51 protein-coding genes (2 of these 51 only partly in view) are annotated in these 56,403 nt (G+C 68.5%); 16 read left to right on the forward strand and 35 right to left on the reverse strand.

Annotation, left to right across the window (positions count from 1 at the left end; all coding sequences use genetic code 11):
* Nucleotides 1-172: the start of an outer membrane protein assembly factor BamE gene (locus tag C4F17_RS16625; protein WP_106935980.1), read on the reverse strand. 398 nt of this gene lie to the left of the window's left edge; 172 of the gene's 570 nt are visible here — the first part of the coding sequence; it begins with the start codon at nt 170-172; the stop codon falls past the left edge of the window.
* 88 nt (nt 173-260) lie between these two features.
* Between C4F17_RS16625 and fur the strand changes: the two genes are divergently transcribed.
* On the forward strand, nt 261-680 hold the full coding sequence (gene fur, locus C4F17_RS16630; RefSeq protein ID WP_081270771.1) for a ferric iron uptake transcriptional regulator: 420 nt from the start codon (nt 261-263) through the stop codon (nt 678-680).
* A 63-nt stretch (nt 681-743) separates the two neighbouring features.
* Here fur and hprK read toward each other — a convergent pair whose 3' ends face one another.
* From hprK to C4F17_RS16650, 4 genes are all read right to left on the reverse strand, one after another.
* Nucleotides 744-1,703 carry an HPr(Ser) kinase/phosphatase gene (gene hprK, locus C4F17_RS16635; RefSeq protein WP_081270770.1) on the reverse strand — a complete coding sequence of 320 codons (960 nt, stop codon included), beginning with the start codon at nt 1,701-1,703 and terminating at the stop codon, nt 744-746.
* Between the two features lie 144 nt (nt 1,704-1,847).
* Nucleotides 1,848-2,315, reverse strand: coding sequence for a PTS sugar transporter subunit IIA (locus C4F17_RS16640; protein ID WP_081270769.1), 468 nt, complete (start codon nt 2,313-2,315; stop codon nt 1,848-1,850).
* 188 nt (nt 2,316-2,503) lie between these two features.
* Nucleotides 2,504-2,833, reverse strand: coding sequence for a ribosome hibernation-promoting factor, HPF/YfiA family (gene hpf / locus C4F17_RS16645; RefSeq protein WP_081270768.1), 330 nt, complete (start codon nt 2,831-2,833; stop codon nt 2,504-2,506).
* A 330-nt stretch (nt 2,834-3,163) separates the two neighbouring features.
* On the reverse strand, nt 3,164-5,284 hold the full coding sequence (locus C4F17_RS16650) for an ATP-dependent helicase (RefSeq protein ID WP_106935981.1): 2,121 nt from the start codon (nt 5,282-5,284) through the stop codon (nt 3,164-3,166).
* Nucleotides 5,285-5,509: 225 nt separating this feature from the next.
* Between C4F17_RS16650 and corA the strand changes: the two genes are divergently transcribed.
* Nucleotides 5,510-6,496: a magnesium/cobalt transporter CorA gene (gene corA, locus C4F17_RS16655; protein ID WP_081270766.1), complete on the forward strand. Its 987-nt coding sequence runs from the start codon at nt 5,510-5,512 to the stop codon at nt 6,494-6,496.
* Here the strand turns inward: corA and C4F17_RS16660 are convergent.
* The 10 genes from C4F17_RS16660 to C4F17_RS16705 form a co-directional block, all read right to left on the reverse strand.
* Complete coding sequence (locus C4F17_RS16660; RefSeq protein ID WP_234382935.1) at nt 6,489-7,247, reverse strand: 5'-methylthioadenosine/adenosylhomocysteine nucleosidase; 759 nt, start codon at nt 7,245-7,247, stop codon at nt 6,489-6,491. The genes corA and C4F17_RS16660 overlap by 8 nt on opposite strands.
* A 117-nt stretch (nt 7,248-7,364) precedes the next feature.
* Complete coding sequence (locus tag C4F17_RS16665; RefSeq protein ID WP_081270764.1) at nt 7,365-8,996, reverse strand: ABC transporter substrate-binding protein; 1,632 nt, start codon at nt 8,994-8,996, stop codon at nt 7,365-7,367.
* Between the two features lie 36 nt (nt 8,997-9,032).
* Nucleotides 9,033-10,079: a dipeptide ABC transporter ATP-binding protein gene (locus C4F17_RS16670; RefSeq protein WP_106935983.1), complete on the reverse strand. Its 1,047-nt coding sequence runs from the start codon at nt 10,077-10,079 to the stop codon at nt 9,033-9,035.
* Nucleotides 10,076-11,104 (reverse strand): ABC transporter ATP-binding protein, encoded by a 1,029-nt coding sequence (locus C4F17_RS16675; RefSeq protein WP_106935984.1) that lies wholly within the window; start codon nt 11,102-11,104, stop codon nt 10,076-10,078. Before C4F17_RS16675 ends, C4F17_RS16670 begins: the two co-directional genes overlap by 4 nt.
* Before the next feature lie 17 nt (nt 11,105-11,121).
* The gene (locus C4F17_RS16680) at nt 11,122-12,027 is read right to left on the reverse strand and encodes an ABC transporter permease subunit (RefSeq protein ID WP_106935985.1); all 906 of its coding nucleotides are present in this window, start codon (nt 12,025-12,027) and stop codon (nt 11,122-11,124) included.
* A 4-nt stretch (nt 12,028-12,031) separates the two neighbouring features.
* Nucleotides 12,032-13,036 carry an ABC transporter permease subunit gene (locus C4F17_RS16685; RefSeq protein ID WP_081270760.1) on the reverse strand — a complete coding sequence of 335 codons (1,005 nt, stop codon included), beginning with the start codon at nt 13,034-13,036 and terminating at the stop codon, nt 12,032-12,034.
* A 51-nt stretch (nt 13,037-13,087) separates the two neighbouring features.
* A complete protein-coding gene (locus C4F17_RS16690) occupies nt 13,088-14,767 on the reverse strand; it encodes a long-chain-fatty-acid--CoA ligase (RefSeq protein WP_081270759.1) in 1,680 nt (559 codons plus the stop codon).
* A gap of 100 nt (nt 14,768-14,867) precedes the next feature.
* Nucleotides 14,868-16,367, reverse strand: a complete 1,500-nt coding sequence (locus tag C4F17_RS16695) for an NAD(P)(+) transhydrogenase (Re/Si-specific) subunit beta (protein WP_081270758.1) — start codon at nt 16,365-16,367, stop codon at nt 14,868-14,870.
* A complete protein-coding gene (locus tag C4F17_RS16700) occupies nt 16,364-16,693 on the reverse strand; it encodes an NAD(P) transhydrogenase subunit alpha (protein WP_081270757.1) in 330 nt (109 codons plus the stop codon). Before C4F17_RS16700 ends, C4F17_RS16695 begins: the two co-directional genes overlap by 4 nt.
* 28 nt (nt 16,694-16,721) lie before the next feature.
* Nucleotides 16,722-17,852, reverse strand: a complete 1,131-nt coding sequence (locus C4F17_RS16705; RefSeq protein ID WP_106935986.1) for a Re/Si-specific NAD(P)(+) transhydrogenase subunit alpha — start codon at nt 17,850-17,852, stop codon at nt 16,722-16,724.
* Between the two features lie 438 nt (nt 17,853-18,290).
* On the opposite strand from C4F17_RS16705, the gene C4F17_RS16710 reads away from it, so the two are divergent.
* The 3 genes from C4F17_RS16710 to C4F17_RS16720 are packed head-to-tail and all read left to right on the forward strand — an operon-like array spanning nt 18,291 to nt 20,024.
* On the forward strand, nt 18,291-19,037 hold the full coding sequence (locus C4F17_RS16710) for a response regulator transcription factor (protein WP_106935987.1): 747 nt from the start codon (nt 18,291-18,293) through the stop codon (nt 19,035-19,037).
* Between the two features lie 47 nt (nt 19,038-19,084).
* Entirely contained in the window at nt 19,085-19,510 is a 426-nt protein-coding gene (locus C4F17_RS16715; RefSeq protein WP_234382133.1) for a DUF4019 domain-containing protein, read from the forward strand.
* Nucleotides 19,511-19,532: 22 nt separating this feature from the next.
* The gene (locus C4F17_RS16720; RefSeq protein WP_106935989.1) at nt 19,533-20,024 is read left to right on the forward strand and encodes an NUDIX hydrolase; all 492 of its coding nucleotides are present in this window, start codon (nt 19,533-19,535) and stop codon (nt 20,022-20,024) included.
* Nucleotide 20,025: 1 nt separating this feature from the next.
* Here the strand turns inward: C4F17_RS16720 and mnmA are convergent, their stop codons facing one another.
* Nucleotides 20,026-21,135: a tRNA 2-thiouridine(34) synthase MnmA gene (gene mnmA, locus C4F17_RS16725; protein ID WP_106935990.1), complete on the reverse strand. Its 1,110-nt coding sequence runs from the start codon at nt 21,133-21,135 to the stop codon at nt 20,026-20,028.
* A gap of 146 nt (nt 21,136-21,281) precedes the next feature.
* Between mnmA and C4F17_RS16730 the strand changes: the two genes are divergently transcribed.
* The gene (locus C4F17_RS16730; protein WP_106935991.1) at nt 21,282-23,009 is read left to right on the forward strand and encodes a long-chain-fatty-acid--CoA ligase; all 1,728 of its coding nucleotides are present in this window, start codon (nt 21,282-21,284) and stop codon (nt 23,007-23,009) included.
* A 9-nt stretch (nt 23,010-23,018) separates the two neighbouring features.
* Here the strand turns inward: C4F17_RS16730 and C4F17_RS16735 are convergent, their stop codons facing one another.
* The 5 genes from C4F17_RS16735 to C4F17_RS16755 are packed head-to-tail and all read right to left on the reverse strand — an operon-like array spanning nt 23,019 to nt 28,804.
* Nucleotides 23,019-24,014 (reverse strand): LLM class flavin-dependent oxidoreductase, encoded by a 996-nt coding sequence (locus tag C4F17_RS16735; RefSeq protein WP_106935992.1) that lies wholly within the window; start codon nt 24,012-24,014, stop codon nt 23,019-23,021.
* 44 nt (nt 24,015-24,058) lie between these two features.
* Entirely contained in the window at nt 24,059-25,735 is a 1,677-nt protein-coding gene (locus tag C4F17_RS16740; RefSeq protein WP_106935993.1) for an FxLYD domain-containing protein, read from the reverse strand.
* Between the two features lie 48 nt (nt 25,736-25,783).
* On the reverse strand, nt 25,784-26,383 hold the full coding sequence (locus C4F17_RS16745) for a hypothetical protein (protein ID WP_106935994.1): 600 nt from the start codon (nt 26,381-26,383) through the stop codon (nt 25,784-25,786).
* 16 nt (nt 26,384-26,399) lie between these two features.
* Nucleotides 26,400-28,202: a VanW family protein gene (locus tag C4F17_RS16750; protein ID WP_234382136.1), complete on the reverse strand. Its 1,803-nt coding sequence runs from the start codon at nt 28,200-28,202 to the stop codon at nt 26,400-26,402.
* Nucleotides 28,199-28,804, reverse strand: a complete 606-nt coding sequence (locus C4F17_RS16755; RefSeq protein ID WP_106935996.1) for a DUF6891 domain-containing protein — start codon at nt 28,802-28,804, stop codon at nt 28,199-28,201. Before C4F17_RS16755 ends, C4F17_RS16750 begins: the two co-directional genes overlap by 4 nt.
* A 200-nt stretch (nt 28,805-29,004) precedes the next feature.
* On the opposite strand from C4F17_RS16755, the gene C4F17_RS16760 reads away from it, so the two are divergent.
* Complete coding sequence (locus tag C4F17_RS16760) at nt 29,005-29,685, forward strand: DUF4407 domain-containing protein (RefSeq protein ID WP_234382138.1); 681 nt, start codon at nt 29,005-29,007, stop codon at nt 29,683-29,685.
* Between the two features lies 1 nt (nt 29,686).
* Here C4F17_RS16760 and C4F17_RS16765 read toward each other — a convergent pair whose 3' ends face one another.
* A complete protein-coding gene (locus C4F17_RS16765) occupies nt 29,687-30,292 on the reverse strand; it encodes an isochorismatase family protein (protein WP_106937593.1) in 606 nt (201 codons plus the stop codon).
* Between the two features lie 129 nt (nt 30,293-30,421).
* Nucleotides 30,422-30,802: a helicase SNF2 gene (locus tag C4F17_RS16770; protein WP_081270745.1), complete on the reverse strand. Its 381-nt coding sequence runs from the start codon at nt 30,800-30,802 to the stop codon at nt 30,422-30,424.
* A gap of 185 nt (nt 30,803-30,987) precedes the next feature.
* Here C4F17_RS16770 and C4F17_RS16775 point away from each other — a divergent pair, with 185 nt between their 5' ends.
* A complete protein-coding gene (locus C4F17_RS16775; RefSeq protein WP_106935997.1) occupies nt 30,988-31,479 on the forward strand; it encodes a DUF6314 family protein in 492 nt (163 codons plus the stop codon).
* 9 nt (nt 31,480-31,488) lie between these two features.
* On the opposite strand, the gene C4F17_RS16780 is transcribed toward C4F17_RS16775, so the two are convergent.
* The 7 genes from C4F17_RS16780 to C4F17_RS16810 form a co-directional block, all read right to left on the reverse strand.
* A complete protein-coding gene (locus tag C4F17_RS16780) occupies nt 31,489-32,079 on the reverse strand; it encodes a biotin transporter BioY (protein WP_106935998.1) in 591 nt (196 codons plus the stop codon).
* A 40-nt stretch (nt 32,080-32,119) separates the two neighbouring features.
* Nucleotides 32,120-32,713, reverse strand: a complete 594-nt coding sequence (locus C4F17_RS16785; RefSeq protein ID WP_106937594.1) for an energy-coupling factor transporter transmembrane component T family protein — start codon at nt 32,711-32,713, stop codon at nt 32,120-32,122.
* Complete coding sequence (locus C4F17_RS16790) at nt 32,706-33,425, reverse strand: energy-coupling factor ABC transporter ATP-binding protein (RefSeq protein ID WP_106935999.1); 720 nt, start codon at nt 33,423-33,425, stop codon at nt 32,706-32,708. Before C4F17_RS16790 ends, C4F17_RS16785 begins: the two co-directional genes overlap by 8 nt.
* Nucleotides 33,426-33,508: 83 nt before the next feature.
* Nucleotides 33,509-34,351: an isocitrate lyase/PEP mutase family protein gene (locus tag C4F17_RS16795; RefSeq protein WP_234382141.1), complete on the reverse strand. Its 843-nt coding sequence runs from the start codon at nt 34,349-34,351 to the stop codon at nt 33,509-33,511.
* 73 nt (nt 34,352-34,424) lie between these two features.
* Nucleotides 34,425-35,720 (reverse strand): MFS transporter, encoded by a 1,296-nt coding sequence (locus tag C4F17_RS16800; protein ID WP_081270739.1) that lies wholly within the window; start codon nt 35,718-35,720, stop codon nt 34,425-34,427.
* A complete protein-coding gene (locus tag C4F17_RS16805) occupies nt 35,717-38,044 on the reverse strand; it encodes a LamG domain-containing protein (protein WP_106937595.1) in 2,328 nt (775 codons plus the stop codon). Before C4F17_RS16805 ends, C4F17_RS16800 begins: the two co-directional genes overlap by 4 nt.
* Before the next feature lie 11 nt (nt 38,045-38,055).
* Nucleotides 38,056-39,468, reverse strand: coding sequence for an aminotransferase family protein (locus tag C4F17_RS16810; RefSeq protein ID WP_106936001.1), 1,413 nt, complete (start codon nt 39,466-39,468; stop codon nt 38,056-38,058).
* A 101-nt stretch (nt 39,469-39,569) separates the two neighbouring features.
* Between C4F17_RS16810 and C4F17_RS16815 the strand changes: the two genes are divergently transcribed.
* Entirely contained in the window at nt 39,570-40,487 is a 918-nt protein-coding gene (locus tag C4F17_RS16815) for a LysR family transcriptional regulator (RefSeq protein WP_081270737.1), read from the forward strand.
* Here C4F17_RS16815 and C4F17_RS16820 read toward each other — a convergent pair.
* Nucleotides 40,471-42,204, reverse strand: coding sequence for a M14 family zinc carboxypeptidase (locus tag C4F17_RS16820; protein ID WP_106936002.1), 1,734 nt, complete (start codon nt 42,202-42,204; stop codon nt 40,471-40,473). The two genes, C4F17_RS16815 and C4F17_RS16820, sit on opposite strands and share 17 nt — an antisense overlap.
* Nucleotides 42,205-42,363: 159 nt before the next feature.
* Between C4F17_RS16820 and C4F17_RS16825 the strand changes: the two genes are divergently transcribed.
* Nucleotides 42,364-43,077, forward strand: coding sequence for a YebC/PmpR family DNA-binding transcriptional regulator (locus C4F17_RS16825; protein WP_106936003.1), 714 nt, complete (start codon nt 42,364-42,366; stop codon nt 43,075-43,077).
* Nucleotides 43,078-43,159: 82 nt separating this feature from the next.
* Here C4F17_RS16825 and ssb read toward each other — a convergent pair whose 3' ends face one another.
* Entirely contained in the window at nt 43,160-43,714 is a 555-nt protein-coding gene (ssb, locus tag C4F17_RS16830; RefSeq protein WP_106936004.1) for a single-stranded DNA-binding protein, read from the reverse strand.
* 106 nt (nt 43,715-43,820) lie between these two features.
* On the opposite strand from ssb, the gene C4F17_RS16835 reads away from it, so the two are divergent.
* Together C4F17_RS16835 and uvrA are read left to right on the forward strand one after the other, a co-directional pair.
* Entirely contained in the window at nt 43,821-45,203 is a 1,383-nt protein-coding gene (locus C4F17_RS16835) for a chloride channel protein (protein WP_106936005.1), read from the forward strand.
* Between the two features lie 49 nt (nt 45,204-45,252).
* Complete coding sequence (uvrA, locus tag C4F17_RS16840; RefSeq protein ID WP_442805192.1) at nt 45,253-48,351, forward strand: excinuclease ABC subunit UvrA; 3,099 nt, start codon at nt 45,253-45,255, stop codon at nt 48,349-48,351.
* 24 nt (nt 48,352-48,375) lie between these two features.
* Here uvrA and C4F17_RS16845 read toward each other — a convergent pair whose 3' ends face one another.
* From C4F17_RS16845 to C4F17_RS16855, 3 genes are read right to left on the reverse strand one after another with little or no spacing between them, the layout of a single operon-like run.
* Nucleotides 48,376-49,131, reverse strand: coding sequence for a GntR family transcriptional regulator (locus C4F17_RS16845; protein WP_081270732.1), 756 nt, complete (start codon nt 49,129-49,131; stop codon nt 48,376-48,378).
* Nucleotides 49,128-50,897 (reverse strand): glycerol-3-phosphate dehydrogenase/oxidase, encoded by a 1,770-nt coding sequence (locus tag C4F17_RS16850; protein ID WP_081270731.1) that lies wholly within the window; start codon nt 50,895-50,897, stop codon nt 49,128-49,130. Before C4F17_RS16850 ends, C4F17_RS16845 begins: the two co-directional genes overlap by 4 nt.
* Nucleotides 50,894-52,381: an FGGY family carbohydrate kinase gene (locus C4F17_RS16855; protein WP_106936006.1), complete on the reverse strand. Its 1,488-nt coding sequence runs from the start codon at nt 52,379-52,381 to the stop codon at nt 50,894-50,896. Before C4F17_RS16855 ends, C4F17_RS16850 begins: the two co-directional genes overlap by 4 nt.
* A 180-nt stretch (nt 52,382-52,561) precedes the next feature.
* Between C4F17_RS16855 and C4F17_RS16860 the strand changes: the two genes are divergently transcribed.
* The 4 genes in view from C4F17_RS16860 to C4F17_RS16875 are tightly spaced (at most 11 nt apart) and all read left to right on the forward strand, a layout consistent with a single transcriptional unit that may run on beyond the window.
* Nucleotides 52,562-53,608, forward strand: coding sequence for a substrate-binding domain-containing protein (locus C4F17_RS16860; RefSeq protein ID WP_106936007.1), 1,047 nt, complete (start codon nt 52,562-52,564; stop codon nt 53,606-53,608).
* Nucleotides 53,605-55,128 (forward strand): sugar ABC transporter ATP-binding protein, encoded by a 1,524-nt coding sequence (locus C4F17_RS16865; RefSeq protein WP_081270728.1) that lies wholly within the window; start codon nt 53,605-53,607, stop codon nt 55,126-55,128. The genes C4F17_RS16860 and C4F17_RS16865 overlap by 4 nt, the downstream gene beginning before the upstream one ends.
* Entirely contained in the window at nt 55,125-56,153 is a 1,029-nt protein-coding gene (locus tag C4F17_RS16870; protein ID WP_106936008.1) for an ABC transporter permease, read from the forward strand. The genes C4F17_RS16865 and C4F17_RS16870 overlap by 4 nt, the downstream gene beginning before the upstream one ends.
* A gap of 11 nt (nt 56,154-56,164) precedes the next feature.
* A protein-coding gene (locus tag C4F17_RS16875) for an aldo/keto reductase (protein ID WP_106937596.1) crosses the window boundary here: on the forward strand, nt 56,165-56,403 show its 5' portion. The gene runs 742 nt beyond the window's last position; 239 of the gene's 981 nt are visible here — the first part of the coding sequence; it begins with the start codon at nt 56,165-56,167; the stop codon falls past the right edge of the window.

Raw genomic sequence — 56,403 nt, forward strand, 5'->3', positions numbered from 1 at the left:
CGACCTGTTCCTTCGAGACGAAATTGCCCTGCACCACTTCGACTTTGTAAGGAGTGACGGCCGTCAGGGCGTTACGCGTGCGCTCGCTGAAACCGCTGCAGGCACCGAGGCCGAGCGTCGCGGCGATGGCGGCGACCAGCAGCCAGGGACGGCGTTGGAGAATGGCAGGCATGGGAGGAAGGGGGGTAGCGATATGATCGGCCATTGTAGCGGCTGCCCTTTTCAGGGCCTTTGCCGCAGCCAAGGGCGCAGGAATCAACATGGCCAACATCGACGAACTCAAGAATACCGGCCTCAAGGCCACATTGCCGCGGCTGAAGATCCTCGAGATCTTCCAGACCGGCAGCCAGCGGCACATGACCGCGGAAGACGTGTTTCGCGTGCTTCTGAACGAACACTCGGACATCGGCCTGGCCACCGTCTACCGCGTGCTGACCCAGTTCGAGCAGGCCGGCATCCTCGAGCGCAGCCATTTCGAGAGCGGCAAGGCCGTCTACGAACTCAACGAAGGCACGCACCACGACCACCTGATCTGCACCTCGTGCGGCAAGGTCGAGGAGTTCTACGACGCCGAGATCGAACGCCGCCAGCAGATGATCGCCAAGGACAAGGGCTGGATCCTGCAGGACCACGCCATGTCGCTCTACGGCCTTTGCGGGGATTGCGCCAGGAAGCGCTGAACCCGCACCTGTTCCCGCGGCAGGAAGCCAAAGAAAAAAGGGGCGAATGCCCCTTTTTTGCTTTCAGTCGTTGTCGCGGGCGTTTTCCATCGCCTTGTGGTGGCGTGCCACGAAATCGGCATAGGTGTCGATGCCGCGCAGCTGCAGGATGGAGTTGCGCACCGCCGCTTCGACCAGCACGGCGATGTTCCGCCCGGCCACCACCTGGATGATGACCTTGCGCACCGGGATGCCCAGCACGTCCTGCGTGAGCGGTGCCGAGGGCATGCGTTCGTAGTCGCGCTCGAAGCTGTCGCGACGCACCAGGTGCACGATGAGCTTGAGCCGCATCTTCCGGCGCACCGCCGTCTCGCCGAAGATCGCGCGGATGTCCAGCAGGCCGATGCCGCGCACTTCGAGCAGGTTCAGCAGCAGGTCGGGGCAGCGCCCCTCGATGGTGTTCTGGTTGATGCGGTAGAGGTCGACCGCGTCGTCGGCCACGAGGCCGTTGCCGCGCGAGATCAGCTCCAGGCCCAGCTCGCTCTTGCCCAGGCCCGACTCGCCCGTGATCATCACGCCCATGCCCAGGATGTCCATGAACACGCCGTGCATCGACGTGCGCTCGGCGAAGTGCTTGGACAGGTAGGCGCGCAGCAGGTCGATCACGAAGGCCGAGGATTCGCGCGTGGCAAAGAGCGGCAGCTGCGCGCGCTCGCAGATCGACAGCAGCTCGTCGGGCGCGGCCTGGCCGTCGGCCAGCACCAGCATCGGCGGCTCCAGCGTGACGATGCGGGCAATGCGGCGGGCGCAGTCTTCCTGGCTGCCGCGCGTCAGGTAGGCCACTTCGCGCGCCCCCAGGATCTGCACGCGGTACGGATGGATGTAGTTGAGGTAGCCGACCAGGTCGGCCGCCGACTGCGCGCGGCTGATGACTTCGGGGTCGAACTGGCGCTCTGACGCCCCGAGCCCGGCGAGCCATTCCCAGCGGAGCGACCCGCGGAACTCCTCGAACATGGCATCGGCGCTGATGACGGTCGGCTTCATGCGTTCAGGAGATGGCGCTCACGCACCAGATTTGGGGCAGGCCAGAATACCGCGGAACCGGCTTTGCCGGGCCGCTGGTATTGCCCCCGGTAGGGGGTTGGCGAAGCGACACGAAGTGCGCGAAGCCTGGGAGCGAGCCACAGCTCAGGCGATTTGGGTGGAGTGCCAGCCGGCGATGAGGCCGTGCAGGGCGGCGGCGTCGGTGCTGGACTTGATCTGTTCGCGCAGGCTGGAGTCGCTCAGCAGCTCGGCGATTTCAGAGAGGATTTCGAGGTGCTTCTGCGTGGCCGCTTCGGGCACCAGCAGGAAGATCAGGAGCGCGACGGGCTGTTCGTCGGGGGCGTCGAAGCCGATCGGGTTGGCCAGCTGGAACACGGCGGCCATCGGCGCCTTGAGGCCCTTGATGCGGCCATGGGGAATGGCGACGCCGTGGCCCAGGCCGGTGGAGCCGAGGCGCTCGCGCGCAAACAGGCTGTCGGTGATCAGGGCGCGTCCCAGGCCGTGAAGGCTTTCGAACAGCAAACCTGCTTCTTCGAAAGCACGTTTCTTGCTAGTAGCGTCAACGCTCACAAGCACTTGAGCGGGCGGCAGGATGGACGCGAGGCGATTCATGGTGGGTGCAGAGCGGGGGCGATTATGCACCCGCTTGGTAAAAACCCCCAGTCCCCCTATTTACTTTCTGTCTACACGTGGTCCGCAGGCCTCGTCCGCCCTCTGAGCGAAGGCAATGCCCCAGCGCAATAGTCGGAAAACAAAAAGCCGCCCGAGGGCGGCCTGTGGGGGGAGCCGAGGGCTCCGGTTTACATCAGGCGCTTGGGCGCCGCGTGATGGTGGTCCTGCAGGCGATCCTTGTGGCGGACCACCTGGCGGTCGAGCTTGTCGACCAGCTCATCGACCGCAGCGTAGAGATCAGCGTGGCTCGACTCCGCGAACATGTCATTGCCCTTGACGTGAATGTTGCACTCCGCCCTTTGGCGGCGTTCCTTTTCCTTCTGCTTTTCCACCGTGAGGATCACCTTGACATCGACTACCTGGTCGAAATGTCGCGTGATCCGGTCCAGCTTGCTCGTGACGTAGGTGCGCAAGGCAGGTGTGACGTCGAGGTGATGACCGCTGATCGTCAAATTCATGAATGACCTCCTGGAATTGACGGTTGGGGAAATGACCGCACTCCGGAATGGAGCTTGGCCGGCGAAACAGGTGTGTGGGGAAGCGGGGAGAGAAGAAGAGACTGGGTAAGAAGAAGAAATCTGGGAAGGTCGATTCACTATGCCCAAGCTGTCACGCTATTGCAATACCGGAGTTGCCCAAAGCTGCGCGCGCATCGCGTGCTTCCTGCGGCACGCTAGCGAATCAATAGCAGCATCCGCGCGCGGGACAGGCGCCGCGGCGTTTCGCTCAAAAATGTTTCAGCAGGAAAGACCCCGAAACCCTGCCGCCGTGAGGGCCAGCGGACGGGCTCAGCGCCAGGCGGCGCGCATGCGGTTTCGCAGGTCGATCACGGCAGCGGGCGGCGGCACGGCCGGCGGCCGCTCGGGTGGCGGCGGCCAGGTCTGCTGCTCAAAGCCCGCGAGGTCGGCATCGGCGATGAAGCGCGTGCGGTTGGCATACAGATGCCGGTCGCCGCGCGCCGACTGCTGCGTGACGTAGAAGCGCTGCGGCACCAGCAGGTGCAGGTGGTCGCGCGCCCGGGTCATCGCCACGTAGAGCAGGCGGCGTTCTTCTTCGAGCTCTTGCGCGCTCTGCGCCACGTCGGCCGGCAGGCAGCCGTCGACCACGTTGATCACATGCACCGAGTTCCACTCCTGCCCCTTGGCCGAATGGATGGTCGAGAGGATCAGGTAGTCCTCGTCGAGCAGCGGCGGACCCGGGCGGTCGCTGGTGGCCTCGGGCGGATCGAGCGTCAGTTCGGTCAGGAAGCGTTCGCGCGACGCGTAGCCGGCGGCCAGCCGCGCGAGCTGCTCGACGTCGGCGCGCCGCACGCCCGAGGTGTCCTCGTACAGCCGCTCCAGGTGCGGCTGGTACCAGGCCATCGCCACCTCCACGTCGGCCGGCCATGCGAGCGCAGGAGAGCGCAGCGCCTCGTAGGCCTTGGCGAAATCGGCCCATTGCTCGCGCGCCGCGGAAGGCGGCACGAAGTCGCGCACTGCGGCCACCGGATCGGCGGCCTGGTCCATCGCGTCGAGCAGCCGCGTGCCGGTGACGGGCCCGATGCCCGGGATCAGCTGCGTCACGCGAAAGCCCGCCATGCGGCCGCGCGGGTTCTGCGCGAAACGCAGCACCGCGAGCAGGTCCTTCACATGCGAGGCCTCGAGAAACTTGAGCCCGCCGAACTTCACGAACGGAATGTTGCGCCGCGCCAGCTCGAGCTCGAGCGCCGCGCTGTGCGACGAGGTGCGAAACAGCACCGCCTGCGACTTCAGCGCCAGCCCGCCCTCGCGGTGCGCCAGCACCTTGTCGGCCACCCAGCGCGCCTGCTCCGCCTCGTCGGGCACGAGCACCAGCAGCGGCTTGCCGGCCGATGGCTTGTCGGTCCACAGCGTCTTGGCGTGCCGCTCGGCTGCTTGCGCGATGACGCGGTTCGAGGCGTCGAGGATCGGCTGCGTCGAGCGGTAGTTGCGCTCCAGCGTGACCACGCGTGCGTCCTGCGTGAACTGCGACGGGAAGTCGAGGATGTTGCGCACCGTGGCGCCCCTGAACGAATAGATCGACTGCGCGTCGTCTCCCACCACCGTCACGCCGCGCCCGTCGGGCTTGAGCGCCAGCAGGATCGAGGCCTGCAGCAGGTTGGTGTCCTGGTACTCGTCGACCAGCACATGGTCGAAGCGCGCGCCGACGTGCGCGGCCAGCGCGGGCTCGGCGACCATGCCGGCCCAGTAGAGCAGCAGGTCGTCGTAGTCGAGCACGTTCTGCTGCTGCTTGGCCTCGACGTAGGCGCCGAACAGCTTCTTCAGCTCGGCCTCCCATTCGCCGCACCACGGGAAAGACTCCCGCAGCACCTCGGCCAGCGGCGCGCGCGTGTTCACGCAGCGCGAGTAGATCGACAGGCAGGTGCCCTTGCGCGGAAAGCGGTTGACGGTGGAAGACAGGCCCAGCTCGTGGCGCGCCAGCCCCATCAGGTCTTCGGCGTCGCCGCGGTCGTGGATGGTGAAGTTCTCGTCCAGCCCGATCTGCGCGGCGTACTCGCGCAGCAGCCGCGCGCCGATGCCGTGGAAGGTGCCTGCCCACGGCAGCGAAGGCGGCGCCTCCGACTTCAGGCCCAGCACCTTCGCCAGCACCTGGCCGGCGCGCCGCCCCATTTCCTGCGCGGCGCGGCGCGAGAAGGTCAGCAGCAGCAGGCGCTGCGGATCCACCCCGCCGGCAATCAGGTGCGCGACGCGGTGCGCCAGCGTGCTGGTCTTGCCCGACCCGGCGCCGGCGATGACCAGCAGCGGCCGCTCGTCGCGCTCGGCAATCGCCGCTCCCACCCCGTGCTCGACCGCCGCGCGCTGCGCGTCGTTGAGCGTGGCCAGCGCGGCGGCCAGGCGCTCGGCCTGGGTCGTCGGGGCGATGGAAAGAACGGGGGACGCAGCGGTCTGCATGGGCACGACTTTACTGTATGCCCGTCCAGTCCAGCCACCTTGCTGCCATGTGGCCGGTGACATAATCGCGCCTCGCTGCAACCGGAGACTCTTCCCATGGAAACCGCCCCGTCTCGGCAGCTTTCAACTCCCTTTCACTGACGCGTTTCCCTCACGCACGTCGGGCCCGGGAATTGAAAGCGCCCCTCCCTCGCCCATCGTCCAGTCACCCCCGGGAGTGAGCCAATGCTCAACATCTTTACGCTCGCCAACGGCCGCCTCGTCCAGGAAGAGATCGAGGCGCTCGAAGAGCTTTCCAAGTTCCAGCCGATCTGGGTCGACCTCGAATCGCCCACGCTCGAAGAGAAGCGCTGGATCAAGCAGTACTACGGCCTGTCCATCCCCGAAGACGCGATGGACGAGGACATCGAGGAATCCGCCCGCTTCTACGAGGAAGACAACGGCGAGCTGCACATCCGCTCCGACTTCCTGATCGACGACGACGAGAACCCGCGCACCGTGCGCGTCGCTTTCATCCTGAACCAGCACAACACCGACCTGCGCAGCCGCGGCGTGCTGTTCTCGATCCACGACGAGGACGTGCCCGTGTTCCGCCTGCTGCGCATGCGCGCGCGCCGCGCACCGGGGCTGATCGAGGACGCCAAGGAAGTGATGCTCAAGCTGTTCGACGCCGACGCCGAGTATTCGGCCGACACGCTCGAGAACATCTACGACGAGCTCGAAGTGGCCGGCAAGAAAGTGCTCTCGGGCAACGTGAGCGACGAGCTGGCCGGCGAGGTGCTCGGCGCCATCGCGCGGCAGGAAGACTTGAACGGCCGCATCCGCCGCAACGTGATGGACACGCGCCGCGCGGTCAGCTTCATGATGCGCAGCAAGATGCTCAACGCCGAGCAGTTCGAAGAGGCGCGCCAGATCCTGCGCGACATCGAGTCGCTGGACAACCACACGGCCTTCCTGTTCGACAAGATCAACTTCCTGATGGATGCGACCGTCGGTTTCATCAACATCAACCAGAACAAGACCATCAAGATCTTCTCGGTGGCCAGCGTGGCGCTGCTGCCGCCCACGCTGATCGCCAGCATCTACGGCATGAACTTCAAGTTCATGCCGGAGCTCGACTGGGCCATGGGCTATCCGTATGCCATCGTGCTGATGGCGGCCAGCGCGCTGGTGCCGATGTGGTACTTCCGCCGGCGCGGCTGGCTCAAGTAGCCGCGCCACTACCCGCGTCTTGCGCGGGCAGCGTGGCCAGCCACGCGCCCACCAGCGCGAGACTGTAGCGGCTCGCCACCTCCACCACGAAGCGCGCGAAGTCGCCATGCGCGGCATCGTCGGCGCGGTCCGAAATCGTGCGCATCGCGGCAAACGGCACGCCGTAGTCGTGACACACCTGCGCCATCGCAGCGCCTTCCATCTCGACCGCGAGCGCATCGGGCAGCTCGCGCTGCAAAGCCTCGCTCTCCCCGGTGGTGGAGACGAAGCGGTCGCCGCTCACCAGCAGGCCGCGATGCACGCCGGGCTGCCGGAGGCTGAATTCATCCACTGCCTGCTGGCCGACCAAGGCCACGGGGTCGCGCAGCACGTCGGCCGCCACGGCCGCCAGCGCGTTGCCGATGGCAGCATCGGCCGCGAAGCGCGCCATGCCCATCAGCGGCACCTCGTGCTTCGGGAAAAGCGGCGAGGCGTCCATGTCGTGCTGCAGCAGTTCGGTGGCCACGACCACGTCGCCCACCTTCACGCCCGGCGCCAATCCACCCGCCACGCCGGTGAACACGATGGCCCGCACGCCGAAGCGCTCGAGCAGCACCGTGGCCGTCACCGCCGCCGCGACCTTGCCGATGCGCGACAGCACCGCGACCACAGGCTGGCCCTGCAGATGGCCCACCCAGAAGTCGCGGCCGGCCACGCGCACACGCTGCTCGTCGGGCATCTGCGCAAGCAGGGCACTCAGTTCCTCGTGCATGGCAGCGACGATGGCGACAGGCGCGCGCGGCAAAGAACTCAAGACATTTCTCTTTCCAGGAACACCGCGGAACCGGCTCTGCCGGGCCGCAGGTGTTGCCCCCAGCAGCCCGGGGGGTTACTTGATATCCACACCATAGAAAGTGTGGCGGCCGAAGGGGCTCAGCTTGAAGTCGACCACTTCCTTGCGCACCGGCTTCAGCTGCACCGCATGCGCGATAGTGAACCACGGCGCCTGCTCCTTGAAGATGACCTGGGCCTTCTTGTAGAGCGCATCGCGGTCGGCCTGCTTGGTCGCGCTCTTGGCCTTCACCACGAGGTCTTCGTAAGGCTGGTAGCAGAACTTCGAGATGTTGCTGCCGCTGGCCGACTTGGCCGATGCGCAGCCCAGCAGCGTGTAGAGGAAGTTGTCCGGGTCGCCGTTGTCGCCGGTCCAGCCCAGCATGCCCATCTGGTGCTCGCCGGCCTGCAGGCGCTTGCGGTACTCGCCCCACTCGAAGCTCTTGATCTCTGCCTTGACGTTGATCTTGGCCAGGTCGGCCTGCATCAGTTCGGCGATGCGCTTGGCGTTCGGGTTGTACGGGCGCTGCACCGGCATGGCCCACAGGTCGGTCGAGAAGCCGTCGGGGTAGCCGGCCTGCGCCAGCAGCTTCTTCGCGGCTTCGGGGTCGTACGGATCGTCCTTCACCGCGTCGTTGTAGGACCACATGGTCGGCGGGATCGGGTTCTTCGCAGCCACGCCCGTCGTGAGGTACACGCCGTCGATGATGGCCTTCTTGTTGATCGCCATGTTGATGGCCTTGCGCACGCGCACGTCGTCGAAGGGCTTCTTCGTCGTGTTGTACGAGAGGTAGCCCACGTTCAGGCCGGGCTGCTCCAGCACCTGCACGTTCGGGTCCTTGCGGATCGCGTCGAGGTCGGCCGGGTTCGGGTACGGCATGACGTGGCACTCGCCCTTCTGCAGCTTGGCCCAGCGCACCGAGGCATCGGGCGTGATGGCGAACACGAGGTCGTCGATCTTGGCCTTGCCGCCCCAGTACTGCGGGAAGGCCTTGAAGCGGATGATCGCGTCCTTCTGGTACTGCACAAGGTAGAACGGCCCGGTGCCGATCGGGTCCTGGTCGACCTTCTCGGGCGTGCCGGCCTTCAGCATGGCGATGGCGTACTCCTTCGACTGGATGCCCGCGTACTGCATCGCCAGGTTCGCGAGGAAAGGCGCCTCGGGCTGGTTGAGCACGATTTTCACCGTGTAGTCGTCGATGCGGTCCACCGTCTTCAGCAGCTTGGGCATGCCCATGTCGTTGAAGTACGAGTGGTTCTGGCTCGTGACCTTGAAGAAGGGGTCGCTCTCCTTCCACTGGCGCTCGAGCATGAAGATGAAGTCGTCGGCGTTGAAGTCGCGCGTGGGCTTGAAGCTCTTGCTCGTGTTGTGCCACTTCACGCCCTTGCGCAGGTGGAAGGTGTAGACCGTGCCGTCGGCGGAGATGTCCCACTTCTCGGCCAGGCCCGGCACGACCTTGGTGCCGCCGCGCTCGAACTCGACGATGGTGTTGTAGACCTGCGTGGTCACGTCGAACGAGGTGCCGGTGGTGTTCATGCCCGGATAGAAATTCTCCGGGCTGCCTTCCGAGCAATACACCAGCGTCTTGGCTGACACCGCGCCGCAGGCCAGGGTAAGGGCCGCAATCGCTGTCGGTGCCAGGAGCGCCAGGCTTCGTGAGCGGCGCGAAACGGTGGGCTGGGTCTTCATTTGGACTCCTTGGGACACGGTTGAAAAAGCAGGTTGCTAGGGATTCGTCGCCATCGCGATGGCGGCCGGCGGAACATCGGCGCGCACGAGCGGCGCGCCTTCGAGGAACTTCTCCGAGAAATGGCACGCCACCAGCCGCTCGTCGAGCAGACGCGGCAGCGGCCGTTCTTCGCGGCAGCGCGGCGCCACGTGCGGGCAGCGCGTGCTGAACACGCAACCGGTGGGCGGATTCAGCGGCGAAGGCAGTTCGCCCTTGAGCACGATGCGCTGGCTGCTGAGCCCCGGCGTCGAAGCCAGCAGCGCCTGCGTGTACGGATGCAGCGGCCGCGCGAAGATGCGCGACTTCGGGCCCTGCTCCACCGCATGGCCGAGGTACATCACGAGCACGTCGTGCGCGATGTGCCGCACCACGCCGAGGTCGTGCGAGATGAAGAGATACGCCAGCCCCAGCTCGGCCTGCAGGTCGGCCAGCAGGTTCAGCACCTGGGCCTGGATCGACACGTCGAGCGCCGACACCGGCTCGTCGGCCACCAGCAGGCGCGGGTTCAGCATCAGCGCGCGCGCAATGGCGATGCGCTGGCGCTGGCCGCCGGAGAACATGTGCGGATAGCGGTTGGCGTACTCGGCCCGCAGCCCCACGCGCGCCAGCATCTCGCGCGCCTTGGCTGCGCGCTCGGGCCTGCCCATGGTGGTGTTGATGGCCAGCGGGTCTTCGAGCACCGCCGAGATCTTCTTGCGCGGATTGAGCGAGCCGTACGGGTTCTGGAACACCAGCTGCACGGCCTGTCGCAGCTCGCGCTTGCGCTCGGGCGGTGGGTTCACCGCGTCGGCGCCCACCAGCGTGAGCTGGCCCGCGGTCGGCTTCTCGATCAGCGCGACCATGCGCGCGAGCGTCGACTTGCCGCAGCCCGACTCGCCGACCACCGCCAGCGTGCGTCCGCGCTCGATGCGGAACGAGATGTCGCCCACCGCGCGCAGGTGCGACGGCACGCGGAACATGCCGCGGCGGATGTCGTAGGTGCGCTGCAGATGGGTCGCCTCGACGACCACTTCGTTCGAGGTACCGGCCGATGCTTCGCTCATGGCAGCACCTCGTCGGCCGTTCGCCGCTTCGGCGGATCGCTTTCGATGGCCGCCTTGCGCCCCGGCTCGCCGAGCGGAAAGTGGCATCGCACTTCCGCGCCCTGCCATTCGCGCAGCGCCGGCCGCACATGGCAGGCGCGCTCGGTGACGTAGCCGCAGCGCGGCGCGAACAGGCAGCCCGCCGGCCGGTCGTGCACGCCCGGCACCATGCCGCTGATGGTGGCGAGCCGGCCCTCGGGCGCGACGCGTTCGGGCAAAGCCGCGAGCAGGGCCTCGGTGTAGGGATGCTGCGGCGATGCGAAGAGCCGGTCGACGCGCTGGTGCTCCATCACCTGGCCCGCGTACATCACCGCGATGCGCTGCGCCATCTCGCTCACCACGCCCATGTTGTGCGTGATGAGCACCAGTGCCATGCCGCGCTCCCTCTGCAGGTCGCGCAGCAGGTCGAGGATCTGCGCCTGGATGGTCACGTCGAGCGCGGTGGTCGGCTCGTCGGCGATCAGCAGGCGCGGGTTGCAGGCGATGGCCATCGCGATCATCACGCGCTGGTTCATGCCGCCCGAGAGCTGGTGCGGATAGCTGCCCAGGCGCGACGACGCGGCGGGAATGCCGACCTGTTCGAGCAGCTCCGTCGCGCGGCGCTTCGCATCGCGCTTGTCGAGCTTCAGGTGCAGCCGCAATGTCTCCATCAGCTGGAAGCCGATGGTGAAGCAGGGGTTGAGGCTGGTGGTCGGCTCCTGGAAGATCATGGCCACTTCCTTGCCGACCAGCGAGCGCCGCGCCTTGTCGGAAATGCCCAGCAGTTCCTTGCCGGCAAAGCGCATGTGCTCCGCGCGCACACGGCCCGGAAAGCCGACCAGGCCCATCAGCGCCATCATCGTGACGCTCTTGCCCGAGCCCGATTCGCCGACGATGCCGAGCACCTCGCCCTCCTCGAGCGTGAGGCTCACGCCATCGACCGCGTGCAGCACGCCGCCTTGCGTGGGGAACTCGACGTGCAGGTCCTTGATGTCAAGCAAAGGCATCTGTGCTTTCCTTTGCTTCAGCGCTTGAGCTTGGGGTCGAGCGCGTCTCGCAAGCCGTCGCCCAGCAGGTTGAAAGCCAGCACGGCCATCAGGATCGCCAGGCCCGGGAAGGTGACGACCCACCAGGCGCGCAGCACGAACTCGCGCGCGTCGGCCAGCATGGTTCCCCATTCGGGCGACGGTGGCTGCGCGCCGAGGCCCAGGAAGCCGAGCGCCGCCGCGTCGAGGATGGCCGTGGAGATGCCGAGCGAGGCCTGCACGATCAGCGGCGCGGCGCAGTTGGGCAGCACCTCGCGGAACATCAGGCGCAGCGTGCCTGCGCCGCTCACGCGTGCGGCGGTCACGTAGTCGCGCGAGACCTCGGCGATGACCGCCGCGCGCGTGATGCGCACATAGTGCGGCAGCACCACGATGGCCACCGCCAGCATCGCGTTGACCAGCCCCGGCCCGAGGATGGCGACGATCACGATGGCCAGCAGCAGGCTGGGCAGCGTGAGCACGATGTCCATGAGCCGCATGATCGCGATCTCGAGCACGCCACGGAAGAAGCCCGCGATGAGCCCGAGCACCACGCCCGCGACCACCGATATCGCCACCACCGCCACGCCGATCGACAGCGAAAGCCGCGCGCCATGCATGAGCCGCGAAAGAATGTCGCGCCCGATGGCATCGGTGCCAAGCAGGTAGCTCATGGAGCCGCCCTGCTGCCATGCCGGCGGCAGCAGGAAGACGGCGCTGTTGGTTTCGTTGGGCGCATGCGGCGCAATCCACGGCGCTAACAGCGCGATCAGCAGCAGGAAGACGATGGTGGCCAGCCCGATGACCGCGCCGCGGTTGGCCGAGAAGGCCGTCCAGAACTCGCGCCAGGGGCCGGGAGGTGCGGTGCTTTTCGCACCGTTGGAAATGGTTTGTGTCGAGGCCATGAGCTCAGCGCCGGATGCGCGGGTTGATGACGCCATAGGCCACGTCGACGAGCAGGTTCACCAGCATCACGATGCCGCCGAGCAGCAGCATGCCGCCCTGCAGCACCGGGTAGTCGCGCCGGCCGATGGCCTCGATGAGCCACTTGCCGACGCCCGGCCACGAGAAGATGGTCTCGGTGAGGATGGCGCCGGTGAACAGCACGCCCACCTGCAGGCCGATCACGGTCACCACCGGAATGAGCGCATTGCGCAGCGCGTGCAGCCCGACCACGCGAAAGCGCGACAGGCCCTTGGCGCGCGCGGTGCGGATGTAGTCCTCGCCCAGCACCTCGAGCATGGCCGAGCGCGTCATGCGCGCGATCACCGCGAGCGGCACGGTGCCGAGCACGACCGCCGGCAATATCAGGTGATGCAGGGCCGACCAGAACGCGCCGGTGTCGCCGGCGCGCAGCGAGTCGATCAGCAGGAACCCGGTCTCTGGCTCGATGTAGTACTGCACCGCGATGCGCCCCGACACCGGCGTCCATCCGAGCTGCACCGAGAAGAACAGGATCAGCAGCAGCCCCCACCAGAAGATCGGCATCGAGTAGCCGGTGAGCGACGTGGCCATCACGCCGTGGTCGAAGATGGAGTTGCGCCGCACCGCCGCCAGGATGCCGGCCGGCAGGCCCAGCAGCAGCGCGAAGAGAATCGCGCAGACCGCGAGTTCGACGGTGGCCGGGAAGAGCGCGAGGAACTCGCTCATCACCGTGTCCTGCGTGATGAGCGACTTGCCCAGGTCGCCGTGCAGCACGCGGGCGATGTAGATGCCGTACTGCACGATCACCGGCTTGTCGAAGCCGTAGGCGGTGCGCAGCTCGGCGTGGCGCGCGGGGTCGATGCCGCGCTCGCCGGCCATCGTCTCGATGGGGTCGCCGGGTACGAGCCGGATGAGAAAGAAGGCGAGCAGCGTCATGCCGATGAAGGTCGGCACCAGCAAGCTCACGCGGGTCAGGATGAATCGAAACATCGACCCGCGAATATGCAAGATCGATGCCGTGGCCCTACCCGGGCCGAACCCTTACTTTTTGGCGTCGCGCAACTCGCGGCGCAGGATCTTGCCGACCGGCGTCTTCGGCATGTCGGTACGAAACTCTACGATTCGCGGCTGCTTGTAACCCGTAAGGTTTGCCCGGCAGTATTCGCGCACCTGCGCTTCGGTGAGCGACGGGTCTTTCTTCACGATCACGAGCTTCACGGCCTCGCCGGTCTTCTCGTCGGGCACGCCGACCGCCGCGCATTCGAGCACGCCCGGAATCAGTGCCACCACGTCTTCCACCTCGTTCGGGTACACGTTGAAGCCCGACACCAGGATCATGTCCTTCTTGCGGTCGACCACCTTGAAGTAGCCGCGCTCGTCGACCACGCCGATGTCGCCGCTCTTGAAGTAGCCGTCGGGCGTCATGACCTTGGCGGTCTCGTCGGGACGCTGCCAGTAGCCGGCCATCACCTGCGGGCCCTTGATCGCGATTTCGCCGCGCTCGCCCATGGGCACTTCGTTGCCTTCGTCGTCGAGCAGCTTGAGCCAGGTGCTCGGCAGCGGCAGGCCGATGGTGCCGGTGTAGGCGGTGCTGTTGGTCGGGTTGCAGGTGGTCGACGGCGAGGTCTCCGAGAGGCCGTAGCCCTCGCAGATGGGGCAGCCGGTCTTCTCGAGCCAGAGCTTGGCCACCGCGGCCTGCACGGCCATGCCGCCGCCCACCGAGATCTTCAGGTTCTTCCAGTTGACGGTGTTGAAGTCGGGGTGGTTCGCCAGGCCGTTGAACAACGTGTTGACGGCCGGGAAGCTGTGGATCGTGTGCTTCGACAGTTCCTTCAGCACGGCGGGGATGTCGCGCGGATTCGGGATCAGGATCAGCTTGCCGCCCGTGCGCATGCTCAGCATCATGCCGACCGTGAAAGCGAAGATGTGATACAGCGGCAGCGCGCACACGCCCGTGGGCTGCTCGTTGGCCGGCACCTTGGCCATGGCCGGCTCGTTCCAGGCTTCGGACTGCAGCACGTTGGCGATCACGTTGCGATGCAGCAGCACCGCGCCCTTCGACACGCCGGTGGTGCCGCCGGTGTACTGCAGCACGGCCACGTCGTCCGGGCCGATGGCCGCCGGCTTGAGCGAGCCGCTCGCGCCCTTGTCGAGCGCGTCGTTGAAGCGCACCGCGCCGGGCAGGCTGAAGTGGGGCACCAGCTTCTTGACGTTGCGCACCACGTAGTTGACCAGCGCGCCCTTCAGGAAGCCGAGGCGGTCGCCCATGGAGGCCAGCACGATGTGCTTGATCGGCGTGGACGCGATGCACTGCTGCAGCGTGGTACCGAAGTTCTCCATGATGACGATGGCCTTCGCGCCCGAGTCCTTGAGCTGGTGCTCGAGTTCGCGCGGCGTGTAGAGCGGGTTCACGTTGACCAGGATCAGGCCGGCGCGCAGGATGGCCGCGACCGCGATCGGGTACTGCGGGCAGTTGGGCATCATCGCGGCGACGCGGTCGCCCTTCACCAGGCCCAGTCCCTGCAGGTAGGCCGCGAAGGCCTTGCTCTGCCTGTCGGTCTCGCCGTAGCTGATGTCCTTGCCCATGAAGCTGTAGGCCGTGCGGTCGGCGTACTTGGAAAAACTCTCTTCCATGAGCGCGACCAGCGAGGGGTAGTGCGATGCATCGATATCTGCGGGCACACCCTGCGGGTAGCTGCTGAGCCAGGGACGATCGGTCATTGGATTTGTCTCCTCCGGGGGTCGGACTGTTGAAAACGAAAACGGCGCACGAAGCGGCGCCGAGAGGAAGCGCGCCGCTCGGCGCGGCACGGACCCGGGCCTATTCGATGGCCTTGCCCATATCTTCCACTACTTTCTTGGCATCCCCAAAGACCATCATGGTCTTGTCCATGTAGAACAGTTCGTTGTCCAGTCCCGCATAGCCGGCTGCCATGGAGCGCTTGTTCACGATGACGGTCTTGGCCTTGTAGGCCTCCAGGATGGGCATGCCGTAGATCGGGCTGCCCTTGGTGTGCGCGGCGGGGTTCACCACGTCGTTGGCGCCCAGGATGATCGCCACGTCGGCCTGGCCGAACTCGCCGTTGATGTCCTCCATCTCGAACACCTGGTCGTAGGGCACCTCGGCCTCGGCCAGCAGCACGTTCATGTGGCCGGGCATGCGGCCGGCCACCGGGTGGATGGCGTACTTCACGGTGATGCCCTTGTCGGTGAGCTTCTGCGCGAGTTCCTTCACCGCATGCTGCGCGCGCGCCACCGCCAGGCCGTAGCCCGGCACGATCACCACCGTCTCGGCGTTGCCCAGCACGAAGGCCGCGTCGTCGGCGCTGCCGGTCTTCACCGGGCGCTGCTCCTTGGCCGCGCCGCCGGTGGTGGCCGCCTCGCCGCCGAAGCCGCCCAGGATCACGTTGAAGAAAGAGCGGTTCATGGCCTTGCACATGATGTAGCTCAGGATGGCGCCCGAGGAGCCCACCAGCGAGCCCGCCACGATCAGCATCGCGTTGTTCAGGCTGAAGCCGATGCCCGCGGCCGCCCAGCCCGAGTAGCTGTTGAGCATCGACACCACCACAGGCATGTCGGCCCCGCCGATCGGGATGATGATGAGCACGCCCATCACGAAGGCCAGCGCCAGCATCGCGAAGAACGCGCCCCAGCTCTCGGTGGCCACGAACAGCAGGCCCAGTGCGATGGTCAGCAGGCCCAGCACCAGGTTGAGCATGTGCTGGCCCTTGAACTGCACCGGCGCGCCCTGGAACAGGCGGAACTTGTACTTGCCCGACAGCTTGCCGAAGGCGATGACCGAGCCGCTGAAGGTGATGGCGCCGATGGCCGCGCCCAGGAACAGTTCGAGCCGGTTGCCGTACGGAATGGCGTAGCGCACGAAGCCGTCCAGCACCACGGCGCCGTCGGGCGTCTGCGCGCCGATGAGCGCGGCCACGGGCGCGGCCGTGATGCCGAAGGCCCAGGGCTCCGCCACCGCGGCCACGCCGATGAACACCGCCGCCAGGCCGATCATGCTGTGCATAAAGGCGACCAGCTCGGGCATCTTGGTCATTTCGACCTTGTTGGCCATGAAGGCGCCCAGCCCGCCGCCGACGACCACGGCCGCCAGCACCCAGCCGATGCCGGTGGCGAAGTTCACGCCGAGCGAGCGCGTCAGCCCGTGGATCAGCGCGATGGTCGTCAGCACGGCGATCGCCATGCCGGTCATGCCGAAGATGTTGCCGCGGATCGAGGTGGTGGGATGGGACAGCCCCTTCAGGGCCTGGATGAAGCAGACGCTGGCCACCAGGTACAGCAGCGTGACGAGGTTCATGCTCACTTGGCGGCTCCCTCTTCGGCCTTGGGGGCGCTCTTCTTTTCTTTCTTCTTGAACATCTCCAGCATGCGCCGCGTGACCAGGAAGCCGCCGAAGACGTTCACCGCGGCCAGCGCCACGGCCAGCACGCCCATGGTCTTGCCCAGCGGCGTGGTGGTGAGCGCGGCCGCCAGCATGGCGCCCACGATCACGATGGCCGAGATGGCGTTGGTCACGGCCATCAGCGGCGTGTGCAGCGCGGGCGTGACGGTCCACACCACGTGGTAGCCCACGTAGATGGCCAGCACGAAGATGATCAGGTTGATGACGGTATGGGATACGGGATCCATTTGCTCTTCTCCTCGCGTGTTCGCTGGCTTACTTGCGGGTGACCTGGCCGTCCTGCGTCATGCGGCAGGCGGCGACGATGTCGTCCTCGAGGTCGATCTTCAGCGCGCCCTCCTTGGTGACGATGAGCTTGAGGAAGTCGAGCACGTTGCGCGCATAGAGCGCCGATGCGTCGGCCGCCACGAGCGCCGCGAGGTTGGTCTCGCCCACGATGGTCACGCCGTGCTTGACCACTGTCTTGTCGGCTTCCGACAGCGGGCAGTTGCCGCCCACGCCATCGGCGCCCTTGCCCGCGGCGATGTCGACGATCACCGAACCCGGCTTCATGGCCTTGACCATGTCCTCGGTGATGAGCGTGGGCGCGGCGCGACCGGGGATGAGCGCGGTGCTGATGACGATGTCGGCCAGCGCCACGCGCTTGGCCACCTCGACCTGCTGGCGCGCCAGCCAGCTCGCGGGCATGGGCTTGGCGTAGCCGCCGACGCCGACGGCGGCTTCCTTTTCTTCATCGGTGTCGTAGGAGACTTCGATGAACTTGCCGCCCAGCGATTCGATCTGCTCTTTCACGCTCGGGCGCACGTCGGAGGCCTCGATGACGGCGCCCAGGCGCTTGGCCGTGGCAATGGCCTGCAGGCCGGCCACGCCGACGCCCAGGATGACGACGCGCGCGGCCTTCACGGTGCCGGCCGCCGTCATGAGCATGGGGAAGAAGCGCTGGTATTTGTCGGCCGCGATCATCACGGCCTTGTAGCCGGCGATGTTGGCCTGAGAAGAGAGCACGTCCATGCTCTGGGCGCGCGTGGTGCGCGGCGCGGCTTCCAGCGCGAAGGCGGTGACGCCGGCTGCGGCCAGGCGCTGCAGGCCGGCAGCATCGAATGGATTGAGCATGCCGATGACGACGGCGCCGGACTTGAGCAGCGCGGTCTCGTCGTCGGTGGGTGTGCGCACCTTGAGCACCATGTCGGCACCGAAGGCGCCGGCCCGGTCGGTGATCTCCGCGCCCGCGGCCTGGTACGCCGCATCGGTCACGCTGGCTGCAACGCCGGCCCCGGACTGCACGCGCACCGTGTGCCCCGAGGCCGAAAGTTTCTTCACCGTCTCGGGTGTCACGGCCACTCGGGTTTCGCCAGCCAGTATCTCGGCAGGCACGCCTATCAGCATAGAGTTCTCCTCAGAGCAAGGGGGCACACGGAATGCGGGCAGAGCTTACAGCAAGATTACAGCCCGCCGTTGTCTCGCAGATTCCCTTCCCGCTTCTTTTGGAAGGCCTGTATTTGCTGGCCTAGCAGCTATTCAATTGATAGCAAATTCGGGTATTCGATAGCCTGCATATGGCACTCGGATCGACCTGGACACCACGGCAAGCCTGCGGCAACGCCTTGAATTAACAAGTTCGCTAACAAGTCAATAGAACCGTTGATCTAATAACTAGATATCTGCATTTAAAATTAGCTAATTGTTATTAGATCGATTTATAAAAATCGGAATAGCGTGCATTAGTTGCATCCCGATTTTTCTCGCGCCAGTGCCCGGTGGATAGACTGCGCCTCCTATCGCCAGCTCATGGAGGCTGGCGAAGGGAGGAAAAAGAGGGATGGAATGCGTATTGCTGTACTCGACGATGGCCCCGACCAACGCAGGCTGATCAACCAAACCATGGTGGCGCTCGGCCATGAGTGCCATACGTTCACTGCAGGAAAGGTGCTGCTGCATTCGCTGCGCCGGCAAACCTTCGACCTGCTCATACTCGACTGGAACCTGCCCGACATGGTGGGCCCCGAAGTGGTGAAGAGCATCCGGGTCGATCTCAAGAGCCGGCTGCCCATCCTGTTCGTGACCGCCCGTCGCGACGAGGACGACATGATCGAGGGGCTCAACGCCGGCGCCGACGACTTCATGGCCAGGCCCATCAGGGCGGGCGAGCTCGAAGCCCGCGTCAATGCGCTGTTTCGCCGCTCCTACCCCGCCCGCCACGAGCCCGAGCTGGTGTTCGGTCCCTATCACTTCTATCCGCCTTCACGGGTACTGAAAGTGCATGGCAAGGAGGTCGAACTGAAGAACCGCGAGTACGAACTGGCGCTGTTCCTGTTCCAGAACATCGGGCGGCTGCTGTCGCGCGAGCACCTGCACGAAGCCGTGTGGGGGCTGGGCATCGAGGCGCTGTCGCGCTCGCTCGACACGCATGTCTCGCGGCTGCGCACCAAGCTCGACCTGCGCCCATCCAATGGCTTCCTGCTGCTGGCCATCTACGGGTTGGGATACCGCCTCGAGACGATCGACGCGGACAGCGTGCTCAAGATCGGAAGCGCACGCTCACAGGCCTGCGGGGAATCTATGCCCCGCTGAAGTCTCCAAAGGTCTTTGGCCATATCGAAGCGAGACGAATGAAACCCATGATCAGGCTCCTGCTCGCCGCCATGCTGTCCTGGAGCTGGATCGGGCCGGCCGCCGCCCAGGAGGTGGAGGCCGGCGACATGGTGCGAGGCGGCATGCAGGCGATCCAGATGATCGACCAGGGCAAGACCGGCGAACTCTGGGACGGCGCCACGGCCGCCACCCGCAAGCGCGTGACGCGCGCCGAATTCATCGACCAGGTCGCCAGCAGCCGTGCGCCACTCGGCGCGCCGCGCATGCGAACATGGGTCGCGGTCAACCGCCAGGTCGTGGCCGACTCCGACCACGACACCGACGGCCAATATGTCAGCATCGAATACGAAACCCGCTTCGCCAACCGCCCCGACGGCACGCTGCGCGAACTCGTGAGCTTTCACCTCGACCGCGACCGCATGTGGCGCTTCAGCGGCTACGTGCTGCGCTAGAACAGAGCAAGGACAAGAAAAGATGGCTGCCGCCACGCGCTGGAAACCCAATGTCACCGTGGCTGCGGTGATCGAACGCGACGGGCGCTTCCTGCTCGTCGAAGAACAGGCCGGCGACGGCCTGAGGCTCAACACGCCCGCCGGCCACCTCGACCCCGGCGAATCGCCGGCCGAGGGCTGCGTGCGCGAAACGCTCGAGGAAACCGCCCACCACTTCACGCCCACGGCGCTGGTCGGCATCTACATGGCGCGCTCCCGTCCGCTGGCCGAGCGCGGCGAAGACGTGACCTACATGCGCTTCTGCTTCACCGGCACGCTGGGCGCCTTCGAGGCGGGCCGCGCGTTGGACGACGGCATCGTGCGCACGCTCTGGATGACGCCGGACGAAATCCGCGCCAGCGTGGCGCGGCATCGCACCCCGCTGCTGCTGCAGTGCGTGGAAGACTACCTCGCCGGCAAGCGCTACCCGCTCGAACTCGTGCAGGTCGACGAATCGGTGCGCTCGGCTCCCTGAATCAGACGATGACGCCGCCGCCCAGGCAGCGTTCGCCGTCGTACAGCACGGCCGACTGGCCCGGCGTCACGGCCCATTGCGCCTCGCCGAAGCGCAGGCTGAACGCCGCCGCATTGCCGCCGTCGCCCGCACCCATCTCGCAGGCCGCGTCGGCCTGGCGGTAGCGCGCCTTCGAGCCGTAGCTCCCGGCGGCGGGCGCCTCGCCCGACACCCAGCTCGCATCGTCCGCCTTCAGTTCCGACGACAGCAGCCACGGATGGTCATGCCCCTGCACCACCCACAGCGTGTTCTTCTCGACGTCCTTGCGCGCCACGAACCAGGGCGAATGGTCGCCCGAGCCCCTCTGCGCGCCCTTCTCCTTCACGCCGCCGATGCCCAGCCCCTGCCGCTGCCCCAGCGTGTAGAAGCTCAGCCCCTGGTGCTCGCCCAGCTTGCGGCCGCGATCGTCCTTGATCGGGCCCGGCTCCTTGGAGATGTAGCGGTTGAGGAAATCGCGGAAAGGCCGCTCGCCGATGAAGCAGATGCCGGTCGAGTCTTTTTTCTTCGCATTAGGCAGGCCGATTTCCTCGGCGATGCGGCGCACCTCGGTCTTGTGCAGTTCGCCCACCGGGAACAGCGTCTTCGACAGCTGGGCCTGGTTCAGCCGGTGCAGGAAGTAGCTCTGGTCCTTCGACGGGTCGAGTCCCTTCAGCAGCTCGTGCCTGCCGGTGGCCTCGTTCAGGCGAACGCGCGCGTAGTGCCCGGTGGCGATCTTCTCGGCGCCCAGCCGCATGGCGTGGTCGAGAAACGCCTTGAACTTGATCTCGGCGTTGCACAGCACGTCGGGGTTGGGCGTGCGGCCTGCCTTGTATTCGCGCAGGAACTCGGCGAACACGCGGTCTTTGTAGTCGGCCGCAAAGTTGACGTGCTCGATCTCGATGCCCAGCACGTCTGCCACGCTGGCCGCATCCACGAAGTCGATGTTCGACGAGCAGTATTCGCTGTCGTCGTCGTCTTCCCAGTTCTTCATGAAGATGCCGACCACCTCGTGCCCCTGCTGCTTGAGCAGGTGCGCAGTCACCGCGGAGTCCACCCCGCCGCTCAGTCCCACCACGATCCGTTGCTTTGCCATAAGCCCGCCATTGTCCCAGCCTCGCGTTAGGGGCTCCCCGTGTGTGGGAAATCGGGAAAACCCGTGTCGCCGGCTTGTCAGCTGCCGCTGCGCGATGCGAAAGGCCGGCGCTAAAGTGCCGCAAAAGCACAGCGGAGACAAGACGCATGGCCACCCCCTCCCCCGCCGCCCGGTCCGGCGACGACACCCCCTGGACGCGCAACTACCCGCCCGGCATGCGCTGGGACGCCGAGCTGCCCGTCAAGCCGGTGCAGCAGATGCTCGACGAAGCCGTCGCGCGCTGGCCCGAGCATTCGGCCGTGGAGTTCATGGGCCAGGCCATCACCTACCGCCAGCTCGGCGCGGCCGTCGAGCGTGCCGCCAAGGGCCTGCAGGACCTGGGCGTGAAGCCCGGCGTGCATGTGGGGCTGTACCTGCCGAACACGCCCCACTACCCGATCGCCTTCTTCGCCGTGCTGAAGGCCGGCGGCACGGTGGTGAACTACTCGCCGCTCGACGCCGAGCGCGTGCTGGCCCACAAGATCGAGGACAGCCGCACCGACATCCTCATCACGCTCGACCTCGTCAACCTGTACCCGCAGATGGCGCGCCTGCTCGACAGCTCGCGCCTGCGCAAGCTGGTGGTCGGCAGCCTCGGCGACTACGGCGCCGCGGGCGACAAGGTGCAGGCCCAATTGCAGGGCGCCGGCCAGATCGCGCCCGTGCCGACCGACGACCGCCACCTGCGCTTCACCGACCTGCTCAAGAGCGAAGGCACGCACCAGACGCATCCGCTCGGTGACCTGGCCGAGGAAATCGTCGTGCTGCAGTACACCGGCGGCACCACCGGCCTGCCCAAGGGCGCGATGCTCACGCACGCCAACCTCACGTCGGCCTCGGCGCAGTACTACGAGTCGACCAGGGGCGATCCGCCGATCCTCGACGAGGGCAGCGAGCGCTTCCTGGTCGTGCTGCCGCTCTTCCACATCTTCGCGCTCAGCGCCGCCATGCTGCTCGGCGTGCGGCTTGGCGCCGCGCTGGTGCTGCACACCCGCTTCGACGTGGATGCGGTGATGAACGAGCTGGCCGCCAGCAGGATCAGCGTGTTTCCCGGCGTGCCGACGATGTACACCGCCATCCTCTCGCACCCCAAGGCGAAGGAGATGGACCTGCGCTCGCTCAAGTTCTGCGGCTCCGGCGGCGCGCCGCTGCCGGTGGAAGTGGAGCAGCGCTTCTTCGAACTCACCGGCTGCCACCTCAACGAAGGCTGGGGCATGACCGAGACCTCGCCCGTGGGCACCTTCACGCCCGCGCGCGGCGTTCGCAAGGCAGGCTCGTGCGGCATGCCGCTGCCGCAGGTGCGCATCAAGCTGGTGAGCCTGGACGATCCGTCGAAGGACGTCACCGCGTTCGGCGAAGCGGGCGAGCTCTGCATCAAGGGCCCGAACGTGATGAAGGGCTACTGGAACAACCCCAAGGCCACCGCCGAGTCGATGACGCCCGACGGCTACTTCCGCAGCGGCGACGTCGCGAAGATGGACGCTGACGGCTATTTCTACATCGTCGACCGCACCAAGGACATGCTGCTGTGCGGCGGCTACAACGTCTATCCGCGCGTGCTGGAAGAAGCGGTGTACGAGCACCCCGCCGTGGCCGAAGTCTGCGTGATCGGCATTCCCGACGAATACCGCGGCCAGTCGCCCAAGGCCTTCGTGAAACTGAAGGAAGGCGCGGGCGAACTGACGCTCGATGCGCTCAAGGCCTTCCTGAAAGACCGCCTCGGCAAGCACGAGATGATCGGCGCGCTGGAGATTCGCCCGGAGCTGCCCAAGACCGCCGTGGGCAAGCTCTCGAAGAAGGACCTCGTGGACGAGGAAGCCCGCAAGCGGGCCTGAGCCCCGGCGCTACTGCTTCGCCGTCTGGCCGAAGGCCGCGGCGAGCAGCTCGTAGGAGCGCAGCCGGGCAGCGTGGTCGAACACCTGCGAGGTGATCATGAGTTCGTCCGCGCCTGTGCGCGCGACGAACGCTTCCACGCCCTTCTTCACCGTCTCGACCGAGCCGACCGCGGAGCACGACAGCACCGAGTCGAGCAAGGCGTTTTCCGCGGGGCCGACCTTCTGGCGGTAGTTCTCGACCGGCGGCGGCAGGCGGCCGGGCCGCCCGCTGCGCAGGTTCACGAAGGCCTGCTGCCACGAGGTGGCGCGGAACTCGGCCTCCTCGTCGGTGTCGGCCGCGAACACGTTGAAGCCCAGCATCACGTACGGCTTGCTCAGCTGCGCCGACGGCTTGAAGGTCTCGCGGTAGATCTGGATGGCCTGCATGATCTGCTGCGGCGCGAAGTGCGAGGCAAAGGCATACGGCAGCCCCAGGTGCGCCGCCAGCTGCGCGCCGAAGGTGCTGGAGCCGAGGATCCACACCGGCACCTCGAGCCCCGCGCCGGGCACCGCGCGCACCGCCTGCTGCGGGTTCTTCGACATGAAGTCCATCAGCTCGATCACGTCCTGCGGGAACTGGTCGGAATCCGATTCGAGGTTCCGGCGCAGCGCGCGCGCGGTGCGCTGGTCGGAGCCGGGCGCGCGGCCCAGGCCCAGGTCGACGCGCCCCGGGTAGAGCGACTCGAGGGTGCCGAACTGCTCGGCGATCACCAGCGGCGAGTGGTTCGGCAGCATCACGCCGCCGGCGCCGATGCGGATGGTGGACGTGCCCGCGCCCACGTACGACAGCAACACCGCCGTGGCCGCGCTCGCGATGCCCGGCATGCCGTGGTGCTCGGCCAGCCAGTAGCGCGTATAGCCGAGCTGCTCGCCATGCTGCGCCAGCGAGAGCGAGTTGCGGAACGACTGCGCGGCGTCGCTGCCCTCGGTGATCGGGGAGAGGTCGAGGATCGATAACGGAATCATGGCTCGATCATGGCGCGAACCGCCCAACGCCGTCGCGGGAGGGGCTATTCGGTTTGGTATAGCGTGGTCACGCTCGCGAAGTCCCGGCCGTTCTGCTCCACGTTCACCTGGAACGGCACGCTCTCGCCCGGCGCGATGGCCGGCAGGTTTTCCACCAGCTTGAAACCCGTGAGCTGCCCGCCGCGGTCGCGCAGGCTCACCCACAGCCGCACCTTGCCGACGATGCCGTTGCCCGGGTTCTTCACGCTGCCCGTCACTTCCACGCTCTTGTAGGTGAAGCGCTGGGTGAAGTTCAGCAGCACGCTGCCGGTCTGGGCCTTGGTGCCCGTCACGCGCACTTCCAGCGGCTTGCGCGGGCCCGGCATGGCGGCGCGGCGCATCGGCTTCCACTCGATGCGGGTCTCGGTCAGCTTCTCCATGTCTTCCGGTTCGAGGAAGATGGGAAAGCGCTCGCCGGGATACAGGTAGGCCAGCCCGGAGATGTTGGTCGTGCCGCGCGCCTTGCTGCCGCTGAAGCGCGAGATCACGCCGCCCGGCGCCAGCACGATCGCGTCGGCGCTGCGATTCACCAGCTCGGTCAGGAACAGCCGCTGCTGGATGTTGTTGCGCCCGTCGATCAGCGGCAGCAGCTCCAGCTGCCTGGCGTCGAAGCGCTCGCTGTCGCTGGCCAGCAGGTCGTCGGTGCCCAGCCGCAGTTCGGGGTTGAAGTTCTCCGGGCCGCCGGTGGCGCGGATCACGCGGTCGGCGCTCAGCACCGGCGTGCGCGCGCCTGAAGCCCCGACGACGCTGTAGCCGATGCGGTAGTCCCAAGCCGCGACCGCAGCCGCACGGCCGAAGCGGGCGATGCTGACGTCCACCGAGGTCTGCGCGCCCGGCTGGATCTCGTTGGCCTGCCCGTAGCCGTGGCCGATGCCGATCACCTGGCCGGCGTCGTCGTACAGCGTGGCCAGCACCTCGATGCCGCCGATCTCCACGCCGTCGGTGCGCGCATTGGCGATGCGGCCCACCAGCCGCACGCGCTCTCCCTGCTGCACCAGCCGCACGCGCGAGAAGGTCATGCGCGGCCCCTCGGTGGCGCTGTAGGGCTCGGCCAGCTTCTGCACGCGCAGCTCCTGCCGCGTGATGTTCTTGCCGCTGGGCATGTCGATGAGCGCGGGCGCGCTTTCGCCGGGCTGCAGCACCGACACCGGCAGCATCTCGCTGCGCTCGTCGAGCCGCGAGTCGCCGTCGTAGTAGATGGCGCGCACGCCGGCACGCGAAAGCGGCTTGCCGGTCTCGTTGCGCGCCACCACCAGCAGCTTGGGCAGGGCCGAGCTGCCGGTGCCCACCAGCACCTGGCGCGGCTCGCCGAGCTTCAGCCCGTCGGGCGGAATGGTGCGGTCGATCGCGGCCACCGCGGCGGGGCGCGCATCGGGCGACGGCTTGCCGGAGCCGATCAACAGCCCCACGATGCGCCCCACCAGCACCACGCCGAGCACCGCGATCACGCCGATGCCGATCTTGCGCAGCATCAGTTTCTGCTTGAGCGCCTCCTCGGCCGCGAGCCGCCGGCCGGCCTCGTTCTTCACCTGGTCGAGCACGCGCTCCAGCCGGTCGGACACGTTGTCCTCGACCAGCGTGACCGAGCCGCAGTGCTCGCAGGTGTATTCGTTGAGGCCCGTGCGCTTGAGCACGCTGCTGCCGCATTCGCCGCACCTGAGCGTCTGGAGGTCGATGGTCATGAATTGCTCCCGGGTTCTTTTTCTTGATTGCCTGCCTGCGCGGCGCCGCTACCAGTCGAACGCGGCCGCCAGCCCTTCCGCCGCCGCGGCACCGCCGAGCAGCGGTGCCAGCCGTTCGACCAGCCGCGCGCGGTATAGCGGATTGACGGAATCGTCGTCCAGGAAGATGTCGTCGCCGGCTTCCTCCCAGACCTGGCCCATGGTGCCGAGGCACGCGGCCATCTCGAGGATGTCGGCAAAGATCGGTTCGTCGTCCTGCCACGCGCCCGCGCCGTGGAAGGCGAACTGTATCGCGCCGGTGCGCAGGTCGAAGATGAACGGGTCCGCGCCCTGGTCGGCCACCACCAGCCAATGATCGGGCCAGCCGGACAGGCGCTCGCCGGTGATGCCGTGCCAGCGGTAGCCGGCCTGCAGCTGCCACAGGCGCGCGAGCGGCGGGATGCTGAAGTCGTTGCCGGCGGTCGGGATCGAGAGGCCCGCGTGGCCCACGCGCTCGTTGATCCAGTCGCCCAGCGGGCCGACCTGCGCATAGAAAGCCTCGATGGCGGGCGGCAGCGCGATGTCGCCGCGCCAGTGCTCGGCCGCGGACTGCGGCGCCAGCGCGCCATGGGGAGCCAGGGCCGCTCGGGCCTGTTCGATCGATGCCACGTGTGTTGTTCTCCGTTCAGTTACTGCAGGCGGCGCGCACGGCGGCGCGCAGCGATTCCACGTCGCCCGGCGCGACCTCGCGCACGCCAGGCAGGGCCGAGAGGCCGCAGGCGGTCGAGGCCACCACCGGCACGCCGACCGCCACCGCGCGCAGGACCGCGCGCGGCGCATGCTCGATGTGCGCCGGCAGCACGACCACGCTGGCGCCCGCCAGCGCGTCGCCCTGCCAGTTCATGTGCTCGACCTGCGCAATGCCTTGCCAGAGCCGCGCGTCGCTCGACGGCGCGCCCAGCACGCGCAGGCGGCACGGCCAGCCTTGCAGCGCGGCGGCGAGTTCGCGTGCGCCCTTGCGGGCCAATGCGCTTGCCGCGAACACGACGAGGGGCGGGTCGGCGCGCCCACTGGCAACGGTCTTGGCCTGGGGCAGCACCCAGTCGAGCCGCACCAGCGCGGCCCGTGGCGCAAGCCGCTCGATCCGCGCCGCGGCCTGCGCATGCGGCGTGACCACGGCCACCGCGCGTGCAAGAGCCTGCGCCTCGGCCAGCGCCAGCGCGGGGTCGGCGCGGAAGTCGCGCAGCGTTTCATCGCCGGGCCAGCGGTGCGCGGCGGCATCGAGCCGGCGTTCGATCTCGGCCATCGGCAATGCGCCGGCCAGCACGGTGACGCGGCGTCCGTCGAGCGCGCCGATGCGCTGCAGGTGCGGCAGCAGCGATTGCTCGACCACCAGTTGCGTGTGCGCCGGCTTCAGCCGCGCTGCGAATGCCAGCGCGAGCCAGCGCTGCCCGTCGATCAGGCTCGCCTGCCGCCGCCCCGCGTGCCGCGCCCAGAGCCGCTGCCACAGCGCCCGTCGCAGGCTCACGGCCCACAGTGCTTGCGCGGCCTGCGTGCCTTGCGCGACGGCTTCGCGCTGCCAGCCGGTCGCGGGCCGGCGCCAGAACGCGAGCCGCAGCGGCACGGGCTGCATGCGCTCGGCCTGCGGATGCGCGGCGTGCAGGTAGCGCGCGAACTCCGGCGTCCAGCCGTCCACCAGCACGGCGGTGCGCCCCTGCGGTTCGACGTCGACGCGGGGGCGGTGGCGAAAGCACGCGGCCTGGTCGCAGCTCAGGCAGCCGCGAGCCAGAGGCAATGCGGCTGGCGCATCCGCTGCGTTCGCACGCCGCAGCACGAGCGGCGCAGCAGCAGCCGTGGGCGGTGAACGCGCGCGGATGCGCAACACCAGTTCGCTGTCGGTCAGCTCCACTTCGAGCCGCCATGCGTGCCTGGCGCGCAGCTTGAGATCGACGTAGTTCCAGAACACGGTCGCATCGATCGCATCGCCATCGGCGTCGCCGGCCTGCTCGATGCGCGCCGTATGCCCGTGGCGCTCGACCAGTTCGAAACCCGCGCGCGCGGCGACCGTCGCCAGCGCATTCGACAACTGGCAGAGGCCGCCGGCCAGCGTCGGCACCACGCAGCCGCCGCGCAATTCGCGCCCGACCACGAAGCCGCGCCAGGCAGCGGGCCGCCCGAGCTGCCGCCAGAAGCTCAGCAGCTCGCCCGCCGGCACCTCGACCGCGTCGAAGGCGCGCCGCGCCACGCGCAGGTTCTGCACCTTGCCGGCCACCAGCGGAAATTCATCGGCGCGGCCGTCGGACCAGAGGGGCGTGCGGTGTTGCGCAATGACGGGCGCATCGGCCAGCGCGTGACTGCCGCAGTGCCAGCGCCGGGCCGAGGGCCGCAGTGCCTCGCGCAGCGCATGGGCAGTGGCCAGCAGCCGCGAGCGCAGCCAGAAATCGATGGCGTCGATACGGCGCGGCGGCTGCCAGGCCTGCACGCTCACGCGGAGGGGCCTCGCTTGCGCCATTGGCCGAGGTCGGCTTCGATGCGCTCGTTGATGTCGCCGCTCCAGTGCGCGCCGAAGCCAGCGGCGCGCAGCAGCTCGACGATGCGGCGGCCGACGACGACGGTGTTGGCCTCGCGCTGGTCGATCTCGGGGATCATGCCGCCGCTGAACGCCAGGTGCAGGCGGCCGGTGCGCACTGCCGTGTCGAGATCCTGCGAGTGATAGAAGCAGCAGCCGCGGATGCCCGACGCCAGGCGCCCCGCGGCGCGCCATTGCTCGCGCACGTCGTCATGCCCGTCGGCCAGCGAGTTGCCGGCGCGATGCAGCGCGATGATCTTCTCGGCACGCAGCTGCGCGAACACGGCTTCGAGCCGGTCGTATTCGGTCAGCGCAGGCCAGCCTGCCTCGGCGGCGCGCTTGGCGGCGCATGCGCGCGCGGCCTCGGCCTTGATCCATGCACGGTCTTCGCCCGTGAGCTCGTCGGGGTCCAGATACTCGTCGGTGATCATCCATTCGACGTCGGCATCGGGATAGAAGCCGCACCACACGAGATCGTGGATGCGTCCGCGCGTGTCTTCGGGGTCGAGAGTAAGGGCCATGCGTGAGGGGTTGCCACCTTGGCGGCGAAGGATCGTGCTTTCGTTTTTCCTGGCAGGAGCGCTCGGTATTTTCGCCCGAGTGCACCACCATGGCGCATTAATGCGAAAGCATGACGTCTCGCGGCCCGCCCTTCCGCACCACACCATCATGCGGGATGCCCAGCGGCAAGGCAATGCGCCTTTTGGCGGAGGCGGCAGCTATGCTCCGCGCCTTCATGCAAGAGCACCAGCCCGCCATCGACCTGCCGCCCATCGACGAACTGCTCCCGGACCAATGGACTTCGGGCGCACCGCAGGCCACCGAGCGCGCACCGAAGTCGCCCGCCGATCGGCTCGGCTGGCTGATCGCGCTCGCGGTGCTGGCTTTCTTCGCGGTCTTCGGCTTCCAGGCCATGACCTGGGCACTGGCCGGCGGCTGGCAGTGGCTGTGGATGCTGGTCGGCCTGCCGGTGTTCGCGATGTTCTCGGTGCTGACCGTGGTGTTCGTCTGCACCTCGCTGCGCGAGCGGCGCCGCGTGCGCGTGGCGCTGGCGGACATCCGGCTGGAGCGCGGCGAGGGCCTGCGCATCGGCGAGCCGCTGGAGCTGCGACTGCGCGCGACGGTGCCCGCTGCCCGCCAGGGCGAACGCACGAGGGCGCCGGAGCGGCTCACGCTGCGCCTGATGAAGCGCGTCGACGCCTCGCTGCCCGACACCTGCTGCGACGAGACCGCCGTGCACTGCGAGGACGCGCAAGCGGCTCGGCTGCTCTACACGGGCACGCTGTGCGCGCGGCCGGAGGATGGCGCGGCGGCGCGGTGGTTCGTCACGGTCCACGAGACGGGCGCAGCCGGCACCGCGCCCTTCCTGGTCGCCCCGCTGCGGCTGCTGCCCGCGCGCTGAATCAGCGCTGCTGCTGCCCGGCAGCCGCGGCGATGGCCTTCAGCACCACCTCGGTCGACCGCACGCGGCCCATGCGCGGGAACACCTGCTGGTTCGCGAAATCGTGCGGCTCGGCCGCGAGCGAAGTCATCGCGTCTTCCACGAACACCAGTTCGTAGCCACGGTCGAAGGCCGCACGCGCTGTCGACTCGACGCCGAAGTTGGTCGCGATGCCGCTCATCAGCAGCGTCCTGATGCCGCGGCGGCGCAATTGCTGGTCGAGGTCGGTGCCGTAGAAGGCACCCCACTGGCGCTTGGTGATCCGCACGTCGGCGGCCTGCACTTCGAGCTCGGGCACCAGTTCGGAGAACTCGGGCAGCGGCACGGGCGATCCGGCCGGGCGGCTGATGGATGCGTCCGCCGGCAGGCTCAGCAGCGCGCTCACGTCCACCCTCACCCAGACCACGGTGCCGCCCGCCTCGCGCAGGCTGTCGGCGATGCGCTTGCCGCGCTGCACCACGTCGGCGGCGGAATGCGGCGCAAGCTGCCGGGCGACGTTGCTGTTCTGCAGATCAATGGAGATGAGTGCAGTTTGGCCGGGGTTGATGTCTAGATGTTGGATTTGCATGCAGGCCATGATACGGACGCCGTATGAGCCCGCCATGAGCATCGCCATACGCATAAAAGCTGGACCATGCAGATGCATGGTCCAGCTTTTATCGAAAGATGCCCGCCGAAGCGGGCTTGCTGCCGAAGATTACAGCGGCAGGGCGTCGCCGTGCGCTGCGGCACGGGCTGCTGCGCGAACTGCGGCGCGGTCAACGGTGCTGGCGACCACGGGGGCTACGCCCGACGAAGCGCCTTCGGCGTAGGGGTCGGCACTGTGCGCGGCGGCAACGGCGTCGGCACGGACGGCAGCGCGGCTGGTGTTCGACACGAACACCTGGGCCGGGCCGGCGTTGGCACCGGTGGCGTAGGGGTTGGCGCTGTGTGCGGCCACGACGGCCTGGCTGGCGACGTCGGCGCGGCTGGCGGCCGAGGTCAGCTGATGCACGCCTTCATAGGTTTCGGCGTGGGCGGCACCGGCGGCGGCCAGCAGGGCGATGGAGATGGCGGAGAGGAGCTTCGAGGCGGTCATTTGGATGTCCTTCAATTGGTTCGGTTCTTGTTTCTTGGTCTGGATCAGCTGAAGGGCTGGTCCATGGGAAGAATTGTGCGCCGATATCTAAGTAAAAACCCTTAGCAAACGGAACCGCGGTGTTCACACGGTGGAAACAATCACCGCTCCGAAAAGGAGAAAACGGCTTGTCGTAGAGTGCCGGGATGAGCGCGCAGCCCCCCTCTTCCATCCTTCCGCCCCAAGCTCCCTGGGACGGTCCGGACACCGTGTTCGACGCGCTGGCGGGCGCCTGGGCCCTGGCGCGAACCATCGAGGGCCAAGCCACCATGACCGGCACCGCGGTGTTCACGGAAGTCGCCCAGGACATGCTCAAGTACCGCGAGGAAGGCCGCATACGGCTGGCCGACGGCAAGGAATTCGACGGGCATCGCGAATACCTCTTCGAGCGCGCGCCGGGCGGCTTCGTGGTGCACTTTGCCGAAACCCGGCCGCGCCTGTTCCACGCCATCGGCATCGAACGCGACGGCGCGGCGCTCGCCGGCTCGGCCGTGCACCTGTGCACGCCAGACACCTACGACAGCAGCTACCGCTTCCTGCCGGACGGCTCGTTCGAGATCCGCCACGCGGTGCGCGGCCCGCGCAAGGACTACCTGTCGGCCACGGTCTTCACCCGTCGGGGCGCGCGGCCCGGCTGAAGAAGACGATCAGTCGCGGTCGAGCCGCCAGCCCGGCATGCCGCGCATCACCGTCTGCACGAGCATCGCGCAGATGCCGCACTTGATGAGGTCGCCGGGAATGAAGACCAGCATCGCCAGCGCGGCCTGCGACAGCGACATGTGGGCGATCAGCGAAAGCCCGACGATGCCGAAGGCGTAGACCACGCCGATGCCGCCGACCACCGACGACAGGAAGGCCGCCGCCAGCAGCCCCGTGCCGGTGGCGCCGGCCATGCGCCGCATCGCCAGGCGCATCAGCAGGCCGCAGGCGAAGGCACCGAACATCCAGCCGAAGAGAAAGCCGCCGGCCGGCGCCACGAACACGCTCAGCCCGCCACGGCCGCCCGGCAGCAGCGGCAGCCCGAGCGCCACGGCCAGCAGGAACAGCGCGATGGCCAGGAAGCCGCGGCGCGGGCCCAGCAGGCAGCCGGCGAGCATCACGCCCAGCGACTGCAGCGTGATCGGCACGCCGAACGGCAGGTCGATCTTCGGGATCAGGCCGAACACCGCCATCAGCGCCGCGAACAGCGCGATGTAAGACAGTGAGCGGGACGAACTGAGGGAGCCGGTGGTGGTCATGGCGGTCGATCGCAATCGAAGAAAAAAAGAAGGGGCTCAGTCAGCGGCCAAGCCGTGCGGCCAGCGCGTCGGCCACGCGCTCGGCGGTCTGCAGGGTGCGGATGGTCAGCGGCGCCAGCAGCCGCAGGCCGCCGCCGTGGCCCGCGCGGGCGCGGTAGGCGTCGTCCAGGCGCTGCCATTGCACATAGAAATTTTCGGCGAAGCGCAGCATCAGGCCAAGGCCGAGCGCGATCCGCTCGGTCGGCACACCCACGCGCTGCAGCGGATGCAGCACCGCTTCGAGCACCGCCAGCAGGTCTTCGAAACGCGTGGTCAGCGTCAGCATCAGCGCCAGCGTGGCCGCGCTCGCGAGCCGCAGCGCGCTGGCCACGCCCAGCGGAGTCGTCCCCATGGCCCAGTGGAAGCCGATGATCAGCGCCCCTGCGATCGCCACGCCGAGCAGCATGCGCACGCGGCGCCACGCAGGCGGCCCGAGCGACGCGAAGATGCCCAGCACCACGACGCAGGCCACGGCCAGCGTCAATGGCCGCTCGACCAGCACCAGCAGCGTGCCGCACACCGACAGCACCGCGAGCTTGGCCCACGCCGCGATCGCATGCATCCACGTCGGCTGTTCCGAATAAAGGCTACGCACGGCGCCCCCGCTCCAGCGCGGCGCGCTCGCGCACGTTCTCTGCATAGGCTTCGCACACCTCGCGGCCAAGCCCGTCGGCGCGCACCTTGCCCTGGTCGAGCCACAGCACGCGCTCGAAGTCGTAGACGTGTTCGAGCAGGTGCGTGGAAACGACGATCTGGTGGCCGCCGTCTTCGAGCTGCGCGGCCAGCCGCGCCTGGCTCAGCAGGTCGAGGCTGGCGAAGGGCTCGTCCAGCAGCAGCGTGGCGGGCTCGCTGATCTGCAAGGCCAGCAGGCACACCTGCTGGCGCTGCCCCTGGCTCAGTTCGCCGACCGCGCGCGCGGCCCAGGCTTCGAGCCCGCGCCGGGCGAGGAACTCGCGCGCCTGCTGCCGCGCCGCCTGGCGGGTCTCGCCGCGCGCCGTGAGGCTGAAGGCCAGTTCCTCGGCCACGGTGGGAAAGATGATCTGGTCGTCGGGGTTCTGGAACATCAGCCCGACGTGTTTCGACAGTTGCTTGCGGTCGGCCTGCGTATCGAGGCCGTGCACGGTCACGCGCCCGTGCTGCGGCTGGTCGAGCCCGCTGATCAGCCGGAACAGGCTGCTCTTGCCGGCGCCGTTGTCGCCGATCAGCCCGATGCGCGCTTCCTGCAGGCTCAGCGTGAGCCCTTCGAAGACATGCTGGTTGCCGCGCACCAGCGTCACCGCGTCGAGGCGGATGCTGTGCGGGGACATGGGTTCTGGCGGGGTCGGCTGCGGCAAGGGGCGCCCACTGTACTCGAACCTACCCGAACCCGCCCCGGCGGCAGGCAGGCGGCTCAGGGCGTGGCGGGAAAGAGCCCGTTGATCTCGCCCACCGACAGCATGCCCTCGCCCATCGCGTCGAACCGGCCCTGTGCGAAGGCTTCGCCGGCGATGCGCCCCACGAGCCCCAGCGCCGATTGCAGCGGGCCGCAGCCCAGGCTGATGCGCCGCGCGCCGGCACGCGCAAGTTCGCCGGCCGGCGCGGCGCCTGCATAGCCGGCATACACGTTCAGGGGCAGTCGCACGGCATCGGCCAGTTCAGCGATCTCCTCGGGGCTGGACATGCCGGGCACGAAGATGCCGTCGGCGCCCGCCGCCGCGTAGAGCCGCGCGCGGCGCAGCGCCTCGCCGAAGCGCGCCGCCGGGTCGTCCCAGGGCACGAAGTAGGCGTCGGTGCGCGCGTTGATGAAGAAGCGCGCGTCGAGCTTGCGGATGGCGGCGATGCGCTCGCACAGCACCTCCGGCGGCGCCAGCTCGCGCGTGCCCGGCCGCGCGCCGTCCTCGATGTTGATGCCGGCCGCGCCCATGTCGACCAGCGCGCCGGCCACGTCGCGCACCGCTTGCGTGCTGTCGCCGAAGCCGCGTTCGATGTCCACGCTGACCGGCACGCCGGCCACGCGGCAGATGCGCGCGCAGGCCGCGACCAGCTCGCCGGCGGGCATGCGCTCGCCGTCCGCATACCCGAGCGACCAGGCCATGCCGGCGCTGGTGGTGCCGATGGCTGCCGCGCCCGCGCGCTCGACGATGCGGGCGCTGACGGCATCCCAGGCGTTGACGAGAACCAGCGGGGCGGGGCCCTCGTGCAGGCGATGAAAGGCATCCGTCTTGTGTTGTCGTTGCGCGTCGCTGGCTCGCATGGTCATTCGTCCGGAAAGTCGCGGAATGACCCGAGCGTAGGCAAGGCGCGCCGCCGCGACTTGGAAAAAACTGCTATTTCACGCCGTACCGGCGGGCGGCCCGCAGCGCCGCCAAGCTCACCAGCACGCCGAAGCCCACGTAGAACGCCGGCGCGATCTTGCTGCCCGTGGCCGTGATGAGCCAGGCGCTGATGAAGGGCGCGAAGCCGCCGAAGATCGCCACGCCGAAGCTGTAGCTGACCGACAGGCCGGTGCCGCGCGTGGCCGCCGGGAACAGCTCGGACATGGCCGCGGAGATGGGGCCCCAGTAGGCGGAGGCCACCACGCCCATGGCGGTGAGCGCCACCATCAGCGCCGGCACCGACGGATGGTTCACCAGCAGGTAGAACAGCGGCACGATCATCACGAGCATGACCAGCGCCGCGCCGCGCATGATGGCCAGGCGCCCCACCCGGTCCGACAGGCTGCCGAACACCGGCACCAGCGCGAACTGCAGCACGCCGAACCAGAAGGTGCCGGCGAAGGCCATCGACGGCGGCAGGCCCAGCTGGCGCACCGCGAAGGTCGGCATGAACAGGCCCGTGTAGGACACGATGGTCGCGAGGATGATGAGCCCCATGGCGGCCAGCGTGCGCCCGCGCTGGTCCACCAGCGTGGTGCGCACCGGTGTGGCTTCCTGGGCCGCGCGCTTGAATTCCAGGCCTTCGTCCAGGTGGCGGCGGATGTACAGGCCGGCCGGCCCGATCAGCAGGCCGAAGAAGAACGGAATGCGCCAGCCCCAGGACAGCAACTGCTCGGGCGTGAGCAGCGTGTTGAGCCCCATGCCGAAGCCCGCCGCCAGGAAGGTGGTGATGCCCTGGCTCGCGAACTGCCAGCTCGAGAAGAAGCCGCGTCGCCGCGGATCCTGCTCGGCCAGCAGCGCGGTGGCGCTGCCGAACTCGCCGCCGGCAGCAAAGCCCTGCAGCAGCCGTGCGAGGATCACGAGCCCCGGCGCCCACAGCCCGATCTGCGCGAAGGTCGGCGACACCGCGATCAGCAGCGTGCCGAGCAGCATGAGCGCCATCGACAGCGTCAGCGCGTTCTTGCGCCCCCTGGCGTCGGCATAGGCGCCGAGCACCAGCGAGCCGACCGGGCGCATCACGAAGGTCACGCCGAAGGTGCCCAGCGTGATGAGCAGCGACACGGTGTCGTTCTCCGCGGGGAAGAACAGCTTGGAGATGGTCACGGCGAGGAAGCCGTAGATCACGATCTCGAACCACTCCAGCGCATTGCCGATGGAAATGGCGGTGATGACCCGCAGCGTGCTCTGCCGGGAGGCAGGCTCGGCGGGTTCGGATAGCTCGGCGGCGCGTGGGGCGAGTGTGCTCATGGTGCTTCGTGCTCCAGGGATGGTTGAACTGCAAGGTCCGCGCCCGTCGCGGGCCGGACGCCGAAGTGATGCAGCACGTTGCGCAGCACCCCTTCGAAACAGGGATCGACGCCGAGCACCCAGCTCGCGCCCACGGCGCCGGCGTTGAACACGCGGCCGCCCCGGGGGCGTTCCCAATAGATCATCTCGGCCGAGAGTCCGTCGAGCGACTCGGTCACGTTGGAGAAGTAGTCGAGATACGCGTCGAGCCGGCCCGGCCGGTGGCGGCGCCCCTGCGCGATGACCTCGATGCCGCGCTGCGGCTCGGGCAACTGCTGGCCGGCCGGCAGCGCGTGCGTCATGCGGCACAGCGTCGCCACGCTCAGGTCCCACTCGTGGCCGATGGCGCGCGGCAGGCCGCCGCCCGGCGCATGGCCGAAGGTCGCGCCCTGGGTCAGGCCCAGCGCATTCGGCTGCGTGAACAGGAAGTGCCGCGGCTGCGTGGCGTGGTACACGCCGAAATCGCCGCCGTCGGCAAAGGCCCAGCCCGCCGACTCGAGCCCGATGATCTCGGCGCACGAGCGCCCGGCCTGCCTGAAATGGCCGCCGCGCGCCCAGTCCTGCGAGTGGTACTGCTCGCCGTAGGGGCCGGCGGGCGGGCGCACCTTCGCGGCCTCCTCGCTGTCCAGGTCGTTCGCGCCGAGCACCTTGCGCTGCTCCATCACCGTGCCCTCTTCGTTGTAGCTCACGCGCAGGTACATGGTGTTGCCCGACAGAACGATGGCCGTGCCGCCGCCGCACAGGTAGTCGTCGAGCCCGTCGCAGGCCGGCAGCGACCAGTACTCGCTGTGGCCGTTGACGATCACGGTCTTGTAGGCCTTCAGCAGGCCCGGGTCGCGGTGCAGGTCGAGGTCGCTCACCACGTCGTAGTCGTAGCCGGCCTGGTCCAGCCACACATGCAGCCGGCGCTCCAGCCGGGTCCACTGGCTGAAGCCCGCATCGGCGGGGTCGTACAGCGCGTTGGGGCTGGCATTGGGCCAGGGCATGCGCAGGCCCACCTGGTAGGTCGGCTGGCCGCCGCGGTGGTAGGTGTAGCTGCAGTAGGCCGGGGCCTCGGGATGGCTGTTCTCCAGGCCCGCCGAACGCCGCGGCCACACGGGATCGCCGGCCGTGTTCTTCGCGAAGGGCGTGCTGGCATAGGCCAGCCAGCTGTTGGTGGCGCAAAGCACCAGCACCGGCGCGGGAGCCCGGTGCGCGGCGCGGCGCACGATGAAGGCGATGTCGTATTCGGCGGGCTCGCCGTCCAGCAGGTAGCGCACGCGGCCCACGTACACGCCTGACTTCGCATCCGGCGGAATGCGCAAGGCATGGCTCTCGGGCCAGCGGCAGTCGTACAGGTCGTCGCTCGCCAGCCGCAGGCCGTGGCCGCGCGTGGGGTCGGCCAGCGGGTCGTAGCCGTCGTCGGAGAACTCGTTCACCCGCTGTGGCTCGAAGGCCGGGCCGACGATCATCCAGGTGCCGTGGTTGACGATGCGTCCGGTGCGCTGGTGGCCGCTGGCGTCGGCCACGGTGTCGCCGCGCTCCTCGCGCAGCGGCCAGCAGGCCAGCACCGTGCGACCGCGCGGCGTGTGCAGGCCGCGGTCCGCGAAACGCGCGCGCACCTCGGCCGGCTGCAGCGCATGCGAATAGATCGCGGGCATGACGATATCGCCCTCCAGGAACGCATCCGCCAGGCCGTCGATGCCGCTGCCGCCCAAGCGCAGCGGCGCGCGGCCCGGCTGCATCGGGCCGGTCCACCGGCCCCGCGCGACCGCTTCGCCGTCGATCCACAGCACCGTCTGCTCGCCGTCCCATGTGGCGACGAGGTGGTGCCAGCGCTTGGCCCGCAGCGCGCCGCCCGCGAGCTGGCCCTGCGCACGGAACGCGCCGCCGTCGCCCAGGTAGAACACCGCGCGCCCGGCCTCGTCGATGAAAAGGCCGTAGCCGCAGGCGCCCGGCAGGTCGTATTGCCCGACGACGCTCTGGCGCGTGCCGATGCTCCAAGGCTGCACCCAGCACTCCAGCGTGAGCGCGCGCAGCGGCTGGTCGAGCCCGCGCGCCACCTGCACGTAGGAGCCGGGGTGGATCGGATGCACGCGCGCGGCGGAAGGCGCGAAGGCATGCAGCACGGTGTCGGCCGTGCGGCCTTCGACATCGGGGCCGAGGCGGCACACCGAAAGCGCATAGGGCACGTCGCTGCTCAGGTGAAAGCGCACCACCTCGCCGGCGGCCACGCTCTTGCGGTCGGTGTAGCCATGCACGCCGGGCACTTGCAGCGCGCGGTGCGGCGGAATGGGTTGCGGCATCGCGGCTGCCTTCATTGCACCGAAGTGGCCAGGCCCTTGGCCGCGATCTCGTCGGCCAGGCCGCGCAGCGAAAGCGCCAGCAGGTCGGCCAGTTCGTCGATCTCGGCGGGCGTGATGGTCAGCGGCGGCGTGATCATCTGGAAATCGCCAAAGGCCCCCAGGTTCGCGCGCCGGTTGTACAGCGCGATGCCGTGCTTCAGTCCGTGCTCGGTCAGGCGCGCCGGTGCATTGAAGCTGGCCGGCAGCTGCCGCTTGGTCGCCTTGTCGGCCACGATCTCGATGGCGGTGAAGAGCCCCTTGCCGCGCAAGTCGCCCACGATGGGGGAGCGCTCGGCCACTTCGCGCAGCCGGGCCATCAGCAGCTCGCCCATGTCGCGCGCGCGGCCGACCAGGTCTTGCCGCATCACCTCGCCGACCACCGCGTTGGCCACGGCGCACGACAGCGGATTGGTGAAGTAGGTGTGGCCATGCACGAAGCCGCCGCTGCCGGCGACGGCGTCGACGATGCGGTCGGGCGCCAGCAGCGCGCCCAGCGGCGTGTAGCCCGCGGCCAGCCCCTTGGCCAGCGTGACCAGGTCGGGCCGTGCGCCGGCCCAGTGGTGCGCGGCCAGGAAGGCGCCGGTGCGGCCCGCGCCGCTCATGATCTCGTCGTAGATCAGCAGCACGCCGTGGCGGTCGCAGATCTGCCGCACGCGCTCGAAGTACGCCGCCGGCGACACCACCGCGCCGGTCGACAGGCCGCCGATGGGCTCCAGGATGAAGGCCAGCACGGTGTCGGGTCCTTCGCGCACGATGGTGGCCTCCAGTTCGTCGGCGCAGGCCATCGCATGGCTCTCGGCCGTGTGGCCGTCGGGCACGCGGTACGACAGCGGCGCGGGCACCTTCGGCATCTCGCGCACCATCGGCCCGTAGATCGACTGCGTGTGCGCGTCGCCCGTCACCGCCAGCGCGCCGAGCGTGGAGCCGTGGTAGCTCGGGTTGCGCGAAATCACCTTGGCGCGGCGCGGCTGGCCGCAGACCACGGCGTACTGCCGCGCCAGCTTGATGGCCGACTCGTTGGCCTCGGAGCCCCCGGAAACGAAGAAGGCCCTGTCGAAGCCCTCGCCCGCCAGCGCGCACACGCGGTCCGCCAGCTCGATGCTGTGCTCGCTCTCGAAGAAGCGCGGGTAGGCAAAGGTGACCTGCGCCGCCTGCGCCTGCATGGCCGCCAGCACGCGCGGGTTGCCGTGGCCGATGTTGGCGACCACCGCGCCGGCGGTGGCGTCGAGGAAGCGGCGGCCGCCGGCATCCCACAGGTAGATGCCTTCGCCGCGCGCGATGCGCGGTGGCCGGGGCGAGCCCTTTGCGGCATAGAAGCCGAGCACGGAGCCGCCCTTGGGCGTGTCGCCCACGGTGCGGGCGGTGTCTTCGATCGTGGCGCTCATCGGGAAATATCCATTCGAATGTCTTGAACGGGCCCGACGATAGGCAGAGCCGGGCGACATGGGTAGACGTATGGGACGATGAAGTGATATACGTCTGGTGCATGAAGAACGCGCACGACCGGCTCGACCTGCTGGACACTTTCATCAAGATCGGCGAGAGCGGATCGCTCAGCAAGGCGGCACGGCTGCTCGGCACCACGCAGCCCACGGTGAGCCGCCGCCTGCTGGAACTGGAGCGCCTGCTGGGCTGCAAGCTGGCCATCCGCAACACCGCCAACTTCTCGCTCACCGACGAGGGCCGCTCGCTGCTGGCGGAGGCGCACGACCTCACCGACCGCTGGTCGGGCCTGTCGCAGCGGCTGCTGGGCGGACAGAGCCGGCCCGAGGGCACGCTGCGCGTCATCGGCCCCTCGGGCTACGGCACCGGCTTCCTGACCGATGCGGTGACGGACCTGCGCGCGGCGCATCCGCAGTTGCGCGTCGAGCTCACGCTGACCGACCGGGTGGTCGACCTCGCGGCCTCCGGTGCCGAATGCTGGGTGTGCGTGGGCGAGGTGCGCGACCCCGGGCTGGTGTGCCGCCCGCTCGGACGCATGGACCGCGTGCTGATCGCCACGCCCGAGCTGCTCAAACGCATCGGCCCGGTCACGCTGGCCCGGCTGCCGCAGCTGCCGTGCGTGGGACTGATGCCTTACGTGACGGGCAACGTGCGCCTGATCGACCGCAGCGGGCGTTCGCGCATCGTGGCGCTGGACACGCCCATCCGCACCGACAGCCTGCTGGCAAGCTACCGCGCGGTGCTCAACGGCGCGGGCATCGGCGCGGCGGCGCCATGGATGTGCCACGAAGACGTGCAGGCCGGCCGCCTGAAGCGCGTGCTGCCGAACTGGTGGCTGGAGCCGGTGGGCGTGCATGTCGCGCTGCCGCCGGGGCTGTACCGGCCGGCGCGCGTCACCGCATTCGTGGAAGCGCTGCGCGCGCGTATGCACGCGCTGCCGGGGTTCAGGCCCGCGCAGTGACGAGCGGCACGGCCTGCATCAATGCCGCCACCGGATACCGCCGCCACTCCGGCTCCGCATGGCGCCTGCCGTGCGCAAAAAGAAAGCCCAGCACCGCGCCCTGGTCCGACAGCTTCGCGGGGTTCGCGGTCTTCCACTCCTCGAAACGGCGCCTGAGGTCCGGCTCGTCTTCCAGCATCTGCAGCGCTGTGTCTTCGAACACGTAGGCGGAGAAGGCCTCCTTCTTATCCAGCACGCTGTTGAAGAAGCCCCAGCGAAAGAAGCTGTCGTGCGCCTCGGGCTCCAGCGTCTCGACGGCATAGCGGGCGTTGGGCTGGTCCAGCGGCACCCACATGTCGCCCGCGCGCGCCTGGAAGGGCTCGGTGTGCGAGGCGAGCGTCACCTGGTCATGGAACATGTGGCCTTCGTAAGCGTTCGGGCGGGAGGCCACCTGCTGCACGCGGTACACGCGGGCCGAGTCGAACAACTGGTCGGCCTCCAGGCGCCGCATCTCGACGCCGTTCCATTGCAGGCGCTCGATCACTTCGCGCCAGGCCTGGGGCACCAGGTAGGCCTTGGGCGCCGCGACCGCGATGTCTTCCACGCAGCGGTCGAAGTGGACGATGTCTTTTTCCCACGGCTGGCTGCGGTCGTAGGCCAGCCTTTCGTAGCTGCCGAGCCTGCTGGGCGTGCGCACGGCCTGGTAGCCCCTGAAGCGCAGGCTGGCCGGGCGGTCGTGGTCGTTGCGCCATGTCAGCGGCCAGCGTGCCTGTCGCGCGGCGGCGGCCCGGGCTTCGTTGCGCAGCGCCTGGATGCGCGCCGCGTTGGCCACGGTGAACGCCAGCACCACTTCCACCAGCGTGCGCATCGACGCCACGCGGTCGGCGAAGGGCTTGAGCATGTGGGTCTCGGGCATGAAGCCGATGGTGTGGTGCAGCGCGGCGTAGCCGGTGGAAAAGCGCGGCAGGTCGAGGAAGTCTTCGATGCCGTCGTCCGGCGTCTCGGCCAGCAGGTTCACGTAGGGGCAGGTGGGCCAGCCGCGCCGGTCCATGTCGCCGTAGATCGCGGGCAGCATGCGCTCGCGCAGGAAGTCGCCCAGCCCGCCGCCCAGCTTGTCGGGCTGGGTCGGAATCAACGTCATGGTGCAGGCGTAGTCCGCGCCGTTGGACGTGTGGGTGTCGACCATCACGTCAGGGTCCCACGCGGTGAAGAACCGGTTGAACACCTGCGCGGCGAGGCTGTCGCACTTGATGAAGTCGCGGTTCAGGTCCAGGTTCCGGCCGTTGCCGCGGAAGCCGAAGGACTCGGGCCCGAGCTGGTTCACGCGCGAAGTGGCCTGGCGGTTGATGCAGCCGTCCACGTTGTAGACGGGAATGAACAGGAACACCGTGTCGCCCAGCGCCGCGAGCCGATCGGGCTGCAGGCAGAAGTCGCGCACCAGCGCCATGCAGGCGTCGATGCCCTCGGGCTCGCCGGGGTGGATGCCGTTGTTGTTGAAGAACACCGGGCGGCGCTGCCGCCGCAGCGTCTCGCGGTCGAACACGCCGTCTGCCGTGACCACCCCGGCGTGAATCGGCGCGCCGGTGTCCGACAGGCCGATCTGCCGCCAATGCAGCACGCCAGGGAACCGCGCGGCCAGCCGCTCGTAGAAGGCGATGCATTCGGCCCAGGTGGCGGTCCGGTTGCCGTTGCCGGATTCGAAGGGCGTGGGATACGGATCGTCTTGTGCAGCGGTCATGGAAAAAAAGCTCCGTTCATGCGGCAACGGCGCGGCGCTGCTGCTGTTTACGGGCTTTTAGCACGGCCTCCGGCTACAGTAACGGCCCCAACCGGTCATCCAGCCCTTCTGCGGAGAGCCAGACACGGCCGCAAACACACACTCGAGAAGGAATCAGCCATGGGCGCCCAATGGAAAGCGAAACACAAGGACCTGGCAGCCAATGCCAAGGGCCGGTTGTTCGGCAAACTCGCCAAGGAAATCATGATGGCCGCGCGCAACGGCGCCGATCCGGCCGGCAACTCGCGTCTTCGCCTCGTGGTGGAACAGGCCCGCAAGGTCTCGATGCCCAAGGACACGCTCGATCGCGCCATCAAGAAAGGCGCCGGCCTCACGGGCGAGGCGGTGCATTTCGAGCACGTGATCTACGAAGGCTTCGCGCCGCACCGCGTGCCGGTGATGGTCGAATGCCTGACCGACAACGTGAACCGCACCGCGCCTGAAATGCGCGTGCTGTTCCGCAAGGGCCAGCTGGGCACCTCGGGCTCGGTGTCGTGGGACTTCGACCACGTCGGCATGATCGAAGCCGAACCCGCCAAGCCGGACGCCGACGCCGAAGTGGCCGCCATCGAGGCCGGCGCGCAAGACTTCGAGCCGGCCGGGGAAGGCAATGCCGTCGTTTTCCTGACCGACCCGACCGACCTCGACCTGGTGAGCCGCGCGCTGCCGGCCCAGGGCTTCACCGTGTTGTCGGCCAAGCTGGGCTACAAGCCCAAGAACCCGGTCGACCCGGCGAGCCTGAGCGCGGAAGACCTGGAAGAGGTCGAGACCTTCCTGGCGGCCATCGACGCGAACGACGACGTGCAGAACGTGTTCGTCGGGCTGGCGGGCTGAGGCGTCCGCCAAAAGACAAAAGGGCTGGCTCCCGCAGGAGCCAGCCCTTTTTGCTGACGGAACTCGACAGGCCGTTTTCTGTTTAGAACGGAATATCGTCATCCATGTCGTCGAAGCCCGACGACGACTTGGCCGGTGCCTGGCGCGGAGCCGGTGCCGGAGCACGCGGAGCCGCCGCGGGTGCGCGGGGTGCGTATCCGCCGCCGCCGCCACCGCCGTTGCCGCCCTGCGAGTAGCCACCGCCGCCACCTTGCGAGTAGCCGCCGTCGTCCTCGGGACCGCCCGAGGGGCCGCCCTGGCCCTGGCGGCTGCCGAGCATCTGCATCTGGTCGGCGCGGATTTCGGTGGTGTACTTTTCGATGCCGTCCTTGTCGGTCCACTTGCGCGTGCGCAGGCTGCCTTCGACATAGACCTGCGAGCCCTTGCGCAGGTACTGGCCGGCGATTTCGGCCAGGCGGCCGTTGAAGACGATGCGGTGCCATTCGGTGGCTTCGCGCATTTCGCCGCTTTGCTTGTCTTTCCAGCGATCGGTGGTGGCCACTGTGACGTTCGCGACCTGATCGCCGCTCGGGAAGGTCCGCATTTCGGGGTCGCGCCCCAGGTTGCCGACGACGATGACTTTATTGACCGATGCCATATGCACTGCCCCTGATAAGTGGATAAAGGAGAAGGTTGAGAGGAACCCTCCATTGTGCCCGAAGGCCGACACGGCCAATACCCTACCGGTGCCAGAATGCTCTCTCATGAACCGCGAACCCGATTTCCTCGAGCACCTGCGCGCCGAGCTGTCCAGCGGCCGCGTCTGGCTCGACCGGGCCATCGTGCTGGGCTACGCCATCGCGGCCGGGCTTTTCGTGGTGGGCTTCACGCTCGCCAGCGACTGGGTCTTCGGCCAGTTCCACCGCTTCTACCGCGCCTGGCCCTGGGCCGTGCTGCTGACGACGCCGCTGATCACGGCGGGCATCGTGTGGTTCACGCTGCGCTTCTTTCCCGGCGCGGCCGGCTCGGGCATTCCGCAGATCAAGGCGGCGCTGCACCCCGCCCTGCCGGAAGAGCGCCGCTTCTTCTTCGCGTCGCTGCGGCTCACGGTCGCCAAGATCGGGCTGGGCGCGGCGGGTTTCGCGGCCGGGCTGTCGATCGGGCGCGAGGGGCCTTCCGTGCAGGTCGCGGCCGGGGTGATGCAGCACGCGCGGCGCTGGCTCTCGCCCAACACCACCATCGACAGCCGCGCGCTGCTGGTGGCCGGCGGCGCCGCCGGCATCGCGGCGGCCTTCAATGCGCCGCTGGCGGGCGTGGTGTTCGCCATCGAGGAGCTCTCGGGCCGGCTCGAGGCGCGGTCCAGCGGGCTGATCATCACGGCCATCGTGCTGGCGGGCCTGGTGGCCGTCTCGGCTTTCGGCAACACCAGCTACTTCGGCGTGATCCGCGTGCCCCGGCTGGGCTGGGACGCGCTCGGGCCCGGCCTGCTGGTCACGCTGCTCAGCGGCGCGGCCGGCGGGCTGTTCGCGCGGCTGCTGACAGCCTCGCTCACCGGCGCGCCGGGGCGGTTCAACCGCTGGCGGGCGCGTTTTCCGGTGCGCTTCGCGGCCGCAGGCGGGCTGGCGGTGGCCGTCATCGGGCTGGCCACGGGCGGCGTCACCTTCGGCGCGGGCTCCGAGGCGGTCAAGCAGATGCTGCAGGGCCATGACGAGCTGACCCCGCTCTACACGCTGCTCAAGTTCGTCGCCACCTGGCTCACGGCGTGGTGCGGCGTGCCGGGCGGCATCTTCGCGCCGGCGCTGTCCATCGGCGCGGGCATCGGCGACGCGGTGTCGCAGCTGGGCAGCAGCGAGCTCGGCCCGGCGCTCATCGCGCTGGGCATGGCCGCCTTCCTGGCGGCGGTGACGCAGGCGCCGCTCACCGCCTTCATCATCGTGATGGAAATGGTCGACGGCCATTCGATGGTGCTGAGCCTGATGGCCGCGGCCATGCTGGCCAGCCTGGTCTCCCGCATGATCAGCCGCCCGCTGTACGACACACTGGCCGAATACATGGTCGGGCGCGCCATCAGCGCCGCCGGGCCGGTGCATCCGCCTCCGCCGGAAGCCCCCGCGCCCGGAGCCCCGGAACCCGCCCGCTCGCCATGAATTCTCCGGCGGTCTATCATGTCCGGTTGCCCTCGGACGATCGCCTCCTTTGAATTCCAAAGCCACTGAACCAGCCGCGGCAGAAGCCGCCGAAGCTGCAGAACGCGCCCGCGATGCGGAACGCGAACGCGACACCTACCTCGGCGCGGTGCTGGCGCAGCAGCGCATCAGCATCCGCGGCGCGCGCACCCACAACCTGAAGAACGTCGACCTCGACATTCCGCGCAACAAGCTGGTGGTCATCACCGGCCTGTCGGGCTCGGGCAAGTCGAGCCTGGCCTTCGACACGCTGTATGCCGAAGGGCAGCGGCGCTATGTGGAGAGCCTGTCGGCCTATGCGCGGCAGTTCCTGCAGCTCATGGACAAGCCCGACGTCGACGTGATCGAGGGCCTGTCGCCCGCCATCAGCATCGAGCAGAAGGCCACCAGCCACAACCCGCGCTCCACCGTGGGCACGGTGACCGAGATCCACGACTACCTGCGCCTGCTGTACGCGCGCGCCGGCACGCCCTACTGCCCCGACCACCACCTGCCGCTGCAGGCGCAGACCGTCTCGCAGATGGTCGATGCCACGCTCGCCCTGCCCGGCGAGCCGCGGCTGATGATCCTGGCGCCGGTGGCACGCGAGAAGAAAGGCGAGTTCCTCGAACTCTTCGCCGAGATGCAGGCGGCCGGCTACATCCGCTTCCGCGTCGACGGGCAAACATACGAATACAACGACCTGCCCAAGCTCAAGAAGACCGAGAAGCACGACATCGACGTCGTCATCGACCGCCTGCGCGCTCGCCCCGACATGCAGCAGCGGCTGGCCGAGAGCTTCGAGGCCGCGCTGCGCCTGGCCGAGGGCCGCGCCATCGCGCTGGAACTGGGCGCAGAGGGCGCGGCCGACAAGGAGCACCTGTTCAACGCCAAGTTCGCCTGCCCGATCTGCCACTACTCGCTGTCGGAGCTGGAGCCGCGCCTGTTCTCGTTCAACTCGCCGGTGGGCGCCTGCCCGAGCTGCGACGGCCTGGGCCACCGGGAAGTGTTCGACCCGGCGCGCGTGGTGGCCTTTCCCTCGCTGTCGCTGGCCAGCGGCGCCATCAAGGGCTGGGACCGCCGCAACGGCTACTACTTCAGCATGATCGAGAGCGTCGCCAAGCACTACAAGTTCGACGTCGACGCGCCCTTCGAGTCATTGCCGGCCTCGGTGCAGCAGGTGCTGCTGCACGGCTCGGCCGCCGAGGAGATCAAGTTCAACTACACCATGGAGTCGGGCAACTTCGCGGGCAAGAAGCTCACGAAGAAGCACCCCTTCGAGGGGATCATCCCGAACATGGCGCGGCGCTACCGCGAGACCGATTCGGTGATGGTGCGCGAAGACCTCGCGCGCTTTCGCAACCTGCAGCCCTGCCCCGACTGCGGCGGCTCGCGGCTGCGGCGCGAGGCGCGCAACGTGTTCCTGGTCGATGAATCGGCGCGCCCGGCCGACGGCGGCGAGCCGCCGCGCATGGCGATCTTCGAGCTCAGCCACCTCACCCTGCGCGATTCGCTGGCCTGGTTCCAGAAGCTCAAGCTGCGCGGCGCCAAGGCCGACATCGCCGACAAGGTGGTGCGCGAGATCGGCCTGCGCCTGAAATTCCTGAACGACGTCGGCCTGAACTACCTGAGCCTGGACCGCAGCGCCGAGACGCTCTCCGGCGGCGAGGCGCAGCGCATCCGCCTGGCGTCTCAGATCGGCTCGGGCCTCACCGGCGTGATGTACGTGCTCGACGAGCCCAGCATCGGCCTGCACCAGCGCGACAACGACCGCCTCATCGGCACGCTGAAGCACCTGCGCGACATCGGCAACAGCGTGATCGTGGTCGAGCACGACGAGGACATGATCCACGCCGCCGACCACGTGATCGACATGGGCCCCGGCGCCGGAGTGCACGGCGGCCGCGTGATGGCGCAGGGCACCTATGCCGAGGTGTCGGCCAACCCCGATTCGCTCACCGGCCAGTACCTGTCGGGCACGCGCAAGATCGAAGTGCCCAGGCGCCGCACCGCATGGCTGCCGGTGGTGAACAAGCCCGCGTTCAACGAAGGCAGGAAGCCTTCGCGCTTTCCGCAGAGCCCGGCCGCCGAGCGCCGCGCGGCGCGCGAGGCCGCCCACCTGGCCACGCAGACCGACCTGCAGGAGATCCGCGTGGTCGGCGCCACCGGCAACAACCTGAAGAACGTGAGCGTCGCCTTCCCGGTCGGCCTGCTGACGTGCGTGACGGGCGTCTCGGGCTCGGGCAAGTCGACGCTGGTGAACGACACGCTCTATACCGCCGTGGCGCGCACGCTGTACCGCGCGCACGAGGAACCGGCCGAACACGAATCGGTCGAGGGCATCGAGTATTTCGACAAGGTCATCAACGTCGACCAGAGCCCCATCGGCCGCACGCCGCGCAGCAACCCGGCCACCTACACCGGCCTGTTCACGCCCATCCGCGAGCTGATGGCCGAGACCAACACCGCGCGCGAGCGCGGCTACGGCCCGGGCCGCTTCAGCTTCAACGTGGCCGGCGGGCGCTGCGAGGCCTGCCAGGGCGACGGCGTGGTGAAGGTGGAGATGCACTTCCTGCCCGACGTGTACGTGCCCTGCGAGGTCTGCCACGGCCAGCGCTACAACCGCGAGACGCTCGAGGTGCTCTACAAAGGCAAGAACATCGCGCAGATCCTGGAGATGACGGTCGAGACCGCGCACGAGTTCTTGAAGGCCGTGCCGACCATCGAGCGCAAGCTGCGCACCCTGCTGGACGTGGGCCTGAGCTACATCAAGCTCGGCCAGTCGGCCACCACGCTGTCGGGCGGCGAGGCGCAGCGCGTGAAGCTCGCGCTGGAACTCAGCAAGCGCGACACCGGCCGCACGCTCTACATCCTCGACGAGCCGACCACCGGCCTGCACTTCGCCGACATCGAGCTGCTGCTGAAGGTGCTGCACCAGCTGCGCGACGCGGGCAACACCATCGTCGTGATCGAGCACAACCTCGACGTCATCAAGACGGCCGACTGGCTGATCGACATGGGGCCGGAAGGCGGCGCCGGCGGCGGCACGGTGGTGGGCGAAGGCACGCCGGAAGACATCGCGGCGAACGAGGCGAGCCACACGGGGCGGTATCTGAAGCGGCTGCTGTAGCCGCTCCCGGCCTGGGCAAGACGCTCAGGTCGTCGTCTGCACGTGCAGCCGGCTGGTCTTGCAGCGGTGCAGCGCGCGGTAGTGCTCCAGCGGCCTGCCGTTGGCGCCGTAGGCGATGGACTCGATGCGCAGCAGCGGCTCCGGCGTGGGCAGGTTCAGCAGCTCGCAGGTGTCGGCGTCGGGCAGCACCGCGTCGATCCAGCGTTCGGCGCGCACCAGGCGCAGGCCGTACTGGCGGCGCAGCACGTCGTACAGAGAGCGGTCGTCCAGGCGCGTGCGGTGCAGGCCCGGCGCCAGGTCGGCAGGCACCACGGTTTCCACCAGAAGGCGCAGTTCGCCGTCCACGCTGCGCAGGCGCTTGAGCGCCACCACCTGCGTGTCGTCGGTGAGGCCGAGGGAGGCCGCTTCCTGTTCGGTGGGCGCGCGCAGTTCCTGCGTGAGGATCTGCGTGCGCACCGAGCGGCCCTTGCGCTCCATCTCGTCGGAGAAGCCGAGCACGGTGGAGACGAAATCTTCGTCGCGCTCGCGTGCCGACACGAAGGCGCCGCGGCCCTTGATCTTGTAGATGAGGTTGTTGCGCACCAGGTCGGCCAGCGCCTCGCGCACCACGATGCGCGAGATGCCGAACTGCTCGCCCAGCTCGGCTTCGGACGGCAGCTTGGCGCCGATGGGCAGCACGCCCTGCAGGATCTGCAGGCGCAGCGCGTCGCGGAACTGCGCCCACAAAGGCGATTCGGAGCCACGGTCGAGCACGGTCGATATTTCGGTCGGAGAGTTCACGTCGAGGGTTGGCCCAGGGCCTGAGGAGTCGTCAATGATGCATCGAAAGATGCGGGCGCATCGGCGGCCACCGGCGAAAGCCGCACGCCGTGGCGCTCGCGCAGGGCGGCGGAGCACGCCAGCAGTTCGCGCCGCGCCAGGGCCGCGTCCCACCCCAGTGCCTCGGCCGCGATGCCCGCCATTTCCGCCAGCGCCGCGCCGGTGACGAGGCCGCGGATCGCGAGCAGGGTCCGGCGGATCACGAGATCGTCGAGATGGATCACGCCCGTCTCGAGGCACAGGTAGGACAGCTCGGCGACCGAGTAGTCGGGCGCGTGCTGCAACGGCACGTCGCCCGAGGCTCCGAGCCGCTGCGCGAGCGGCAGCGCCTTCGATCCGTAGCGGCGCAGCAGCACCTGCGCGCGCGCACGGCCCAGGCCGGAGGCCGTGACCATGCGGTCGAGGAAGCGTTCCGTGGCCAGCGCGTCGGCAGGCAGCTCCGCGCCACCGCCGATGGGCAGCAGTTCGGTCGATGCGGTGCGCGGGCGGCCCAGTTTCTGCAGCACTTCGTTCGTCGCCTCTTCGGCCAGCGCGCGGAAGGTCGTCCACTTGCCGCCGACCAGGCCGACGATGGGAATGTCGCGCGTGGCGTTGGGCAGGTCGACCACCACCGAATGGTCGCGCGAGATCTGCCCCGGCTTGTCGGCGTCGGAACGCGCGAGCGGGCGCACGCCCACGTAGGTGTAGACCACGTCGCCGCGGCCGAACGCGAGGTTCGGGAACACCTCGGCCAGCACCTCGAGCAGGTAGTCGACCTCGGCCGGCTCGGTGGCGATCTGGTCGGGGTCTTCCACCGGGATGTCGGTGGAGCCCACCAGCACGCGGTCGAGGAAGGGATAGACGATGCACACGCGCCCGTCCACCGCCTCGAAGTAGGCCATGCGCCCCTGCAGCGCATCGCGCAGCGCGGGATGGTCGAGCACCAGGTGCGATCCCTTGGTGCCCATCACGCGCGAGCCCGCGCCGCCCAGCACCGCCGTGCTGCGGTCCAGCCACGCGCCGCTGGCATTCACCACGGTGTCGGCCGTCACGCGCACCAGCGCGCCGGTGATCTCGTCGCGCAGGGTGAGGATGTTGCCCGCGCAGCCCATCACGCGGCAGTAGTTGGCGGCGGCCGAGCGCGGCTGGTCGCGGCAGGCGTCGCCGATGAGTTCCAGTACCAGCCATTCGGGGTGGCTGATCCACGCGTCGAAGAATGTCGCGGTCCAGCGCACTGCCGCGCGGAACAGGCTGCGGTCGGCGGCGGGCACGCGGCTGATGCGGTGGTTGGGCATCACGCGCTGGCGGCGGCCCAGCAGGTCGTACAGGCGCAGGCCCGCCGCCACCGCCAGCAGGCCGCGCGTGCGCTGCGGCGGCGTGCGGCCGAAGAACTTGAGCGCGCTGCTCATGAGGCCGCCGAAGAAGCTCGACAGCGGCACCACCGTCTTCAGCGGCTGCACCAGGTGCGGCGCGTTGCGCAGCAGCAGGTTGCGCTCGCGCGTGGCCTCGGCCACCAGCGAGAAGCTGCCGTTCTCCAGGTAGCGCAGGCCGCCGTGGATCATGCGCGAAGGCGCGCTGCTGGCGCCCGCGCTGAAGTCGCCCTTGTCGACGATGAGGCAGTCGACGCGCTGCAGGCACAGGTCGCGGAACACGCCCACGCCGTTGATGCCGGCACCGACGATCACCGTCGAAAAGTGGCGATCCGCCAGGGAAGCCGGACGCACGAAAGGCAGTTGCCAGGCGCTCATTGCTTGCCCCCGGCCAGATGTGAAAACACAGGAGACATGGTGTCGATCAGTTCGTTGAAGCCGGCCATGAAGCCGGCATGGGCGCGCGCCTGCGCGGCGTCGGGTTCGACGGTGTCGCAGGGCGCGAGCAAGGCGCTGTCCTGCCCGGCGTGGTCGATGCCCTGCGACATGGCGGCGTAGATGGCCGCGCCGCGCGCGCCGGTTTCGTCGTCGGCGCAGCGCTCGACCGGATGCGCCAGAAAGCCGGCCAGCAGGCGCACGAGGCGGGTGTCGCTCGCACCGCCGCCGAGCACGGTCGAGGCCGACACCGGCAGGCCGCAGGCCGCGAGCCGCGCCGTGTGGCGCGCATGCAGCGCGGCCACCGCATCGACCACGGCGCGTGCCATGTCGCCGCGCGTGTGATGGCTCTTGAGGCCGACGAAGCCCGCCGTCACGCCGCCGCCGCCGTTCACGAACGGCAGGAAGCGCAGGCCGCCCGCGCCCAGCGGCACCGACATCGCCAGGTCGACCACGGCGCGCGAATCCGGCAGGCCCAGCACGCCGGCCAACCATGCGATGTTGGCCATCGACGAGGGGCTGTTCTCCATGTAGAGCCGCCTGTCCGCGCGACCGAAGTTCACGACCGCCGCCACGTCGGGCTTGGGCTCGATCACCGGTCCGATGACCGCGTTCACGCACCAGGTGCCGAAGACCGACACCGCCCGCTCGCGGCCTTCGGCGCAGATCGCGGTCATCGATGCGAGCAGGTCGATGGCGCCCATCGCCACGGGAATGCCGGCGGGCAGGCCGCACAGCGCGGCTTCGGCAGGCCGCAGCTTGCCGACGACCTCGCCGCCGGGCACCAGCGGACCGAAGGCACGCGGCCCGAGGTCGGCGATGCCCGAGGCGTCGAAGGCCGCCTGCGACCACGTGCCGGTGGCGATCGACACCAGCCCGGCGGTGCTCGCATCGCTCGCGTCGGTCGCGATCTCGCCGGTCAGCAGGAAGCCGAGGTAGTCCTTCGCGAACAGCAGCCGGCGCACCTCGCCGCGCTGCACGGCGTCGGTGCCCAGCAGCTCGGCCGCGATCACGGTGGGCTGGCCCGGCCAGGGCCTGCAGCCGACATCGGCGAACAGCGCATCCCCGTGGCTCAGCGACAGCGAACGCGCACGCGCATCGGCCCGCTGGTCGGTCGAGGCAACGGCCCGGCCGCCCACGAGTTCGTTGCGCGCGTCCAGCGCATAGAGCCCGGCGCCGTGGCCGGTGCAGCCGATGGCGCGGACCTCGGCCACGCGGTTGCCGAGCTGGTGGGCGACGTCGCGCAGCACGTGGGTCAGGGCGGAGCGGATGGCGGCCGCCCCCACTTCGCATCCCCCTGCGGGCAGCCGGTCGTGCGGCAGTGGCATGCGGGACAGGGCGACGGCCCGGCCGCTCCCGGCTTCGAGGGCCAGGGCTTTCAGGCTGCTCGACCCCATGTCGATGCCGATCAGTATTTTTGTCTTCATGTCATAACAGCTTCGGCGGAATAAAAGCGCATCGCCAGTAGCGTTTCCCCTAGTTATCCCTTCAAACGGCCAGCGCGTACATTCTAGCCTGTCATAACAACTGTCGTGACAACGAGGATCGAAAGGCTGCCCTCAAAGGCAGCATCAGCAGCTGTGCCACACAACGTGAGGAGACAAAAAATGAGGCGTAATTTCCTGAAGTCCGCGGCGGCCGCCGGTATCGGCCTGGCCGGTGCGAGCGCGCTTGCGCAGCAGCAAGCGGCAGCCCCCGCCGCGGGCGCCGGCCTGCGCGGCAACGCCAGCGACGTCTACGTGATGAACGTGATGGTGTCGGGCGTGGAGTACTGGTTTCCGGTCTACGAAATGATGAAGCAGCTCGGCCGCACGCTGGGCGTGAAGACGCGCTACACCGGCACGCCCGAGTACGACGTGAACAAGCAGCTCGCGTCCTTCGAGCAGGAACTGGCGCGCAAGCCAGCCGGCATCCTGCTGCATCCGATGAACCCCGACCCGTTCATAGAGCCCATCAACCGCGCGGCGGCGATGGGCATCCCCGTCGTCACCTTCGCGGCAGACTCGCCCAACTCCAAGCGCACCTCGTTCATCACGTCCGACAACGACCGCGAAGGCACGCAGGCGGCGGACGCCATCGCGGCTTCGATGGGCGGCAAGGGCGAATACGCCGTGCTGGAGAACCCCGGCCAGGACAACCACGACCGCCGCATCGCCGCCTTCGTCAACCGCATGAAGACCAAGCACCCGGGCATGAAGCTGGTCGGCCGCGCCGCCAGCAACCAGGACCCGAACAAGGCCTACCAGGCCGTGCTGAGCCTGGCGCAGGCCAACCCGAACCTGGGCGCCCTGTTCATGCCCGAGGCCAACTCGGCGCTGGGCGCGGCGCAGGCCAAGGTCGAGACCAAGAAGAACATCAAGGTGATGTGCTGCGACGTGAACGCCAAGATCCTGGACATGATCAAGTCGGGCGACGTGTTCGGCTCCATCAACCCGAACCAGGGCATGCAGGGCTACATGGGCATGATGATGCTGTTTCTGGCCAAGAACCCGACGCTCATCGACCCGATGAACGACGCCAAGCGCAACGGCACCAACCCGATGTCCGTGCCCTTCCTGGACAACGGCCTGGCCGTGGTCAGCAAGGCCAACGCGGACGACTTCTACTGGGACAAGTACCTCGCCCGCCGCGGCACCAAGGGAATCGGCGAGTGAACGCAGTGAGCGCATTGCTCGAACTGAAGGCGATCAGCAAGCGCTTCGGCGCTTCGCGCGCGCTCACGGGCGTGGACTTCTCGCTGCACGCCGGCGAGATCCACGCCCTGTGCGGCGAGAACGGCGCGGGCAAGTCCACGCTGATGAACATCATCGACGGCATCCACCAGCCGGACGAGGGCGAGATCTCGCTCGACGGCCGCAAGGTGGTCATCGACGGCCCGGCGCACGCCATGCGCCTGGGCATCGGCCTGGTGCACCAGGAGATCGCCCTGTGCGGCGACGCCACCGTGGCCGAGAACATCTTCATGCCGGAGATCAACGCCGGCAAGCATGCGTGGATGGACTACGCCAGCCTCAACGCGCGCGCCGCCCGCGTGCTGCAGCGGCTGGGGCAGGACGTGGACCCGTCGGCGCTGGTGAAGGACCTGAGCATCTCGACGCAGCAGCTCATCGAGATCGCCAAGGCGCTCACGCTGGACTGCAAGGTGCTGATCCTCGACGAGCCCACCGCCGCGCTCACCGACAACGAATCGGCCGCGCTCTTCAAGGTGCTGCACGACCTGAAGGCGCAGGGCATCGGCATCATCTACATCAGCCACCGCATGGCCGAGATCTTTGCGCACTGCTCGCGCGTGACGGTGCTGCGCGACGGGCGCAACGTGCACTGCGGCCCGCTGGCCGAACTCGACGCCGACGCGCTGGTGCGCCGCATGGTCGGGCGCGACCTGGGCAACTACTACCCGCCGAAGCACGGCGACGCGGCGCACGGCGAGCCGGTGCTCGAAGTGAGCGACATCGCCGACGGCGAGCGCGTGCACGGCATCTCCTTCACGCTCAGGCGCGGCGAGATCCTCGGCATCGCGGGCCTCATGGGCGCCGGGCGCAGCGAACTCGCCGAGACCGTCTGCGGCCTGCGCCCCGCCACGCGCGGCAAGGTGCGCCTGCGCGGCAGGACGCTGACGATCCGCAAGTACAGCGACGCGCTGCGCGAAGGCATCGCCTATCTCAGCGAAGACCGCAAGGCGGCGGGCGTGTACCTCGACCTGCCCATCGCGCAGAACATCGCGTCGATGGCGCTGAAGCGCGTGAGCTCGCGCTTCGGCCTGCTGCAGCGCGCGGCCGAGCACAAGCTGGCGGTGGACCTGGGCGCCAAGCTCAAGCTCAAGTCCGACGGCGTGGCCATCGACGTGGCGAGCCTGTCGGGCGGCAACCAGCAGAAGGTGGCCATCGCCAAGCTGCTGGCCACCAACCCGTCGGTGCTGCTGATGGACGAACCCACGCGCGGCGTGGACGTGGGCGCCAAGTCGGAGATCCACCACATCCTGCGCGAGCTGGCGAGCCAGGGCGTGGGCGTGGTGGTGATCTCCTCGGAGCTGCCCGAGATCATCGGGCTGTGCGACCGCGCGCTGGTGATACGCGACGGCCGGCTGGCCGGTGAAGTGCAAGACAACGAAATGACGGAAGAGGCGCTGCTGCGGCTGGCCTCGGGACTTTGCGAAGAGGAAGCGACAGCATGAACTACCCGGCACAACTCGACGCGGGGGCCGCACCGGGCCTCCAGCCACACCAGTCGGGGGGCGGCCCCGCCAAGCCCGCCAGCAAGCTCGGCAGCATGCGCGAGATGGGCCTGCTGCTCATCATCGCCGCGCTGTGCGTGGGCATGAGCTTCGCGTCGCCCTACTTCCTCACGTGGGACAACGTGCGCGCGATGCTGCTGTCGTTCTCCATCGAAGGCATCGTGGTGGTGGGCATGACGATCCTGCTGATCGTCGGCGGCATCGACCTGTCGGTGGGCTCGGTGGTGTGCTTCGCGATGGTGGTCACGGGCAAGCTGTTCCTCATGGGCTTCGATCCGTGGACGGCGGGGCTGGTGGCCATCGGCGCGAGCGCGCTCATCGGCGCCATGATCGGCGGCTGCGTCACGCGCATCGGGCTGAACCATTTCATCGCCTCGCTGGCCTTCATGGTGATCGTGCGCGGCCTGTGCCTGGCGCTCACGCAGGGCACGCCGCAGTCGCTGTTCTCGCTGCCGGCGGAGTTCAAGTTCATCGGCCAGGGCACGCTGTTCGGCATTCCGGCCGTCATCCTGATCTTCCTGCTCATCGTGGTGGTGAGCGACTTCGTGCTGCGCCGCTACACCCTGCTGCGCCGCGTGTTCTACACCGGCAGCAACGAGAAGGCCGCGCTGTACTCGGGCATTCGCGTGGGCCACGTGAAGTTCTGGGTCACGGTGCTGTGCTCCGCTTCGGCGGGCCTGGCCGGCGTGATCTACACCGCGCGCTTCGGCGCGGCCACGCCCACCTTCGGCATGGGCATGGAGCTGAACGTGATCGCCGCCGCGGTGATCGGCGGCGCCAGCCTCAAGGGCGGCTCGGGCACGGTGCTGGGCGCGGTGCTGGGCCTGGCGCTGCTGTCGGTGGTGACCAGCTCGCTGATCCTGCTGGACGTGTCGCCCTACTGGCAGGACGTGATCAAGGGCCTGATCCTGCTCGCGGCCGTGACCATCGACCACATCATGAACACCAGAAAGACCAAGCGATGAACAACGCATCGATGAAGAAGACAACGCTCGGCCCCTCGGGCATCGAGTGCTCGGCCATCGGCCTGGGCACCTGGGCCATGGGCGGCTGGATGTGGGGCGGCGGTGACAACGCCGCCGCCGTGCTGGCCATCCAGGCCTCGCTGGACGCGGGCGTGAACCTGATCGACACCGCGCCGGCCTACGGCCTCGGCCGCTCAGAGAGCATCGTCGGCACCGCGCTGAAGGGCCGCCGCCACGAAGCCGTGATCGC

Source organism: Variovorax sp. PMC12, assembly GCF_003019815.1.
Lineage (GTDB): Bacteria > Pseudomonadota > Gammaproteobacteria > Burkholderiales > Burkholderiaceae_C > Variovorax.

Excerpts from the sequence above, each read along its gene's own strand:
- fur (WP_081270771.1), top strand. The coding sequence starts at position 261 with ATGGCCAACATCGACGAACTCAAGAATACCGGCCTCAAGGCCACATTG.
- hprK (WP_081270770.1), bottom strand. The coding sequence starts at position 1,703 with ATGAAGCCGACCGTCATCAGCGCCGATGCCATGTTCGAGGAGTTCCGC.
- C4F17_RS16640 (WP_081270769.1), bottom strand. The coding sequence starts at position 2,315 with ATGAATCGCCTCGCGTCCATCCTGCCGCCCGCTCAAGTGCTTGTGAGC.
- hpf (WP_081270768.1), bottom strand. The coding sequence starts at position 2,833 with ATGAATTTGACGATCAGCGGTCATCACCTCGACGTCACACCTGCCTTG.
- C4F17_RS16650 (WP_106935981.1), bottom strand. The coding sequence starts at position 5,284 with ATGCAGACCGCTGCGTCCCCCGTTCTTTCCATCGCCCCGACGACCCAG.
- corA (WP_081270766.1), top strand. The coding sequence starts at position 5,510 with ATGCTCAACATCTTTACGCTCGCCAACGGCCGCCTCGTCCAGGAAGAG.
- C4F17_RS16660 (WP_234382935.1), bottom strand. The coding sequence starts at position 7,247 with ATGCACGAGGAACTGAGTGCCCTGCTTGCGCAGATGCCCGACGAGCAG.
- C4F17_RS16665 (WP_081270764.1), bottom strand. The coding sequence starts at position 8,996 with ATGAAGACCCAGCCCACCGTTTCGCGCCGCTCACGAAGCCTGGCGCTC.
- C4F17_RS16670 (WP_106935983.1), bottom strand. The coding sequence starts at position 10,079 with ATGAGCGAAGCATCGGCCGGTACCTCGAACGAAGTGGTCGTCGAGGCG.
- C4F17_RS16675 (WP_106935984.1), bottom strand. The coding sequence starts at position 11,104 with ATGCCTTTGCTTGACATCAAGGACCTGCACGTCGAGTTCCCCACGCAA.
- C4F17_RS16680 (WP_106935985.1), bottom strand. The coding sequence starts at position 12,027 with ATGGCCTCGACACAAACCATTTCCAACGGTGCGAAAAGCACCGCACCT.
- C4F17_RS16685 (WP_081270760.1), bottom strand. The coding sequence starts at position 13,036 with ATGTTTCGATTCATCCTGACCCGCGTGAGCTTGCTGGTGCCGACCTTC.
- C4F17_RS16690 (WP_081270759.1), bottom strand. The coding sequence starts at position 14,767 with ATGACCGATCGTCCCTGGCTCAGCAGCTACCCGCAGGGTGTGCCCGCA.
- C4F17_RS16700 (WP_081270757.1), bottom strand. The coding sequence starts at position 16,693 with ATGGATCCCGTATCCCATACCGTCATCAACCTGATCATCTTCGTGCTG.
- C4F17_RS16705 (WP_106935986.1), bottom strand. The coding sequence starts at position 17,852 with ATGCTGATAGGCGTGCCTGCCGAGATACTGGCTGGCGAAACCCGAGTG.
- C4F17_RS16710 (WP_106935987.1), top strand. The coding sequence starts at position 18,291 with ATGCGTATTGCTGTACTCGACGATGGCCCCGACCAACGCAGGCTGATC.
- C4F17_RS16715 (WP_234382133.1), top strand. The coding sequence starts at position 19,085 with ATGATCAGGCTCCTGCTCGCCGCCATGCTGTCCTGGAGCTGGATCGGG.
- C4F17_RS16720 (WP_106935989.1), top strand. The coding sequence starts at position 19,533 with ATGGCTGCCGCCACGCGCTGGAAACCCAATGTCACCGTGGCTGCGGTG.
- mnmA (WP_106935990.1), bottom strand. The coding sequence starts at position 21,135 with ATGGCAAAGCAACGGATCGTGGTGGGACTGAGCGGCGGGGTGGACTCC.
- C4F17_RS16730 (WP_106935991.1), top strand. The coding sequence starts at position 21,282 with ATGGCCACCCCCTCCCCCGCCGCCCGGTCCGGCGACGACACCCCCTGG.
- C4F17_RS16735 (WP_106935992.1), bottom strand. The coding sequence starts at position 24,014 with ATGATTCCGTTATCGATCCTCGACCTCTCCCCGATCACCGAGGGCAGC.
- C4F17_RS16740 (WP_106935993.1), bottom strand. The coding sequence starts at position 25,735 with ATGACCATCGACCTCCAGACGCTCAGGTGCGGCGAATGCGGCAGCAGC.
- C4F17_RS16755 (WP_106935996.1), bottom strand. The coding sequence starts at position 28,804 with ATGGCCCTTACTCTCGACCCCGAAGACACGCGCGGACGCATCCACGAT.
- C4F17_RS16760 (WP_234382138.1), top strand. The coding sequence starts at position 29,005 with ATGCTCCGCGCCTTCATGCAAGAGCACCAGCCCGCCATCGACCTGCCG.
- C4F17_RS16765 (WP_106937593.1), bottom strand. The coding sequence starts at position 30,292 with ATGCAAATCCAACATCTAGACATCAACCCCGGCCAAACTGCACTCATC.
- C4F17_RS16770 (WP_081270745.1), bottom strand. The coding sequence starts at position 30,802 with ATGACCGCCTCGAAGCTCCTCTCCGCCATCTCCATCGCCCTGCTGGCC.
- C4F17_RS16775 (WP_106935997.1), top strand. The coding sequence starts at position 30,988 with ATGAGCGCGCAGCCCCCCTCTTCCATCCTTCCGCCCCAAGCTCCCTGG.
- C4F17_RS16780 (WP_106935998.1), bottom strand. The coding sequence starts at position 32,079 with ATGACCACCACCGGCTCCCTCAGTTCGTCCCGCTCACTGTCTTACATC.
- C4F17_RS16790 (WP_106935999.1), bottom strand. The coding sequence starts at position 33,425 with ATGTCCCCGCACAGCATCCGCCTCGACGCGGTGACGCTGGTGCGCGGC.
- C4F17_RS16795 (WP_234382141.1), bottom strand. The coding sequence starts at position 34,351 with ATGCGAGCCAGCGACGCGCAACGACAACACAAGACGGATGCCTTTCAT.
- C4F17_RS16800 (WP_081270739.1), bottom strand. The coding sequence starts at position 35,720 with ATGAGCACACTCGCCCCACGCGCCGCCGAGCTATCCGAACCCGCCGAG.
- C4F17_RS16805 (WP_106937595.1), bottom strand. The coding sequence starts at position 38,044 with ATGCCGCAACCCATTCCGCCGCACCGCGCGCTGCAAGTGCCCGGCGTG.
- C4F17_RS16810 (WP_106936001.1), bottom strand. The coding sequence starts at position 39,468 with ATGAGCGCCACGATCGAAGACACCGCCCGCACCGTGGGCGACACGCCC.
- C4F17_RS16815 (WP_081270737.1), top strand. The coding sequence starts at position 39,570 with ATGAAGAACGCGCACGACCGGCTCGACCTGCTGGACACTTTCATCAAG.
- C4F17_RS16820 (WP_106936002.1), bottom strand. The coding sequence starts at position 42,204 with ATGACCGCTGCACAAGACGATCCGTATCCCACGCCCTTCGAATCCGGC.
- C4F17_RS16825 (WP_106936003.1), top strand. The coding sequence starts at position 42,364 with ATGGGCGCCCAATGGAAAGCGAAACACAAGGACCTGGCAGCCAATGCC.
- ssb (WP_106936004.1), bottom strand. The coding sequence starts at position 43,714 with ATGGCATCGGTCAATAAAGTCATCGTCGTCGGCAACCTGGGGCGCGAC.
- C4F17_RS16835 (WP_106936005.1), top strand. The coding sequence starts at position 43,821 with ATGAACCGCGAACCCGATTTCCTCGAGCACCTGCGCGCCGAGCTGTCC.
- C4F17_RS16850 (WP_081270731.1), bottom strand. The coding sequence starts at position 50,897 with ATGAGCGCCTGGCAACTGCCTTTCGTGCGTCCGGCTTCCCTGGCGGAT.
- C4F17_RS16855 (WP_106936006.1), bottom strand. The coding sequence starts at position 52,381 with ATGAAGACAAAAATACTGATCGGCATCGACATGGGGTCGAGCAGCCTG.
- C4F17_RS16860 (WP_106936007.1), top strand. The coding sequence starts at position 52,562 with ATGAGGCGTAATTTCCTGAAGTCCGCGGCGGCCGCCGGTATCGGCCTG.
- C4F17_RS16870 (WP_106936008.1), top strand. The coding sequence starts at position 55,125 with ATGAACTACCCGGCACAACTCGACGCGGGGGCCGCACCGGGCCTCCAG.